The organism is Actinacidiphila polyblastidii, from assembly GCF_036353415.1.
Classification (GTDB): domain Bacteria; phylum Actinomycetota; class Actinomycetes; order Streptomycetales; family Streptomycetaceae; genus Actinacidiphila; species Actinacidiphila polyblastidii.
The window spans coordinates 1-44,940 of the sequence record NZ_JAZEWV010000052.1; the positions used below are offsets into that span (position 1 = coordinate 1).

The window sequence follows — 44,940 nt, forward strand, 5'->3', positions numbered from 1 at the left end:
CAGGGTGGGGATCTCCGCGCTGTCCACGACCGCGAGGTCCTCCACACGGTCGGGGTGGAACGTGAGGCCGTCGTAGCGGTTGACGGTGAAGTTGCCCAGCGGGTGGGCGCACGCCTCGCCGGCCGCCACCCCCATCACAGCGGGCACGGCGGCCAGCACCACCACCACCGCACGGCGCAGGCAACGGGTACGGGCACCCGCGGAGAAGATCATCGCTGTCCTCGAAGACGGGCCAGACGCATCCGCGCGTCAGGAGCCAGGAGCGGAGAGAAGCGGGGATTGTCGGTGAGCGCGCGCGTGAGGTCGGCACGCGCCGAGCGGTCGTCGCCGAGGGACTGCTCGATGACGGCGCGGTGGTAGTGCAGCAGGGCGTCGCGCCAGCCGAGCCGGTCGGCCTGCCGGGCCATCGGCAGTGCGTCGGCGTCGCGCCCGGCGCGGTGCAGCGCCCAGCCGAGCGCGTCGGCGACCAGCACGCTGCGCCGCCTGTTCCACTCCGCGGTCAGCAGCGTGACGGCGAGTCCCGGGTCGCCGTGGTCGGCCTGGTACTGGCCGAGGTTGAGGTCGTCCACCACCCCGTTGGCGGCGAAGAGCCGCTGCTCGGCCTGGAGGACGCCGTACTCGGTGCGTGCTTCGCCGTCCCGGCCGAGTGACTGCAGCAGCTCGCCGAACTCCAGGACGTACTGCGGCTGCGGGACCCGTGCGATGGCGGTGCGGTAGTCGCCGACGGCGCGGTCGGTCTGCCCGAGGGCTGCCTCCGCGCGTGCGGAACCGGCCAGCGACGCGGTGTACGTGGGGTCGGCCGTCAGCGCCTGCCGGTAGTGGTCGAGGGCCTGCTGGGGGTGGCCGGTGTTGAAGGCGAGTTCGCCCAGGTAGTGCTGGCAGAAGGCCACGTCGGCGGGCGACGAGGCGTCGTCGAGGGCCCGTCGCAGGGCTTGCGCCGCCTCCGTGGTGCGCCCGTGCAGCTCCAGGGTGTAGGAGGCGCGGGTGAAGGAATCGGTGGAGGGGTGCAGGTTCAGCATGTGCTGGACGGCGTCCTGTGCCGCCTGGTCGTCGCCGAGCTGGGTGAGCGCGTCGTTGAGCGCGCCGTAGGGGGCCCAGGCGTACGGGTCGTCGGCGACGGCCTTGTCCGCCCAGGTGCGGGCCTGGGCGAACCGGTGCCGGGCGTTGGCCAGTCCGGCCATGCCGGTGAGGGCCGCGGTGTTGTGCTGCGGCTGGAGGGTGAGTGAGCGGCGCAGCGCGGACTCGGACTTGGGGTACAGGGTGGGGTCGACGGTCAGGCGGGCCTGCTCGACGTACGCGGAGCCGAGTTGGGCCCAGCCCGAGGCGTCGTTCGGCTGCTGCCGCAGTCCCGCCTGGAGCGCGGTGATGGCCGAGCCGATGGTCTGGGGTCCGCCTCGGCTGCCGTCACCGCTGCCGGGGGCGGACCGTGCGGCGGGCGGGCCGGCGGAGTCCTCCATGGCCGTGAAGCCGGCGAGGCCGGCACACAGGGCGGCGGCGGTGGCGATCAGTGCAAGGCGGCGCATGAGGGTCGTGTCCTCGGCTCGAAGGCGGTTCGCGGGGTGGCGGGGTGGGGGGAGGGCGGGGTGCCCGGTGCGGGCCGGTGACCCGTGCCCGCACCGGGACCTTCGGTCATCCGGCCTGGTTCACCGCGTCGGTGAAGGGCAGGGCGATGTACGGGAAGCTGCCCGTGAAGGGGCGGCCGGGGCCGTTGACACCGTCACCGGCGGCAAGGGCCTGGATGAGGTGGCCGGGCGTGGCGCCTTCGAGGGCCTGGAGGGCGATGTCGACGACGTCGTCACCCATGCGCCGTCCGTTGGGGAAGCCCTGGAAGTCGCCGGCGAGGACGCCGAGCCGGTTCGGGTTCGCCGTCACCGGGGTCGACATGTTCAGCCGCAGTTCCTCCGCGGGGACGAAGCGCCGCTTGTCGATGTCCTTGTTGAGCAGCTGCGAGTTGAGGTCGACGGCCAGCGGACCGCCGGCCGCCTTGGCGATGCCCGTCAGGAAGATCTCCTGCAGGTCGGTCCGCGGGGCGGCCGGGGCGGGGATGCCGTAGATCGACTGGATGAGTTTGGGCACCTCGGGGTCGAGGACCTTCGCGACGATCTTGGGCTGGTTGTGGTCCTGCGAGGGCGGCAGGGCGTTGAAGGCGTTCTTCAGGCCCGCGGGCACGACGGCCTCGTTGACCAGGGGGTTGCCCAGGCGGGAGACCTGCACGTAGGGGCCGGTCGGGGTGGACTTGCCGGGGCTGAGCTGCATGGTGCGCCGCTCGGTGGAGCTCCACACGCCGATGACCGGGTTGCGACCGGAGTCGCCCCGGTAGGCCAGCGCGGACTTGGGGACCTGGATGGCCAGGGTGTTGACGTTGTAGCCGTTGAGCGTGTTGTGCCCTGTCTCGCTGAAGTTCCCGCCGTAGAGCAGGTCGAAGATCCTCAGGTCGAGGAAGAACGGGTCGGCGGCCTGGCTGGCGACGGTCCGGCCACCGCCGGGCAGCCGGCGGGTGGCCTGGCTTCGCAGCCGTCCGTAGTCGGGCATGGACGCCCTGCCGACGTTGGACGGCGCCGCGATGGCGTCCTTGACGAGCGTCACCGGGCGGTGCCCGGCGCGGATCTCCTGGAGCGTGTAGTGCTGGCGGAAGAGGAGCGTGGGGTCGGTGAGGTTGTTGACGACCCCGTTGTTGTACAGGAACGTCTTCTCGCCGCGGCGGTCCTCGTTGCGGAACGTCCACCGGTAGGTCAGGTCCGGGGTGCCGGTGCCCTGGCTGTCGATGTTGATGTCGTAGTGGGCGTCCGTGGCGAACGGGTAGAAGTTCGGCCCGCCGTTCGGCTCCTGGAACGGGTACCAGTTCGCGACCAGCGTCACGGTGTCGGACGCGTCGGGGCTGGCGAAGGCGTACAGGTCGGTGTTGTCGACCTGCGGGTCCGAGGCGATCAGCGGCGCCTCACGGTGGCTGGACGCCTGGCCGACGCCCGCGCCGGGACCTGCGAGCGCCGCACCCGCGACGGCGGTGCTCAGCAGGAGCAGCAGGGCGGCCGGCTTCCGCCGGGCGGTGCCGGGCGGTTTTCTGCGAAGGGTCATGGAGGGGCTTTCTCTGGGGCGAAGGACGCGGTCCGGCGGACCGCATCGCACGTTCCTGCCCGGTTCGTCCCCTCCGGGCCCGCGGACTGGTCGAGGTGGCCGACTCCACCCTGGTGGCCCATAACGCTCCCGCGGCCGTCCTCCGCACGCCCCCGCCGTGCGCGACGTCGGGGCGTCAGCACGTCAGGTCCGCGGCGTGCGCACGGAAGGGCCCGGCGTCGGCGGACGCCGGGCCCCTCCTCCTCTCCCCCGGCGTGCCGGGCGAACGGCCGGGGTCAGCGCAGCGCGTAGGCCCGTGTGAGGGTCTCGTGGACGCTGTCGCCCGCGGTGTCGCTCGCGGTCAGCCGCACGCTGGCGGCCACGTCGGGCACCTGCGCGTGGACCTGCTCACGGCGGCGGAACACGCTGCGCCGGTCGTCGGTCACCGCGTTCACGACGCAGCGCCGCGCACAGGCGTCGACCGAGTCCTGGCGCACCCGCGGCCACGCGAGGTAGCCGGGTCAGCGCGGTCTGCACCATGTCCTCGGCCGCCGCCCGGTCACCCGGCAGCAGCAGCACCGCGACACGGACCAGCTCACCGCGCCGGGCACTCACGAACGCGGTGAACTCCTGGTCCCGTTCACCACTCGGCTTGACGGACACACACCCTCCGGACCTCGACACGACCACGGCGATCACCCCTTCTACGGAACAGGTGGTGCGCGGCGTTGCATGACGCCTCTACGACACCCTGCTGTCCCGGTCCGGCTCCGGGAGCGCAGATTGTGACCGAATGCGGTGAACGGGGGGGTGTGCGGATTCCTCGCGTGGTTGATTGCCCCTCGACAGCAGGACCGATGGGGGGAATGACACATGAAGCGGAATCTCGAACAAGCGGCGCCGGACGCGAAGCGGGCGGCGATGACGCGCACCGGGACCGAGATCCTGGAGCCGGCCGGGCTGCCGCCGGCCGCACGGTCGAAGCTCAAGCGCACGCTGACCAGCCTGGATCTCGCGGAGCACCCCGACCTGCCCGCCGGGGCGGTGGTACGGCTGCATCCGCGGCTTGAGGTGGGGGCGGACGGGCTGATCGAGCAGCTGGTGATCAGCCGGCTCCAGCGCACGCCTTCGCCGTTCGGCAGCAGGATGGGCGACCACACCGTCGCCTGGCAGGCGGTCGTCGACGCGGTGCACTCGATGGTGCACGGCCGCACCGTGCCGGAGGCCGAAGTGGTGCTGCGGGAGCGGCAGAAGGTGGTCAGCTCCTGGATGGACGACCCCGGCTCGCACGGCATGAAGGTGTTCGACCAGCTGGAGGACCGCGCCGAGCGGACCCTGCTGCTGGAGGACGCGGGGTGGCGGGTGCGCACACTGCTGACGCCCGGCCCCAGGGCCACGGCGGAGGACCGGCAGGCCGCCCTGGAGAAGGCCATCGCCCACCACCTGGCCTACGTCAACTACCTCCCGTTCGCGACCGTCCCGGCCAGGTCCGCGCGCGGATCGCGCGGTTCCGGGGAGGGCAGTTACCGGGCGCACGTGCTGGCCCTCGAGCGGTCGGGCCCGCCGGATCTCGTGCCGCCCGCCTCCGCGGACACCGGCGGGCCGGAGGCGATGAGGGCGGCGCTGTGGCGGCTGTTCGCCTTCGACGCCGCCGTCCGCGCCGCCGACCTGGACTTCGCGCTGCGGCCCGGCGTGGTGACGGGAGTCGTCCGGACGAAGGCCGACCTCACGCCATTGGCCGAAGCTGCCGTCGCGGCCTGCGACGTGGTCCTGCGGACCCGGCGCTTCAAGAGGAAGGGCACCAACGCGGAGAAGGACCGGGCGGCCGCCGACGCCGCCGGGCTGCTGCCGCCGGTGCCCGTTCCCGCCCTCGACCCCGCCCAGGTGGTCAAGAGCCTCCAACCGCATCTGACCGGCCCGGACGACGAGGAGGGCGAGTACGCGGCCTTCCTCAAGCTCGCCCGCAAGATCCGGGAGGCCGCCGATCTGGCCCTGTCGACGCCCGATCCGATGAGCGTCAGGGACCACGACACGCTCAAGGACGCCAGACTCGCGGTGTCCGACGGGCTGGCGCAGGCCGCGCAGTTGGAGACCGACATGCGGGCGCGCAGCGGCGCGCTGCGCGACGCGGCCGAGATCCTCGCCCACCTCCTCCACGACCACCAGGTCACTGTCGCGCAGGCGTACCCGTACACGGTCAAGGCGGCGCGGTTCCTGCAGCCCAACGCGACGGCCGCCGCAGTCAGCCGGCTGTCGGCAGCCGTCGGGGACCTCGTTCCGTCGGCCGATCCCGAGCTGCGCGACAAGCTGCTCGACGCCGTTCGGGAGATCCACCCGCAGCTCCAGCCCGCCCCGGAGCCGGCCAGGACCAACGGCTGGGTCGCGGTCGCCGCGACGAGCGAACTGTCCGCCGTCTTCCCCTCCGGCGGCCCGCTGCGGATCACCGGTCGCGCGCCGGCTCCGGCCGGGGTCGCGGGCATGGGCTCGCACACCACGGCGTGGCTGGTCGAGCGGCTCGCCGCCGACGCGCTGGTCAGCGGCGCGCGGGACGGCGTGCCGGGGGTGCTCGCCGTGCTGCGCAAGCAGGTGGTGCGCGATCTGAACAGCCGCGTGATGGCCCTCGACTGGCTGCTGCCCACCGAACAGCTTCTCGCCGGCCAACTGCAGAACGTGTTCGACGGCGCGCTGGACGTCTTCAACGCCGCCGATGTGCCGGACGCCGCGACCGCCTACCTCACCTTCCGCAACCTGCTGCCGTACGCGACCGTCGACGCGGGCGACCGGGGCGGCCACGGCGAGTCGATGACGGCGACGAAGGAGAAACTCTTCGACCGCAAGTCGCTCACGACCGCGGCCGGACTCAAGTCGGACGAACTGATGGACTCCCAGCGCCGCAAGGCCGCCGCCCGCGACCTGACCAGGGTGGCCGGCAGGCTCCGGAAACGGGCCAACCCCGAGTGGGCGCTCCAGGCGGACGTCCGCGACGCGGTCGCCGCCTCGGTCGCCCGGCTCACCGAGGCCTCCCGCACCCTGTCCGCCGGTGTCCCCGACGGGATCGCCCTCGCGCTGCTCATCGAGGAGGTGCGGTCCGCGGAGCACGACGAGGCGTACACGCTCGCGAGCGCCTCACGCCTGCGGAACGAGGGCTGAGCCGGCGCCCCTGGGGGTTCCGGGCCGACGGGCTCTGACACGGCGGCGCTCCCACCGGACGGACCGGTGGGGCGCCGCCGGGCGTGGCCCGGCCTTCCCCGACCAGGAGCGGGGCGCCGTGACGCCGTGGCGGCGCTTCCCCGGCTACGTCAGGCGGGGGGAACTGGCGTCCTGCGCGCTCGGTCGAGAATGACCGTCGGCGACGCGAGGGGATCGAGCGGGAGGCGGTCGGGTGACGGTCGGTGCGGGCGGGGCGCGCGACCCGGGGGTGCGGGCGCGGACGGCGTCGGGACGCCGGCCCTCGTCGGACGCGAGAGCGAACTGCTGCGCGTCGCGGCCGCGTTGTCCTCGCCGCCCGCTCTCGTGCTGATCGAGGGCGAGGCCGGCATCGGCAAGAGCCGGCTGGTCCGCGAGTCGCTGGGGCGCTCCGCCGCGGAGGGTCCGCGGCACCTGGTGGCGATGTGCCCGCCGTTTCGTGAGGCGCTCACCCTCGGCCCGGTGGTCGACGCGGTGCGGCAGGCGGTGGCCGATCCGGCCGCGCTCGGCCTGTCCGGTGAGCTTCACCGTCGCCGCGCGCCGTCCCGGGCGGAGGTGACCGGCTGACCCCTGCGCGGGGCGGCGGCCCGGCCACGGCCGGGAGCCGTCGATCGCCGGTGGGACGCGGCCCGCGGCGGGGGAACCAGGCGCGGACGGCGGCCGAACCGGGTGGCGTGGGGAGCGCGGCCGAACGCCAGTGGCGGGTGTACGCGGGCGCCCGGCCACCGCCCGCGACGAGCACCGCCACCGGCAGCCGCCGGGCCGCCGCCAGCAGCCCGGCGACGGTGACGCTCTCGTCCGGGCCCGCGGTCTGGCGCGACGCGCAGCCCGCGTAGAAGGCGAGGGGGACGGCCGCGTCGCCGGAGAGCACGCAGGGCGGCCGCACGCCCTGCGCGTGCAGTCCGGCGGCCATCTCCTCCTCACGCACCTTGGCCTGACGGTTGGCGCCGGCCGCGGCGAGCAGCACACCGCCCTGGACCACCAGGTGGCCGCACAGGGCGGCGGCGACGAGCGCGGCCACGCCTGGCCGCAGCCGCCCGGCGCGGCCGCGGACCGCCCACAGCAGGCACTCGGCGACCGGGATCGCCAGCAACGCGTAGGCGGGCAGCAGGAACCGCGGAGCGGCGTAGCCGACGGTGAACAGGTACGGCACGGCGACGGCGACGGCGGTCAGGAGGGGGAGCCGGACGGCGTCCCGCCGGCCGCCGCGCGCGACGAGGGCGCCGCCCGCCGCCAGGAACGGCAGCGCGAACCACCACAGGGCGTCCCCCCGGTGCCGCCAGGGGACGTCGCAGGGCCGGCACAGCGTGCGCCCGTCCAGCGCGCGGACCTGGTCGTCGACGGCGACGTGCAGGCCGAGGCCGCCCTGGATCGCACTGGCCCGGTGCAGCCTGGCGGCCAGGCCGCCGTACCGCACGTACGCCTCGATCACCCACTCGGCGCAGCCCGCGAGCAGCGCCGCCGCGAGGACCGCCAGCAGCAGCGGGCTTCGCGACGGGCGGAGCGTCAGCGCGGCGGCGGCCAGCGCCGCCACCAGCCACACCGCGTCCGGGGGGCGCATGAGGCCGACCAGGACCACCGCGGCCGCCAGCCCGGCGAGGGCCGTGCGATCCGCGGGGTCGCGCGCCGCGCGCAGCAGGAAGCCGGTAGCGGCCAGGGTGCCGTAGGCGCTCCACAGGTTGGGCATCACCTGCGACCCGTACAGCAGGGTGATCCACAGTCCGGCGAACAGCCCGCCGGCGAGGGCGAGCACGGGGGCGGGGAGCAGCCGGCGCCATCCACGCAGCGCCAGGAAGAGCCCGGCGCCGGACAGGACGGCGAGGTGGACCCGCAGCGCGGTGGTGGAGGAGGTCAGCCCCGCGACGGGCGCGGCCAGCAGGGAGACGCCGCGGGCCCGGGGTGCGCTGAAGAAGGCAGCGGGGACGTGCGCGGCGACCTGGCTGGTGTAGACGGTCTCGTCCCAGCCCAGGCCGGACCCGGGCACCACGAGGACCAGTTGGGCGAGTACGAACACCGCGCAGACCGCGGCCACCGCGCCCACGGGCGCGGCGGCCCGAGCAGCCGTGCCGGCCGTGCCGGCCGGGGCCGCTCCTGCGGGCAGCGGGCGGGCCCGTACGCGGAGCCTGTCGGGCATCGGGGACCTCGCAGCGTCGTCGCGGCGGCATGTGACGGTAGGTGACGGCATGCCGCTGCCGACTCTCGTCGTGACGTCGGACCGCGGCCACTCGGCGCGCCGGTCCGTCCTGGGAGTCGCCCCGGCGGTGGAACGGCGGGGCGTTCGTCGCGGCGGCGTCAGGTGGTGTAGTCGGCGTTGATCTTGACGTATCCCTCGGTGAGGTCGCAGCCGTAGACGGTGAACGCGCCCTCGGCGATGCCCAGATCGACGCCGATGACCACCTCGTCACCTGACAGGTAGGCCGCGGCGCGCGCCAGCAGGGCGTCGCCGGGTTCCTCCGGGTGCATCGGCAGGTCGCCGAAGCTGATCCGTACGCGCGCCGGTTCGATGTCGGTCTCGTCCTCCAGCTTGCCGACGGCCATCGCGACCCGGCCCCAGTTGGGGTCGCCGCCGTGCACCGCGGCCTTCACCAAAGGGGAGTTGACCACGCTCTTGCCGACCCGCTTGGCCTGGGCGTCGTCGCGGGCGCCGGTGACCCGCACCTCGATGAGCTTGCCGGCGCCCTCGCCGTCGGCGGCGATCATGCGCACCAGGTGCAGCGCGCACGCGTACAGCGCCGCTTCGAACCCGGCGTGGTCCACCGGCCCGGCGAGGCCGTTGGCGAAGACCGCCGCGGTGTCGCTGGTGGAGGTGTCGGTGTCGATGCTCAGCGCGTTGAACGTCCGGTCCACCACCCGCCGGAAGATCGCGTCGAGCGCGTCGGCCGGGATGTCGGCGTCGGTGAAGAAGAAGGCCAGCAGCGTCGCCATGTTGGGTTCGATCATGCCGACGCCCTTGGCGATGCCGGTGAGCACGGCAGGTCCGCAGCGCACCGAGAAGCACTTGGGGTGGGTGTCGGTGGTCATGATGGCCTTGGCGGCGGCGTCGAAGTCCGCCTCGGGGAACGGCCATGACAGCTCGTCCATTCCGGCCCTGATGCTCTCGATCGGGTACGGGCGGCCGATCACCCCGGTGGAGCCGATCACCAGATCCTCGGGGTCCACGCCGGCGATCTCGGCGACCCGGCGGCGCACCTCCTCCGCGTGCGCGGCGCCGGCCCGGCCCGTCGCCACGTTGGCGTTGCGGGACAGCACGACCATGCCGCGGCTGCTCTGCCGGGCGGCGGCCGTACGGCTCAGCAGCACGCTGGGGCCGGCGAACCGGGACCTGGTGAACACCGCTGCCGAGCGGGCAGGGACCTCGGAGACGACGGCCGCGAAGTCGTCCTCCCCGTCCTTCAGACCCATGTTCCTGGCGACGCTGCGGTAACCGCGCGGGGTGACGGGCTGTCCGTCCATGGCCGCTTCTCCCTCGGTCGTCCGGGCCCGGCGACGGGCACCGAACCGGTTCTGCATGATGATGCATAGTAGCGTAAGTATGTACGGTGCGCCGGAGGGCCGTACGCGCCATGCAATCAGCCGTCGCCCCTGTAAAAAAGCCTGCTTCAGGCGCGCGTGAGATAAGGGGACGGGCAGCCACACCTTGACACCTCTGCATGAATATGCCGAACGGCGCCGGCCCTGCGGGAGTGACCCGCCGGCCGGCGCCGGGTGCGGAGGGGTGCTGGAGCTACTGGGAGACGGTCACCGAGTCGATGTTGGCGGGGCCGTTCGCGGTGGCGCCGGCGATACGGATGGTGTTGGCGCCGGCCTTCAGGGGCACCGACACGGACGCGGTGGCCCAGGTGTCCCAGTCGGCGGTGGTCGGGAAGTTGAGCGTGCCCTGCGAGGCGCCGTTGACGGAGATGGTCGCGGGCCGCGCCGCGGTGGTGCCGTCGGAGTACCGGATGCTCACGGTCTTGGTGCCTGCGGTGGCCGCGGCGACCGGGATGTCGACGTACGCGCCGGTCGCGTTGGCCGGGTTGGCGAACGCGGTGCCGGTGTAGCCGAGGTGGTTGGAGTCGAACGTGCCGCCGGCGGACAGGGTGCCGGTCTCCGCCTCGAAGAGCGTGCCGCCCGGCGGCGGGCTCGTAGGCGGCGTGGTGCCCGCCATGCTCGCGCCGAGGCTGTTCAGCGCCGTCTGGACCAGGGCCTGGGCGTGGTCGTTCAGGTTGGAGTTGGTGCCGTTCACCACCCAGGACGAACCGGAGAACATCACCACGGTCACGCCGTTGTCCACACCGCCTGTGGTGCCGCTGCTGGGGATGCCGAGCAGCTGCGCCGCCTTCACGGACGCCTCGCCGAGTTCGCGGGAGTCGTTGTCCGAGGTGGTCTGGCTGTTCGCGGTCTGCGTGTCGCCGAAGATCGAGCCGATGACCTTGCCGTTGTAGAACATCAGCGCGAACTGCCGGCCCGACATGCCGTGTTCCTTGTAGTAGAAGTGCGGGCAGGGGGTCGTGCGGTCCCAGCAGTCGTCGCCCAGCACGTAGAACGGTACGTGGTGCGCGCCGAGGGCCTGGCCGTTGCTGTCCTCCCAGGTGGTCTCGCCCTGGTGGTCGGGGTCGGGATCGGAGTCGCTGCCGTCGGTGTCGATGGCCATGCCGGAGCTGTAGGCGTAGACGCCCGAGGCGACCTGGTACACGTTCACGTTCTGAGCCCGCGTCATGGTGTTGATGTGGGGCTTGGAGTTGACCTTGTTCGCGGCCGTGGAGTTCTGCTGGACGCCGGCCAGCACCTGGGCGGCCGTGTACGTGGTGTCGGCCGGCGCGGCGGCGGAGCCTGCCGGGGCGGCGGTGTGCGTCGTGGCGGCGTCGGCGTTCCCGACGGCGAGGGGTACGGCGAGCGCGAGAGCCGCGGCGGCTGCGACGGCGAGGCGCGTACGGGTCGATGACATGGTGGGTGGGGCCTCCGGGTCATTCGTTAGGAAAACTTCCTAACGAATCAAAGCACTTGTGACCCCCGTCACGCAATCGTTCCGGCATGCGGCCCGCGATGCGGACGTCCGCCGCACCTCCGGGGCCCGCCGAAGTCGCCCCTTCCACCCGCGCGTCCACACTGCGGACGCCGGCGCCGCCAGAAGTGGCGGCTGCGACCGGACGATCACAGCCGCACCTCCATCATCAGCGGTTCCCTGCGGCACGGCGCGGCGGCAATGGACCAGACCAATGGCGCGACGAAGGAGTCTTTCTCTCCCGCCTCTACGCGCGTAATCTCTGACGCGCTGTCATGAACGCTTCACAGCGTGAGTGCGCCGTTCCCTTCGCCCAAGCGGCTTTCACCCCCACCACCGCCCGTTGGAGGCACCCATGAACCAGGCAGAGACCACCGCCCGGCGCACCATCCTGCTGCGGCGGTCGCTCGCCGCGGTCGGCGGCGCGCTGGCCGCCGTGGCACTGCTCGTCACGGCCCCGGGCGCGGCCACGGCGGCGACCCCGGCCGGCGCCGCCGCGCCCGCCCACCCCGAACGGGACTGGATGGGCTCGACGGTGGCCGCGCACGAGGGCCGTTCGGCGGGACGGGAGGCGATCACCCCGTCCGTCGCGCAGACGCCGGGCATGGACGTCAGCCACTGGCAGGGCGCGATCAACTGGGCCTCCGCTTACAACAACGGCGCCCGGTTCGTCTACATGAAGGCCACCGAGGGCACCACGTACCGGGACCCCAACTTCTCGGCGAACTACACCGGGTCGTACAACGCCGGCTTCATCCGCGGCTCGTACCACTTCGCCACCCCCAACACCTCCACGGGCGCCGCCCAGGCGGACTACTTCGTCGCGCACGGCGGCGGCTGGTCCAAGGACGGCAAGACGCTGCCGCCCATGCTCGACATCGAGTACGGCACCAGCTCCACCTGCTGGGGCCTGAGTCAGGCGGCGATGCGGACCTGGATCACCTCGTTCGTCAACGAGGTGCACGCCAAGACCACACGCTGGGCGACGATCTACACCACCACCGACTGGTGGACGACCTGCACCGGCAACAGCGCCGCCTACAGCGCCAACGACCCGTTGTTCATCGCGCGGTACGCCTCTTCCGTCGGCACGCTCCCGGCCGGCTGGGGCTTCTACACCTTCTGGCAGCACGCCGACTCGGGCGTCTTCCCCGGTGACCAGGACTACTTCAACGGCGCCTACACCGGTCTGCAGAACCTCGCCAACAACGTCTGACCGACCCGCGATCCACCGAACGACCCACCGAACGACCCACCGATCGGCCGGCGCGACACGGCCGAGGTGGTCACCTGTGCCGTGAACGAGCGCAGTTGAACGTCGCGTACGCGGTGGGCGGGCGGTCGCCCGTCCACCGCGGCCATTCCCGAAGCGGAGGAGCCGCCATGTCCTCGTCCGACCCCGGTACGTCCCTCGGCCCGGCGGTCCCGACCGCCGCCGATGCCCCCTCCGTCCGGGCCGCTGCCGAGGGCCCCGGGCGCCGGGGCGTGCTGGCCGGCGTCCTCGGCAGCGGCATCGGCGCGGTCACGGCGCTGGTCGCGCCGGGTGCGGCCGCCGCGACGCCGCGCACCGCGACGGCGGCGACGATCACCGGCGGCAAGATCAGGAACCTGACCGGACCGGCCGAGACCGGCCGGTTCGCCGCACCCTGGACCGACCTCGGCATCCCCGCGCGCTGCCCCAACGGCTCCATGCTGTTCGTCTGCGGCGACACCTTCAACGGCAGCGGGGTCGGCGGCCCCGACTGGCGGGCCCCGGTCGGGCTCCGCTCCAGCAGCGGCGACCCCGCCTCGCTCGTCATCGACGGCAGCGTCGGCGGCTCGCACGCCAACGGCCTGGTGCCGGAGGGACACGCCGGCGGGACGACCGCCATCCCGTCGGACGTGTTCACCGTCGGCGACACGATGTACATGCACCTCATGCGCGGCGTCATCTACCAGACCGACCACTCGGACTTCTGGCAGTCCAGGGACAACGGGGAGACCTGGCAGTACCTGTGCCAGTGGCCGGGCAACCAGTACGCCGGCCAGTTCCAGCAGAAGACCTACGCGGTGGCCGACGACGGCTACTGCTACGTGCTGTCGACCGCCTTCAACCGGAACGCGGTGTCGGGGCTGCTGCTCCACCGGGTGCCGCAGACCCAGCTGGGCAGCCCCGCCGCGTACCAGCCGTGGGGCTACGCCAACGGCGCCTGGGCGTGGGGCAATTACCCGACCACGATCACCGGCGCGCGCAAGTGGGGCGAGATCTGCTTCCGGGCGATGGGCGGAAGGTACGCCCTCACCTGGCTCAACATGGACGTGCTGTCGATGCGGGCGCAGGTCTTCGCCCTGCCGACCTCGAACCTGTTCACCACCCCGGAGCAGACCATGATCGTGCCGACCACCCCGGGGCACGAGTCGGGCAACGCGGTGGCCAGCCCGTACGGCGGCTTCATCGTGCCCGGCTCCACCTTCGCGAACTTCACCATCGCCGTGAGTCAGTGGTACGACAACCAGAACTACCGCGTCATGCAGTACCGCATCAACGGCCTCGCCTCCGGCTGACGGCGACCGTCAGAGGGGCCGTTGTGCACGATCGCCGAATCCCTGGTGCGCCGCGCCACGGTCGCGCGGCGGTGCTCGGCGCCGGGCGGCGCCTGGTGCCCCTCCCCCGCTACCGGGGTGAGGGCCCGAGCAGGTTCCAGGGTGAGGCGGGAGCCGACGGTGCCGCCGGGCTGTTGCGGTGTCGCGGCGGTGCGTCGGGGTGGTGGTCGAGCCAGGCGAGGCCGCCGGGGTCGAGGTGGCGGCGGGCGCGGGTGACGGCGACGTAGGCGAGGCGGGCCTCGGCGGGCTCCAGGGGCCGGGGCAGGGGGTCGCCGTGCTCGTCGGTCTCCTCGCCGGGTGTGGGTTCGAAGTCGGGGGCGATCCTGACGGTCGGCCACTCCTTGCCCTTGGCCTTGTGGGCGGTCGAGACCACGACCTGGGCGTGCTGCTCGTCGGCGAGTCGGCGGACGGCGCGGAGGATGACGTCGGCACTGTAGTTGTCGATGAGTTCGATCAGCGGCAGGAGGTCCCCTCCTGAGGGATCGGACTCGGCGTACTCCTGCAGTTCGCGCCAGGTGCTGAACAGGGTGAGTTCGGGATGGCCGGCGCGGCGGCCGGCCTTGAGCTCGCCGGCGGCTTCGGCGAGCTTCTCCAGTGCTGTGCCCCCGCCGGCCAGGGCGACGTGCTTGTTCTGGGCGAGCAGGTCGAGGATGGTGACCATGGCGCCGACGTTGGTGCGGCACAGCACGGCGTCCGGTGTGCCGCCCGGACCGAGGGTGGTGTGCTGGCCGGGGTCGCCGCGCAGGCGCAGAGGCGAGCCGGTGAGGGTCAGCCACCGGTTGGCCTCGGCTGCCAGGTCCGGCCCGAAGCGGAAGGACTGGGTCAGATGGAGCTGGCGGCCCTCGAAGTCGGTCATGACGTCGCGGGCGCCTCGCCAGCCGTAGATGGCCTGGGCGGAGTCGCCGACCATGATGAGCTGGGCGTGGTCGCGCTGGGCGTTGAACACCTTCTCCAGCGCGGGGTTGGTGTCCTGGGCCTCGTCCAGGAGCAGGAAGTCGCCGGCGACCCGCGGCTCGCCCAGCGCCCACATCTTGAAGTAGTGGTCGTGCTCGAACGGCATCACCTCGCCGGCCGGGTCCTGGATCTCCTCCCAGGCCCGCCGGGCGTGGGGCAGCACCATCTTCGCGAGCAGGTCGTGCTCCGCTTTGCCGCCCAGACCGCGCAGCCAGGGCACGTGCCGCAGGGTGAGGTGGGTGTCGGCGGACTGGCAGAAGGTGCGCACGGTGCGCACCATCGCGTAGGCGAGGCCGCGGTTGGTGACGGTGCGGTCTCCGATCTGCAGTTCCATGGTCGGTGCGATGCCGAGAGCGGCTCCGGCCTGCCAGGCGGGCTTGCGCGGCGCCTGGAGCCGCTTCTCGTACCGGCGCCCGACGGCAGCGTGCGCCAGCGAGTGCGCGGTGCGGCAGACCACGTTCGGTGGGAACTTGGCGGCCGCGGCGGCGGCGATGGGCCGGTTGAAGGCCAGATACTGGCCGCGCCGCCGGGCCGCGGCCGCGGCCAGAAGGATGAGCGTCGTCGTCTTGCCGGTGCCGGCCCCGGCCTGTAGCGCGAGGTGCTGCTCTGCGGTGAACTCCGCGCGTGCGGCCTCCTGTTCCTCGGTGACCCGCACTCCGGACAGAGCCCGGCGACTGCCTTTCAGATGGTCGAGGCTGCCGGCTCGGGCCGACTCCGCCTCCGCGAGCCAGCCGCGCGCCGTGTCGACGGCCGCGCGGACCATTTCCAGATCGGCCCCGGTGCGGCTGCGCACGCCCAGCCGCTTGTTCAGCTCGGCGTTGACCAGCGACTGGCTCAGCGCGGTGGCGCGGACGAGCTCCTCCACGAGGCGGCGCAGTTCCGCTGCCGGATTCCACGCCAGATCGCTGGCGACCGGCCTGCGCGGCGACGACGGAGGAGGGGGTGGGGGCGGAGGCGGCGGTTCGGCTGCGGGGGCGAACAGACCGAGCTGGCCGTCGTCGTCCGGGTCGGGCCGCGACGGGCGAGATCTGCTCACGCGCACCTCGGAGGGGTAAGGGATCGAGCCGGGCCTCCACGCTACCGGCTGGCGCGGACAGAGCCCTCGGCTCGGCTCCGGCTCATCAACCACCTGCGTTTGGCTGAATACGGGTCGTGAGAGTGCGGGCTGGTGCCGAAGTCGTTGCTCGGCGCGTAGACGTCCAGGCCGCCGACGCGGCACGAGCCCTTCGATTGATGTCCATGGCACAGATGGCCCCACACACCTCTGCCAGGGGGAACCGCACTGCAGCGCACCATAAGAAACGGCATTTTGGTCTAGGACGAATCCAGGACGAATCCAGGACGGACCAAGGACTCGTGACCGTAGTATCCCGATCAGGCGATCTGGAGGCAATGGCTCGAACCCGAGGCCGACGAGAGCCACCGCGAGTCTGGAAACCCCCCGCTCGACTCCAGCGCGAGGGAACAACCAGCAACCCCGGTAAGGGGCATGAACTACCAGGAGGACACCCATGCTGAAAATCGGAACGGCCCGACGCACCGTCGCCCTCACCGCCGGCGCCGTCGCTCTCGCCGCCGGCGCCACCGTCGCGACGGGCGGCACCGCATCCGCGGCCGGCTCCAACTGGCAGGAGCTGGTGGGAAACTGCTTCGGCTACACCCTCTGGAACGCCAACCAGGTGACCGGCTACGTCGTGCCGCACAACGGCGCCTATTGCTCCGTCGCCATCGAACAGAGCACGAACGGCGGCAATACCTGGTCCAGCTACTGGTCGAGTCCCTGGTCGAAATCTCCCGCCAATACCCCCACGTGGTGGCACGGCTATGCCTCGAACGGCAGCATCCTCACGGACCGTGTATGCGTCGGAGATTCCACGATAACGCTCGAATACTGCAGCCCGTACTACAACTGAGAAGTCGTCTCATCGGGCGGTCCGGTAGTCCGCGGCCGTGGGGATCGCGAAGCGCTTGGTGCCTGATGAGCTATAGGAGTTGTTCCAGAGGGTCGTGCCGCCTGCGCCTTCGCGGCCGCAGGGTGTGGCCGGCGTCGGTACGGCGATCGTGAGGTGCTGGCGGCCATCGTGTTCGTCGCCACCTCTGGCTGTACCTGGCGGCAGTTGCCGCCTTTATCTGGGCCATCGGGACCCACGGCCCACCGCCCCGAGTGTCACCTGCGGAAGGGAAGGACCGTGAACGGGTTCGGGAAGCTGTTGTCCGGCCGATTCGCCAAGGCGGCCGCGGTAGCGGCCGCGGCGCTGACGCTGGTGGTCGGTACCACGGGACAGGCGAACGCCGCGATCAGATGGCCTCACATCCAGGTGGTCGATCAGGCGCTCCAGCAGTGCATAGCGGCGGATTACGACCACCCGGCGGGGGCCGCCGGCGAACTGGTGCCGGGATGCATGGCCGGCGGGACTGACTGGATCGATCTGATCAGTGCAGCGCCGGACAACAGCGGCCACGCGGTGGTGCAGATCCAGAACGACTACTTCACGGGCCTGGCAGACTGCCTGACCACGGGCTCCCCGGGGTACGGCCCCAAGGGCGGCACGGTCACCGGCTGGGCCACCTGCAACGTCAACGATCCCGGCCAGTTGTGGACGATGATCACGGCCGCCCCGCCGCAGAACGTCGGGAACCCGGCGGGGCTGAAGCACTTCATCAACTTCTACAACGCCAGCCCCGGTTATAACGTGTGCTTGGACGGCGGCATCGGCCTCTACGGCTTCCCCGGACAGTGCTCCACCACCAACAACTGGCAGATCTGGAACGTCTACACCAACCTCGGCTCCTACTGAGAAGGCCGCCCGCCCGCACGGATGTCGGGTCCGTGTGGGCGGCTCAGTTCTGGCAAGCCCGGCTTTGAAGCTATCCGCTTACCATCCGCCGGTGCGATGGAGTCGAACAGGGTTCCTGTTCGGGTGATGGGGCGGTGGTCGGTGCATAGCAGCAGGGCCTCGTGGTGGCTCGGGGTTGCGAACCGAGCCGAGCAGCTCCAGGAGGCCCTGTTGCCACAGTCTTTCCCGCTCGCCGGTGTGGAGTCCAACGAGTCGTCCCCTGCGCGTGGCTGCCTCGCGCACAGGTGCGGCAACACGGCAGACGGCCGGGCCGAATACTGGCGGGATGCCCAGCTCAACGAACGATCACACCCTAGGAAACGGTGTCCTAGGCGCGCTGGGGCCAGGCGGGGCCCTGACCGGTCCAGACGACACCCTTGTTGCGGCAGAGGCAGAAGGGGTGGCCGACGGGGTCGGTGTAGACGCGGAAGCCGTAGCCCTCGGGGTCGGTGCAGTCGCGCTGGAGGGTCGCGCCGAGGGCGAGGAGGCGGTGCTGCTCGGCCTCGATGTCGTCGACTTCGAAGTCGAGGTGGAACTGCTTGGGGTGCTCGCTGTCGGGCCACTGCGGGGCGCGGTAGTCCTCCACCTGGATGAAGGCCAGTTCGATCTCGCCGAACCGGATACCGGCCCAGCTCTCGTCACTGCCCTCCTTGACCGGGAGCCCCACCACTTCGGAGTAGAAGCCCGCCAGCTTCATCGTGTCCGGGCAGTCGATGATGAAGTCGGTCAGTCGCAGCATCCCGCGATCTTGCCACAGGATCAGATGATCGGCAGCCGCCGTGGACGGTGCCGGGTGAGCCGCGGGCGCGGATCGGGCCGTTGCTGCCGGCGCGGTGGTCCGCGACCGTCCCCTCCCGGGACCGGTCGGGCCCGGTAGGCGTTCTCAGAGCAGCTCCGCCAGTACCGCGATCAGCTGCAGGCCGGCGTCGCGGCGCGGACCCATGCGCTGGGTCAGCGCGTTGACCAGGCGGATCACCTCGTCGAACTCGGTGCCGCGCTCGCGGAGCACCGCCTGGGCGAGGCGGTTGCGCTGGACCAGCGCCAGTGAGACCGCGGCCTGGGAGGCGAACATGGCCAGCAGGTCCATGTCGTCGAGCGTGGTGGGGCGCCCCTCGGCGCGGTCCAGTACCTCCAGCACGCCCAGGACGACCTCGTCGTGGAGGAGCGGGGCGGCCATCAGGGTGCGGGGCACGTACTGGGTGGACTCGGCGATGTCCCTCGCGAACAGGGTCTCCTGCGAGAGGTCGTCGACGACCATCGGCTCCCCGGAGACCGCCACCCAGCCGGCGATGCCCTGGCCCGCCGGGAAACGGGTGCCGACCAGGGAGTTCTCGCCTCGTCCCGAACTGGCTTCGAAGACGAGTTCACCGGTGGACTGGTCCAGCAGCAGGATGGAGCTGGCCTGGGCGCCGAAGATGGCGCGCGCGGTCGCCACGACCGACTGGAGCAGGTCGCGGTGGCCGCTGTCGGAGTCGGCGACGGTGGCGGACACCGCTGCGATGAGTGGATCGGGTTGGTTCATCGGATCCCGTTCCTGTCGTCTGGCCGGCCGGGTACGGCGGATTCCGGCGCGGAGTCGGGTGTCGCGGACACGTTCGCGGCGCCCAGGTGCAGCAGGCTCTTCACCTGGAAGGGCGTCAGTCCGCGGTGGCTGCTGTGGAGAAGGGCGCAGAGGCCGGCGACGTGCGGGGTGGCGAAGCTGTTTCCGGTGCATCTGCGGTTGGTGCCGCCCAGCCAGGGCGCCGGCACGTCGATGCCTCGGGCGAAGAACTCGACCGGCGGCGTGGGGTTGTACAGGAGGTGCAGCGGGTCGGCCTCGCCGTGGCTGCCCACCGAGATGACCGAGGAGAATCGCCAGGGGAAGCTCTCCACCCGGGAGTTGTGCGCGGCCGCGACCAGCAGGGTGCCGCCGAAGTACGCCTCGTCGGCCAGTTGCCGCAGCCCTTGGGCGAATGCCTGGCGGGTCGTCGACAGGCTGATGTTGATGACGTCGAACCGCTCCCGCACCGCCCAGCGCAGGCCCGCCAGCAGGGCGTCGCCGGTGCCGCTGAAGTCACCGCCGAGGACCCGGACGCTCACCAGTTCGCAGTCGGGGGCGAGCTGTCTGATGATGCCCGCGCAGGCGGTTCCGTGCCCGCAGGTGTCCCCCAGCACGTCCTTGACGATGCGTGGCTCCCCGCCCGGTCCGGTGTCCACCGCGAAGGCGCCGTCCAGCGGGCCGACCTCGGGGTGGTCGGGCTCCACCCCGCTGTCCAGCACGCACACCCGTACCCCCGCGCCGCGGGCGGTGCCGGTACGCCAGAGCCGGTCGACGCCTCCGGACCAGGCGGTACGGACGGTGAGGTCGGTCTCGCTCAGGTCACTGAGTTTCCAGGTGAGGCGGGGCGCGTCGGGAAAGGCCGTCATGACGCCTCGGCCTCCTCGCGGAACCGCCGCACCCAGCCGGCGCCCACCTGGTCGCCCTTGTCACGGTAGGCGCGTTCGGCGTCGGCGGCCCTCGTCAGCGCCTCCTCGCGGCGCCCGGCCGCCAGGGCCGCCCCGGCGCCGGCCAGGTGCGCGGTCGCCAGGCAGGACAGGGAGTCGGTCCGGGAGGCCAGGTGCAGCGCCTCGCGGGCCGCCTGCTCGGCGTCTTCGGGCCTGCCCCGGGCGGACAGCAGGCGCGCGCGCAACGCCATGAATCCGGACCTGGTGACCGGCGAGACGCCCGAGGCGTCGCCCGGCGGGGTGCGCTCGGTCCACGCCTCGGCGTCGTCGGCGCGGCCGCCCTGGAGCCACAGGTCGGCCGTCCAGGTGCCGGCCATGGTCCAGGTGTCGGCGTCGCCGGCCAGCCAGCTCAGCTCGCCCGCCTGGCGCAGCCGGTCCTCGGCCTGCGCGGTGCGGCCCGCGAGGGACTCGACCAGGCCGGCGAAGGTGTGGATCGCCGCCATCGGGGCGATCACGCCCAGTTCGGTGACGATCTGCTCCGCCTCGGCCAGCAGCGCGCGGGCGGCGTCGAAGTCGCGCCGCATCGCGTGGAGCACGGCGAGCGGACAGCCGACCGCGGCGCGTACCGTACGCCGTCCCGCGTCGTGCGCAGGCAGCAGGCGCCGGCACTCCTCGACGGCCTGGAGCACCGGCGCCGGCCCCAGCCACAGCGCGGTGGCCAGGCCGCCCAGCGCGGTGGCCTGCTCGAGCTCGACGCCGGCCCGCCGGCCGAGGGCCAGCGCCTTCTCGAAGGACCGGGCCGACTCCGCGTACCGGCCGTCGCGCTGGCTGACCTGGGCCAGGCAGAGCCGGGCTCTGGTGATGCCCAGCAGGTCGCCCGCCGCGGTGAACACCGCCAGCACCTCGGCGGCCGTCCTGGGCAGTTCCCGCGGCTTGCTCCCGGCGTCGAGCTGCGCCAGGTGCAGCCTGGCGTGCGCGCGGACCCGCGGGTCCGGCTCACCGGCGGCGGCCGGTTCCAGCAGTTCCCTGGCGGCTGCCCGGTCGCCGACGGTGATCAGGGCCTCGGCGAGGCGCACCCGGATCTGCGGGGCGTCCGCGACGGGGCTGCCCTCGGCGGCCAGCTCGTCCTGCAGGGCGGCGGTCCTGCGCAGCAGTTCGACCGCCCAGGAGCACTCCCCCCTGGCGAGCGCGGCGGCGCCCGCCTCGTGCAGCCGGTCGACGGCGCGCCCGGCGAGTGCCTGCCTCCTGGACGCGGCGCCGCCCAGGTCCCGCAGGCAGCGGTACGCCTCGGCGAGGTGGGTTCCGACGATGTCGGGCGCCGCGCCGCCGGACCGGAACCAGTCGGCGAGCGCCTCGTGCCATGCGGCCCGCAGCCGCTTGGGCAGGCTGCCGTACGCCACCTCGCGGACCAGCAGCTGGGTGAAGCGGTAGGTGCCGTCGTCGGGCGGTTCTGTGGGCTCGATGAGGCGCCTGCGCAGCAGCGCTGCCAGCGGGGCGGCGTACGGCGCCCCGCCGGAGGCGGGCGGCGGGCCGCCGAGGGCGGTCAGGTCCGGCACGGTGAACTGCCGTCCCACCACCGATCCGCGTCCGAGCAGGTCGCGTTCGGCCGGCGACAGCCGGTCCAGCCGTGCCGCGAGGAGCGCCTGGACGGTCGGCGGCAGGTCCTCGGTGCCGCCGCCGTCGGCGAGCAGGGCGGCCATCTGCTCGGCGAACAGCGGGTTGCCCTCGGAGACGGCGGTGACCCGTTCCACGGCCGGCGAGTCGCCGTGCAGCAGGACCTCGCCGATGGCTTCGACCAGTCGCCGGCAGTCGTCGGGGGCGAGCGGCGGCACCGCGAGCGTGGTCGCGGAGAGTTTGCCGCTGCCCCACTGGGGGCGGGTGTCGAGCAGGTCCAGCCGGGACACGCACACCATCATCAGCCGGGAGCCGCGGCCGGTGTCGATCAGGTGGTCCACCAGGTCGAGCAGGGTGGGTTGGGCCCACTGCAGGTCGTCCAGGACCAGCACGACGGGCCGTTGCCGCGCCACGGCGCTCAGCAGCAGGCCGACGGTGCCGAAGTCGGCGGGCGACACGGCGTCACGCTCTCCGCTCAGCAACCGGTCGGTCAGCGCGCGGACGGCCGGGCTGTGCGAACCCGCGGACGGCGGCGGAGCCGCGTCCTCGGTCCCCGGGCCGGCGCCGAGCAGCTGCCTGACGACCTCGGCGAGCACCGCGGCGGTACCGCCGTCCCCGTACGGCTGGCAGCGGGCGACGGCCACGGCCGCGCCGCGCTCAGCGGCGGCGCGGGTGAACTCGGCGGCCAGCCGCGACTTTCCGATGCCGGCCTCACCGAGCAGGGTGAACAGGTGCGGCGCCGCGGTGGCCGTCGTCTGCTCCCAGGCGAGCTCCAGTCGGCCCAGCTCGATCCGCCGCCCGACCAGTGGGGTCTGCGCACGCGGCACGGCCGACGGGTCGCTGACCAGGTCCAGCAGCCGCCACGCCTGCAACGGGCGGCTCTTGCCCTTGACGACGAGGGGGTCGGCCGGCTCGCTCACCGCCCGCCCCCGCAGCGCCCGGTGGGTGTCGGGACCGAGGAGGATCTCGCCGACGGGCGCGTGCTGTTCGAGCCGGGCGGCGATGTTGACGGTGTCGCCCGACACCAGGGACTGGCCGACGCCGGGCATGCCCGCGGACAGCACCTCGCCGGTGTTCACCCCGATGCGCAGCCGCAGCGGCGCGGTCAGGCCGGCGCCGCGTTCGGTTCCCGGCTCGATGCCCAACTCGTCGCCGAGTTCGGCGTTGAGGCCCATGAGGGCCTGCCGCATGTCCCAGGCGGCCCGGACGGCGCGCAGCGCGTCGTCCTCATGGACCCGCGGCACACCGAACACGGCCATCACGGCGTCACCGATGAACTTCTCCACGGTGCCGCCGTGCCGCTCCAGGCAGTCGCGCATCAGCGTGTAGAAGCGGACCATGACCTGGCGCAGCGGCTCCGGGTCCAGCCGTTCCCCGAGCGCGGTGGAACCCACCAGGTCGGCGAAGAGCGCCGTGATGACGCGCCGGCTGTCGGGCACGTCGACGGAGCTGATCAGCCGGGTGCCGCAGACGGCGCAGAACTGGGCGGCCGCCGGGTGGTCCCGGGTGGCGCACACCGGGCACTCCACGGTGTCTCCTGTCGGTTCGGCCGGCCGGTCGGCCGGGCCATCGGGGGGGGCGGAGCGGCCGGTGCCGGCCGGTCCGGTCGCGGTCCGTGCCCGCGGTCGGCGGGGCACGGACCGCGGGCGCGGGCCCGTCCGGTGACGACGCCCCGCGGCGGCGGCCGGTCAGAAGAACAGGCCGCCGACCATCGAGTGCGCCTCCACTTCCGGTGCGTGCTCGTCCATCTGCTGCTTGACCCGGATGAGGGTTTCGACCTCGTCGGGTGCCAGCGATGACAGGATCGCGCGCTGTCCGGGCGTCAGGCCGTCCGTCGGAATGCCGGCCTGTGCCAGGACCCGCAACGGGTCGTGGGACTCCATGGTGGGTCTCCCTCTCCGGGAAGGCCGGGGCGGCCCGGCGGCCGGACGCCCCGGTCCGGGGCCTGTTACCAGACGAGCGCGCCGACGGTGGTGTCCTCGACGTGCGCGGTGACCTCTTCGGGGTTCAGCCGCTCACGGATCGAGTTCAGCACGTCGACTTCCTGCGGGCTCAGCGCCGCCAGCACGGCCAGCTTCTCGGGGGCGACCCCGTCGATGGTGTGACCGCCTTCGCGCAGCGCTTCCAAAGCGTTGAACGCCATGTCCGTTCTCCTTTCGCTCGGTGGTGGTGGCTCGGCTGCTCGGTCCCGGCCCGCGCCGACGCGGTGGCCGGGCGCCGCACGTCCGTGGGGTTCCTCCGTGCGGCGCCCGGCCTCGTGGGCCGCGTCGGGCGCGGGGCCGGGCGCTGCCGGGATGGGTGGTACCGGGATGGTGGTGCCGGGCGGGGCCGGGTCTACCAGACCACGGCGCCGACGGTGGTGTCCTCGACGTGCGCGGTGACCTCTTCGGGGTTCAGCCGCTCACGGATCGAGTTCAGCACGTCGACTTCCTGCGGGCTCAGCGCCGCCAGCACGGCCAGCTTCTCGGGGGCGACCCCGTCGATGGTGTGACCGCCTTCGCGCAGCGCTTCCAGAGCGTCGAATGCCATGGGTTCCTCTCCACGACCGGTTCGGATGGGCTTGACTCCTGGCTGGTGCGGAAGCGGGCCCGGGGGCTCGTTCCGCGTCCCCGGCGCGCGGCGGATGCGGCGGCCGGAGTCTTTGGGTGGTGTGTCGCCGTTCCAGGCGCGCAGGGCCCACGCCTGAGGGGCCCGAGGCGGCTCGGCCTCCTGCGCGGAGGAGGTGTCCAGGTGGGCGACCACCTCGGCCTCCTCCAGCAGGGCCTGCTCGGCCTGGACCACGGCGTCGAACGGTCCTTGGGCGGTCGGGCCCGGATCGGACGGGCTCGGGGCGGCATCGGAGGGGCTCGGGGCGGGGTCGTGCTGCGGCCGGAGCAGGCCGGACAGGCCGAGCAGGGCGAGGGCGGCGCCGGCCGCGCCGAGGACCCACCCGGTTCCGACCGAGGAGGCCACCGCGGCGCCCAGGGTGGGGGCGGCGGTCTGGAGCACCGCGGGCACCACGGCGATCACCGCGCCCACCCGTCCGATGAGCGGCTGCGGTGTGGAACGCTGCACGAGGTAGCCGAAGATCACCAGTATCCCCGCCGAGCAGAACCCGATCACCAGCACGAACGCCATCCACACCGCGACGGGTTGGCGCGTGCCGGCCAGCGCCGCCGCCCCCATCACGGCGACGCACGCGCCGGTCGCCACCTGGGACCAACCCAGGACCGCGAACGGGTTCCACCGCTGCCCCCACTGGCCCACCAACGCGGTGCCCAGCAGGGCGCCGATCCCGACGCAGCCGACGGTGAGTCCGAACTGGGACTGTCCCAGGCCCAGTTGGGCGAGGATCAGCGGCGAGAGGGTGTCGAAGGCGATCACCAGGAACACGGTGGCGGACAGGCCGGTCACGGCCGTGCGCAGTGTCCGGTTGCCGGCCACGTACGCGAGTCCCTCGGACAGCTCCCGGCGGAAGCGGCCCGGAAGGGGGCTCGGCCCGTCCTCGCGGGCGGGCCGCACCAGACGCAGCCGGGACAGCAGCACGGCCGACCCGACGAAGGTGGCCGCGTCCACCACGAACGCCGTCGACGGTGAGGCGACCGCGAGCAGTACGGCGCCGACGGCCGGTCCGGCGATCTTGGTCGACTGGCTGACCGACGTGCTCAGCGCCGACGCCCCCAGCAGGTCGCGGGCCGGGACGACCAGCCGGACCGCGGACTGCTGCGAGGGCCCGAACAGCGTGCTCACCGACGTCTTCAGCAGCACCAGCACGATCAGGACGGGCAGCGAGGGGGCCGCCAGGTATCCCAGGACGACGACGGCGCGCACCAGGTCGCACGCGACCATGGTGGCGCGCTGCGGCAGCCGGTCGGCCCACACCCCGCTGACCGGTCCGAGCACGATCCATGGCACCGTCAGCGCCAGGGTGACCAGTGCCAGGCCACCGGGTCCCGTGTGCCACTGGTAGGCGACCAGGGCGAGCAGCGCGATGTAGTCGACCCAGTCGCCGAAACCCGACAGCAGCTGACCGGCGAACAGGAGCCGGTAACGGCGGTGGCGCAGCGGTGCGAAGAGTCCCGCCGACCCGGATTCCGGGCTGCTGGAACGTGGCGTGCGCATCCCCGACCCCCGACGCCGCTCAGGCCGCTGGGCCGGTGGAGGAGGCCGGGGGCGCACCGGCGAGGAGTTCGGCGAAGGCCGCGATCACCGACTCCAGCGTGTGCAGCGCGCTCACCCCGACCGCCGCCGCCTGCTCTGCGGTCAGCGGCAACTCGTCCAGGGTGCGCAGCAGTTCGTCGCGGTGGCGCACGTCGAGGGTGGCGTGCCGGCGCAAGGTGCGGAAGCCGTCGGCCGGATACCCGGTGGCCTCGCGGAGGTTGTCCGCGAGGGCAGGCGACGGCGGATAGCCCTCCAGGACGGCGATGTGCCCGATCAGGCACACCGGGTGGTGGTGCCTGATCCAGTAGTACTGGGCGCCCACCAGGTTGGCGACGCTGCCGCGCGGCATCGCGCGCGACGGCTCACCGGGGTCGCGGCCGATCGCGACGAGGTCCTGCAGGAGCCAGCGGTCGTGCCCCCGCTCCTCACCGATGTGCTTGCCGAAGTACTCCACCAGGGCCGCGGCCACCGGGTCCTGCGGAGCGAGCGCCCGGGAGCGCTCCAGCGCCAGTTCCATCAGCGGCACGGTGGAGCGGATGGCGCCGTGCAGCATGGACAGGTAGGCGGGGTAGCGTTCGCGGACGTCGGACGAGGTCCAGAACCGCGACGTCATACCGAAGAACCGGGGCATGAACAGGTCGAGTTTGGCCCGCAGCGCGGCGCTGTTCGACAGTGGCGCCGGTCGCGCGGGGCTCGCCGTGCGGGGTTGCTGGTGCGTCGTCACGCGGTCCCTCCCGTGAGGATGCCGAGGGACCGCAGTACGGTGCCGGACTCTCCGGACGCACCGACCCGCCGGGTCATCGCCCAGCACAGTCCGCAGATGGTGGAGAACTCCCGGTCGGCCAGGTCGCCGAAGACGGGGAGCCGGGTGAGGACGGAGCTGTCGACCGAGCCGATCGCCCGGTAGAGCGGGTCCTGCCGGAAGTCCGCGAGGGCCTCGCCGACCGCCTCCGCGTCGGCGCAGTCGCGGCGCAGCGCCGCCGGCCCGCCGCCCATCAGCACCGACTCGTTGCAGCACACGGCGACCCTGCCGTCGTACCGCACCACCGGTGCGTTCACCAGGGTGCAGTGGCCCAGCGCGCGGCCGGGGCTGCGGGTTTCGCGGTGGTAGATCTCGGCGCCGCGCCCGTGGTCGAGCCCGGGGGTGGGCACCACCTCGGCGTGCTCACGCCAGCCGGAGCCGAACGCCTGGTGGAGCAGGTCGGCGGCGCGCTCCGGCATGCCGCGGTCCGCTACGACCTGCACCACGATGGGCAGTCCGTGCGCGGCGACGGCGCGGGCGGCGTCCACGAACGGCCCCGGCCCGGTGCCGGCCTCGTGGTAGGCGTCGGTGCTCAGGTAGACGGCGGCGCAGTGGTCGAGCACCTGGTGGATCCAGGGCGGCGGGTCGCCGGCCTTCCCCCAGAAGCCGCTGGTGTAGACGACGGCCTGCTTGCCTGCCTCGTGCAGCCGCCGGGTGGCGTAGGTGAGCGCGCGTCGTTCGATGAACGGTTCACCGCCGGAGATGCCGACGATCTGGTAGCCGGGGTCGGCGCACAGCCGGTCCACGATCTGCTCGAAGAGGGCGAAGTCGGTGATACGGGGACTGTCGGGCCGCGAGTCCACCGAGCAGTGGGCGCAGCCCACCGGGCAGCGGTCGGTGATGAAGAGCAGGGCGGTCGCGCCGGGGGTGTCCCGGAGGCGGCCGATGCGGTCGTGGCTCAGTCGGACCATGCCACCTCCCTGGTCGCGGAGTATCCGAGGCTGACCAGGTCGGCGTAGCGGGTGATGCCGAACCTGCGGGCGAAGGAGAGCGGGCCGGCCTGCCGGGCCATCCGCAGCGCGGTGTCCTCGACCGCCCTGGTCGCCGGCAGCAGCTCGAACTCCTTGATGCGGGCGGGCGTCGCGGCGTCGCCGGACAGCTTCCAGCAGGTCTGGCAGTAGCCGTCGCAGGCGAGTTCGTCGCCGAACCGCTCGGCCAGGTAGTAGGGTCCGTAGGTCCTGACCGCACGGACCATCGGGGACGCCAGGCACCGCTCCTTGATGGTGGCCCAGTCGTCGGTCCTGATGTGGCCGAGGTAGAGGTGGGGAGGCAGCGGCACCTTGCCGTCCATCACGTCCTGGTTGCCGCAGGACGTGACCTGGCCGTCGAAGCCGATCACCGGCCAGGCCGACAGCCAGCAGGGGGCCGGCAGGGTGGTCTGCGGGTGCGGGTGAGCGGCGGCCGCGGGGCGGGTCAGCCACTGCTCGGCGCGGCCTGTCGGCGCGAGCGGGGCCACCAGCATCGGGACGCGGTCGTCGAACTCCCTGCGCACCGCCGTCGTGATGTCGGCGAGGTAGGGGTCGTCGGCGCCGAGTCCGGTGAGCTGGATGCTCACGTCCTTGCCGTCGTCGATGAGTTCGTGCAGGACCCGGAAGACCTGCGCCCGGCTGACCTCCTCCTCGTGGAAGACGTCGAGACTGGCGCTGAAGTGGTCGAGCGCGTCGATGGCCGCCCGGATGGGCGCGGCGATCCTCGGCTTGCGGGCGAAGAACATCCCGGACAGCGCGTAGCTGCGGGCCCCGACGGCGCGGGCGGTGTTCGCGATGTCCTTGACCAGTTCGGGGCGGAGCATCACCTCACCACCGGACATCAGGACCAGGTCGGGGTGCTCGTCCGCGGTGAAGGTCCCGGCGAAGCGGCGGAACATGTGCTCCGGGTGCTGCTCGCTGGTCATCAGGGACTCCGTGGAGCAGTGCCGGCAGGTCAGCGGGCAGCGCCGGGTGAGCCCGAAGAACACCGCTGAGGCCGGTATCGGTCTGTACGCCAGGACGTCCATGAGGTGCACGTCGCAGTCCTCTCCCTGAACCGTGTGCGCTGCGCGGAGCGCCGAAGGGGCCTCGCGTGGAACGTTGGTACAGAGTTCCCACTCCCGCGATCCGGTGCGGCGGAAGGGGTCCGGGGCGGTGCGGAGTCCCATGCTCCATGTGCGGCCAGCGCTCCGGTATCCCAGATTTATGGGTAAGCGGATATCGATCTTTTATGCTGCTGAGCATGCCTGCTTACGAAGAGAGACGGCGCGTTCTTCTGGCTGAAATCGACTCGCTCTCCCACCTGGTGATGCCTTTGCATAAGATCGTCGAACGACTCACCCCGATGCTGCGGAACGCAATAGGTTTTACGGCCAGTTGCTGGCACAGCGTCGATCTGGCCACCGGTCTGATCACCTCGACCATGGCTTCCGGGCTTGATCCGCACGGCCTCGCACTCATCCTGCGGCTGGAATTGTGGGCCGACGACGGTACGCGTTTCGACGCCATCAGGCGCAGCGGACGGGCCGCCACCAGCCTCGTGAGCAGCACCGGAGGCCGGCCGGAGCGCAGCGTGCGCTACCGCGAGGCACTCTCGCCGTACGGCTTCGCGGACGAACTGCGGATCAATTTCGATCTGCAGGGCACAACCTGGGGATCGGCCTCGTTCATACGCGAGGCCGGTGCGCCCGCGTACACCGGAGAGGACTTACGCCTTGCCGAGCGGATCGCTCGGCCTCTTGCCGTACTCCTGCGCACCCAATTGCTGTGGGCGGCCCTGCTGGCGATGAAGCAGGCCGCCCGGAGTGAACCCGCCGTCGCGATACTGGCCGGCGACAACCGGGTCGTCTTCGCCAATCAGCGTGCACAGGCCATGATCGCGGACACCACGGACGACGTGCGCCTTCCTTCCGGTCTGCCGAGCGCATTCGAGATGATGGCCGAAAAGGCCCGCAGAGCCTTTGTCGACGGTCCTTCCGGTGAACTGCCGCCGGTGAGCCTCTGCATGCCGTCCGGCCAGTGGCTCACCCTGCACACCTCCACGATGGGAGGCGGACCGGGCGGGTACGTCGCCCTGGTGGTCGTGCCGGCGACCGCCACCGAGATCATGTCGACGGCGCTGCTCGCGTTCGCTCTCTCCCCCCGCGAGCGGGCCGTGGTCGTCCAGGTCGTCCGGGGCCTCAGCACCCGCGACATCGCCAGCTCACTGGCCATCACACCGGCGACCGTCCAGGACTACCTGAAGTCGGTCTTCGACAAGACCGGCGTGCGCAGCCGGCGCGAACTCGTCGCGCTGCTGACGCCCCACCAGTCGGCTGCCGCCTGACACGCCGTCTCCCTGGGCCCTGGCCGGCGCGGGCACTCGCCCGACGCCGCCGCGCGGGCACGGAGGCGGGCCGAGGGGCCGCGTCGCGACCTGGTCATCGCCGCCTCTCCGGGGAGAACGCCGTGGCGGGTTCACGGTCGCTTCCACGCTGCAGAACGTCGTACTGCTGCCGGCCACGGTCCTGGGCACGGCCACCGCGCTCACCATCAACCAGCAACGCGGGGCGGGCGAATGGCGGCTGATACGGGAATCGATGCGCGGCGGCATCGAGGTCACGGTCCTGACCTACGTGGTGCTCGCGGTGCTGGTGTGGTCGGTGCACGACCCGCTGGCACGGCTGATCGGCGGCGACGCCGGGGTGTCCGCGGCTGCGGGCGGCTATCTGGGCGCCGTGGCGTTCACCTACGCCGTCCAGGGTCCCGTGCTCGCCTCGCTGACCGTCATGGAGGAGACCGGCGGCGGCTACCGGGCCATCCTGCTCAACGCGACCTACTTCGGCCTGATCGTCGCGGTCAGCGCGGCCGCGGCACACGCCGCCGGCAGTGCGGACGGCTTCTACGCGGCGGTGGCGTACTGCAATCTGATCGGCGTGACGGTGCCGTTCATCGCCGTACGGCACATACGGAGACTGTCAGCCGGGGGCGGCGCCGGCAGCGCTCGGGCAGCCGCCGCGACGGTCCGAGACACCGCGGGAGCCGGACGACACGCGCGGGTCCGGAGACGGGAAGCGGGCGCCGATCCCTTCGGCCCCATTCGGCTCACGGGTAAGGCCGGACACGGCTGGCAACTCCTGTGCCGCGGAACGGAATTCCGCGACGTCGGAATGCGAGCGCGGTCACCGGAAAACCTGCGACGGAGTTGCCTCCGTCGTTAGACTTTCGGCAAAGAACCGGTCATCGATTCTCTGCTACGGACGTACGGGTTTCCCGGGGGGGATGCCATATGGCGGGTCTGCGTGACTCACGATTAGCCGTCGCGGCGTGCACGGTGGCGTGCGTCGCGGTCGGGCTCACCCTTGAGTGGGGGGCGCGCGTCCATCCGTCACCGGTGATCGCGGACGAGCTGCGTCTCGTCGCGGCGCCGCCTTCCGCGCCACCGTCCGCACCGCCGTCAGGGCCGTCCTCCGCTCCCGCTCCGACGGACACCGAGGACCCCGCGGCCGGCGGCGGCGAACCCTCGACCAGCGGGCCGGCAAGCGGGTCGCCGGCCTCCTCCGGGGCTACCGGCGGCGTTGCGTCGGACCGTGCGTCCGGTGACTCGGCCGCCGGGCCGGCAGGCGGCCGATCGAGCCCGGGGCGCGCTGCGGGCGCCGGCGACTCCCCTGGGGGACGTCATCCGCGTTCGTCGTGCGGTTCGCCGCGGGCTGCCCGGGGATTCCACGTCTCCTTCGTCCACCCCTGCGAGAATTCCACCGTGCCGCTCTATCCGTGGCCGATCATCCGCGTCCCCGCCTATCCCACCGCCCGCGAGGGCGCTCTCGCCTTCCTCCAGACCGTGCTGACCGACCGGCAGGGCCCTATCAAGGAGCGCCCGGTGTTCGGACTCGTCCCCGGCGGCATCTCCGCGGCGACGAATCTCGGTGCCCACGCGGGTCTGTGGACGCACGACGTCCGGGTCGGCACGCCGTGCCGGCACGACCGCGGCCGGACCATGCTCGGCGTCTACCTGCTCACACCGGCCGGAGCGCGGGAGGCGGAGGCGACGTGGGTGGGCGGGAAAGCCATCGCCCACCTGCCCGCGGGCACCGCGCTGCTGGACGAGGTCACGGTCAACAGGCGCGACGACGCGCCCTGCACCTCAGGGCCGCCGTCGCAGGACACACCGACACCATCGACCGGCCCGCCCAGCACCCCGCCGACGACCCCTCCCACCGGGGCGGGACCGACCACACCCCCGCCGAGCGAACCGCCCACCACGCCCCCGGCCTCGACACCCCCGGCCACCACCCGGACGCCGGCATCCGAGCCACCCGCCGCGTCCTCCGCCACGCCGGCCGCGTCCGGCGAGCCGCCCGGCTCGCCGCGGATCGGCGCTGCGGCGGCCGATGCCCGCTGACCCCGGCTCGACGCCCACCGCGGGCACACCCCGCACCCCGCATCCGCCACCCGCACCCTCTCACCTTCCACCGACCCGGTGCCGAAAGGACGATGCCGCATGTCCGAGAACCAGGAACCCACCGCCTCCGACGCCGCCGCGGGCGGTGGGGACACCACGCCGACCACGCCGACCGGTCCGTCCGTGCCCGAGCCGCCTGCCGCACCCAGCGTTCCGGACACGGCCTTCCCGCCGGGCCCGGCCACCGCCCCGGGCTCCCGTTCCCGTTCCGGTTCCGGTGCGCCCGACCCCGGCCTGCGACGGACCCTCAGCGCCTGGTCGGGGCCGATCGCCATCGCCGTCATCGGCATCGTCGCCCCCGTCCTCGCGATCGTCCTCCACACGAGTTCCTCGGACTCCGGCCCGTCGGCGGGCTCGTCGCGGTCCGTCACCTCGGCCGCCTCCGGCGGTCCCGGTGGGACGGTGTCCGCGGCAGCGGCCGTCCCACCCACACCCACGGTGGCCTCGACGTCCCCCACCACCCCTCCCCCGGCGACGCCGACGGCGCCGACGACCCCGCCGGGCCCGAGGACCTGCACCCCGCCGAAGAAGGTGCACGGCATCAGTGCCGCCTTCGTCACGCCGTGCACCGGCGGCAAGGTGACCGCACCGTACTTCGACGTCACACTCGCCGTACCGGCCTACCCCGCCGAGGACGGGTCGCAGGGCGACGTGTGGGTCTTCGTCAAGATCCTCGGCAACGGCAGGGGCGGCGCGCAGCTCCACCCGCCGCTGTACGCCACCTACCCGGTCCGCCTGACCACCGCCAAGGACGTCGGCGACGGCGTGTGGACCAAGGACCTGATGGCCTACCAGACCTGTCGCGACCACGGCCCGCTGCAGATCCTCACCTACTGGCTGCCCGCCCACGACGCGGCGGCCGTCGCGAGGTGGCAGCAGGGTCGCTCCGTCACCCCGCCCTCGGACGCCGTGCCGCTGGACTCCGTCACCGTCAACGCGAAGGCCGCCTGCTGAACCTCCGTGCGCGCCGCCGCTCGTCGCTCGCCTCACGGTGGGACCGGACGGCGGCCGCCGCGGCGAGTTCCTCGGCACGCGCCGCGTCCGCCTCACCGGCTCGGGCGGGCGGGACGTAGAGCACGCGGTCGACCAGCGCCGCCAGCTCGCCCAAGGCGGGCGGCGGGCTCCCCTCGGCGACGTCCCGGGCCGTCGTGGCCGGTCCTGCGCACTCGACCGAGGCCCGCAACGCCTCCTGCCACGAGGTGAGGACCCGCGCGCGGGGACTTTGTCCCGCCGTGGACGCCGCTTCCGGCCGCCGCTGCCGGTGGCGCCGCGCCCGGCCCCGCCGCACGGCGGCAGCCGTCGCGCCCGCCGCGAGCACCGCCGACGCGGCTGCGGCGCAGAGGCCGGGCAGCAGCCAGGAGCGGGCGTGGCCGTCCGCCGCCGGCCGGACCGGGTCCGCCGCGGTGCTGCCGCCTTCGGCGGCCGTGCCGGTCCGGCCCGCCGTACCGCCGTCCGCCGCACGCGCGGGCTGCGGCCAGTAGTCGAGCCAGGTCCCGCCGGCGGAGGCGATCTGCGGCCAGGCCGCCGCGTCGCCACCCACGATGTCCAGGCGGCCCTTCGGGCCGACCGCGCGCCGGGGGGCGAAGCCGACCGCCACGCGGCTGGACGCCCCGAGCATCCGGGCGGCCAGCGCGAACGCGGTGGCGATCTGGTCGCCGCTGCCGCGCCCGGTGCGCAGGACGGCGGCCACCGCGGCGCAGCTGTCGTCAGGCGCCGCCCTGCCGTACGGCGTGACCACCGTGGTCGCGGCGAGGAAGCGCTCAAGGGCGGCGAGTTGCTCCCCCAGCGACGCCGAGCGGTCCACCCGCCCGGCCAGGGACCGCAGTTCGGGCTCCGTGCAGGCAATGGCGGCGGGCGCCGGGGCGGGCGGACCGGCGGCGCTCCCGTGCACGGAGAACGTCACGGTGTAGGAGGCGCCGGCCCGCGCGAGCCGCAGTGCCTCGGTGGCGCCGTCCGCGCGTGTCCCCGCGGGCGACGCGGCGTGCACGGAGAAGGGGTGCGGCACGAGGCGTTCGGCTTCTTCGAGGCGGACCTCGACCCGGCTGCCGCCGGAGCCCGAAGGGGGCAGCGGGATCAGCCGCGGCGACGTCCGCCAGCCCGTCGCGGGCGCGTAGGCGTCGTACGCCAGCACGGGCCACAGCAGGGCCGAGGCACCGGGCGGCGACGCGAACGACGCGTGCAGGACGGGCGTGCGGCCGAGAGCGGACCATCGCGGGAGACGGGACAGCGGATCGACCTCGGGCCGAACGTCCTGACGCGCCGTCACCACGTCGTGGTGGCGTCCGAGCGGCGGCAGCGGCACGATCGCCGCGCAGGCGGCGACGCTCGCCGCGGCGAGTGCCGCTGCCGCCACCCGCCACCGGCCGGCCGCCGGGCGCCCGCGGGCCGTGCCGAGCACGGTCGCGGCCAGCACGGTGACCGCCGCCGCGAGCACGATCCCCTGCGCGTTGTGTCCGGCCGTCACAGCCGGCCTCCGCGCAGGCCGCCGGCTGCCGCACCCCGGTGCCTGGGGATGAGCGGCGCGGCGAGATCCTCGACGGAGGCGACCCGCACGACGCGGAAACCCGGCGCCTGCGCGGGCTGCGGCGCGTCCGCGGAGGCCGCGCGGGTGGCATGGAGGCAGATCACCGTCGCGCGTCGGGCACTGAGCGCGGTGAGCGCGGGCCGCCACACGGCAGGGTCGCGCGGCGTCGCGAGGACGGCCAGGGCGCCGCCGCCGAGGCCGGCGACGGTCCGGGCGAGGGTGGCCGGTGACGCATCGGGGCGCGTGCGGACCCGGGCGTAGAGGTCGAGGACGTGGTCGGCGGCGCCCGGTGCGGGGTCGACGCGCAGGACATCGCCGCCGCGCGCCGCGCCGGCGCCCGCTCCGCAGAGCAGCACCGGCCGGCCGAGGCGCAGCACGCCCACCGCCACCGCCGCCGCGCAGTCGACCGCGGTCTCGAACTCCGCGCCGCACGCCGCCGTGTCGAGCAGCACCACGGCCGGCGCGGAGCCCCCGCCCCGCACCTCGCGGACCTGGTACGCGCCCGTGAGCAGGCTGGCCCGGTGATCGACGAACCGCAGGTCGTCGCCGGGGAGGAACGGGCGCGGGGCGCGGATCTCGAACGCGTCGTCGGTGTCCAGGCGAGCCGCGCCCGACGCGTGCGCGTCGTGGGCCTCGGCGATCCAGGGCAGGTCGCCGGCCGTCCGGGGACGGACGGTGAACGGGCCCGACGGCGACGAGGGCGCGGCGCGGCGCACCGCCAGGCCGAGCGTGTCGCGGTACTCGGCGACGGCGGGCCCCAGCCGCCACACCCCGCGCGGCAATGCCGGCACGGCGGCGCGGGGGCCGAGGCCGGGGGTGAGGCCGACGGTCTCCTGCCCGCCGTCCGGCAGCACGCCGTGCAGCGCCGCGTGCACGGTCAGCGGCCCGACGCGGCGGGTGCGCGTGCCGTCGCCGGCCCACCGCACGGTCAGCGGCTCGCCCCTGGTGTACGACGCGGCGGGCGGCGGTTCGGGCACGATGCGCGGACGCCTGCCGACGCGCTGGCTCGTCCAGGCGCCGGCACACGCCGCCAACGCGGCGACGCCGAAGGCGAAGACGGGGCTCTGGCCGCCCGCGCCCCCGAGAACCGTCGCGGCCGTCCCGACACCGGCGGTCCACCGGCCGGCCCCGGTGAGCCGCACCCGCGCTGCCGTGTCCGGCGGCACCGTCCGCACCATCGGCCATCCGCGGGGCCGCTGTTTCAGGGGGCGCACGCGGCGTTCTCCGGTGCGGGCACGCGCGTCAGCAGGTCGCCTATCACCGCCGCCGCGTCGCCGCCGGACCGCCCGGACGGTACGACCCGGTGCGCCAGCACGGCCACCGCGACCCGCTGGACGTCCTTGGCGTCGGCGTGGCCGCGCCCGTCCAGGAAGGCGCGGGCACGGGCTGCCGCGACCAGCGCGCGGGTGGCCCGTACGCTCACGCCGCCCACCAGGGCGTCCTCGGTCCTGGTGGCCTCGGCGACCGCCACCGCGTATCCGACGAGAGCGTCCGTGACGGCGACCGCGGCGGTGGCCTCCCGCGCCGCGAGGACGTCCTCGGCGCGCAGGTGGGGCGGCCCCGCGCCTTCCGGCTCGGTGAGCCGGCCCGCGGCGATCGCCGTCTCGGCGGCGCGTGAGGGGTACCCCACGGCGACCCGGGCGGTGAAGCGGTCGAGTTCGGCCTCGGGCAGCAGGTAGGTGCCGTGCAGGTCGACGGGGTTCTGGGTGGCGACGACGAAGAACGGGTCGGGCAGCCGGTGGGTGCGCCCGGCGACGGTCACCCGGCGCTCCTCCATGGCCTCCAGCAGCGCGGACTGGGTGCGCGGCGAGGCACGGTTGATCTCGTCGGCCACCACGACGTGGGCGAAGAGCGGGCCCGGCCTGAAGGGCGCGGCGCCGCCGGTCAGCAGCGGCTGCTCGTAGCCGGTGATCTCGGCGGGCAGCAGGTCGGGGGTGAACTGGACGCGGCGCCACGCGTCGGTCCCCGGCGCGGGTGCCAGGGCGGCGGCGACCGCCCGCGCCAGGGTCGTCTTCCCGCTGCCGGGCGGTCCTTCGACGAGCAGATGGCCGCCGGCCAGCAGGCAGATCACCGCGGTCTCGACGATCTCGCGCTGTCCGGTGAACGACCTCTCGACCCGGTCGACGAGACCGGTGCGCAGCCGGCCGGCCCAGTCGACTCCCCCGGACGTGATCGTGGTGGTCATCGGTCCCCCTGGGACGGCCCCCCGGCCGCGTCGCACCCCCGGCGGAGCGCCCGGCGGCGCCCTGCCCGTGACCACGACCATACCGTCGGCGACCGACAGGACGGGCGCAAAGCGACATTCCCACCCGCCGCACCCGCACCAACTGCCGCCCGGCCGGCGGCCGGCGGCCGAAGCCGCCGGCCGCGGCGATCCGCGGCCTGCCGCTCGGACCGCGCGGCCCGCGGGCCGGGGCCCGGGGAGCCCGGTCGCCGGTGCCTCGCCGCGCGGCCTCACAGGAAGCGGCGGACGGGCTGGACCGCTGCCTCCTTGAGGCGCTGCACCAGGGGGCGGCGGCGCCATCGGGCGGGGTCGATCTCCACGCTGCGCCGCAGGTCCTCCTCGAAGTCGGCGTCGAGTTCGGCGGTCAGCCGCTCGTCGAGCACCGCGAGCATGACCTCCTCGTCGTGGTCCATGGAGCGGCGGTTGAAGTTGCTGGATCCGACGAGGGAGGTCACACCGTCGACGGTGAGGATCTTGGTGTGCAGCATCGTGGGCTGGTACTGCCGGATGCGGACCCCGGCCGCGAGCAGCGCCGCGTAGTGGTGCTGCCCGGCGATCTGGCAGACACGCTGGTCGGTGTACGGCCCGGGCAGCAGGATCTCCACCTCGACGCCGCGCCGCGCGGCGTCGCACAGGAGCCCGATGAAGAACGCGTCGGGCGCGAAGTACGCGGTGGACAGCCGCAGCCGCTCCTCGGCGGAGGTGATGACGACGCGGAGCAGGGTCTGCATGTCCTGCCATCCGATACTGGCGGACCCGCGGACCACCTGGACCGTCGAGGTTCCGGGCTGCGGCTGTTCGGCGAACCGGTCGCGCTCGTCGTACAGGTCGTGGTGCGACTCCGCCCAGTTCTGCGCGAAGGCCGCGGCGATGCCGTCGACGGCGGGACCGCGGACCTCGATGTGGGTGTCGCGCCACTCCTGCGGCCCGGCGGCGTCGCCGCACCATTCCTCGGCTATGCCGACGCCGCCGGTGAACGCGACCTGCTCGTCGACGATGAGGGCCTTGCGGTGGCAGCGGTGGTTCTGCTTGAACGGGGAGAGCCGCAGCGGCTTGCGGAACCAGACCACGTGGACCCCGGCGTCGTCCATCGTCTCCAGCAGGTCCCGCTCGATCTCCCTGGCCCCGAAGCCGTCGAGCAGCAGTCGCACCCGCACCCCCGCGCGGGCCCGTTCCGCCAGCGCCGTGGCGAAGTCACGGGCGACCTGGCCCTTCCAGTAGACGAAGGTCATCATGTCGATGGTGTGCCGGGCGCCGCGGACGGCGTCGAGCATCACGGGGAAGATCCTGTCGCCGTTGCGCAGGGGGCGCAGCGCGTTGCCCTCGGTGGCGGCCACACCGATCAGCCGCTCCAGTCGCCGCCGCATGCGCTGCTTGCGCGCCTCGTTCACCTCCTTCGCCTGGTTCGTCTCGTCATCGACAGGGGCGTCGAGCGGGGAGGGGGATGGGCTGGTCTCGGACAGGGTCACTGCACTCTCCAGGGCGGGGCGGGGCGGTCAGGCCGTCGGTCACGGTCGGTCGCGGTCGCCGTACCGGTCTTCACACACTGCTGCTTCCCTCGACGGGCGCGTCGAGGCATGCCGTTTCTCTCCAGGTCGCGCCGCCCGACACGTCCGGACGACCGCAGGCCGTCCGGCGCCGCCGCCCGGAAAATGACGCGGCGGTAAACGGGGCCTTCCGGAGAAGAGCCGCAAGAGCTGTCGGCGGGCGAACGCAAAGGTCGGCCGGCCGGCGAGAATATGGAAGACATCGTTCCGTTCCGCGCCGGCGCTTCGCCGTATCCCTATCGCCGACTGCGACGAGTCGCCGTTCTCGGCTCTCCGCGATCTCCGCCCTCTCCGGGATCCACCCGATTCGCGCGCCGGGCCGCGAATACGCCCGCGGCGCGGCACCCCCCTGCCCGTATACGAAGGGATTCCGGCATACCCTCCCCACGGGACTCAAAGCCGCAGGTCACAGCCGTCCGGCGGCGCTCGGCCCGACCCGCCCGCAGGCCGCCGACGCTTTGGTGCATATATCAGCCCTGCGGACTTATTGACCACATCACCGGCCTTTTCCCATGGAATCACTCATGCGGCGGCGGGCGCTCCGGATCTTGCCATGGGGAGACAGAAAAGGGCGGGCAGAGCAAGACAGAAGAAGTCCGCGCCCAACTCGTCCTGCAAAGGTGGGCCGCGCGAGACGAACGCAGGCACCGGTGGTTCGTGTTTTTCAGGGAGGGGAACCCAGTGACCGCGAAGTCACGACTGCACGCGGATTCCACCCGGCATCGCCCCGCCGCGTGTCCGCCCGGACGCGCCCCGCACGGGCGGCCGCCCGTCGCGGCACCGGCGCCTTCGGCGCGGCCGGTTCCGGGCCGCCGGGCGGCCGGCCTCGCGGGAGGGATACCCGCGTGGACGCGCTGAGCGCGGCCGTACTGGCCGGCGAGCCGGCCGAGCGGCTGGCCGCGACACCGCTGCCCGACACCTATCTCGCCGCGCACCTCAGAGCCGAGGACGTGGGCATCTTCGCGGGCGCCGCGGACAAGGACGTGCGCAGGTCGCTGCGTCTGGGCCCGGTGCCGATGCCGCGGATCGCCCCCGACGAGGTGATCGTGGCGGTGATGGCCAGCTCCATCAACTACAACACCGTCTGGTCGGCGATGTTCGAGCCGATCCCCACCTTCGAGTTCCTGCGCCGCTACGGACGGCAGGACGCCCACGCGGCCCGCCACGACCTGCCGCACCACGTGGTGGGCTCCGACGGCGCGGGCGTGATCGTACGGGTCGGCAGCGGTGTACGGCGCTGGCGGATCGGCGACCGGGTCGTGATCAGCCCCGCCCACATCGACGACCAGGAGCCCGGCACGCACGGCGACGGCATGATGGGCGCCGAGCAGCGGGCCTGGGGCTTCGAGACGAACTTCGGCGCGCTGGCCCACTACTGCGTGGCGCGCGCCAGCCAACTGCTCCCCAAACCCGCCCACATGACGTGGGAGGAAGCGGCCTGCGTGCCGCTGTGCGGTGGAACCGCCTACCGCATGCTCGTCGGCGAGCACGGGGCGCGGATCAAGCAGGGCGACGTCGTCCTGATCTGGGGGGCCACCGGCGGACTCGGCTCGTACGCGGTCCAGTTGGTGAAGAACGGCGGCGGTATCCCGGTCGGCGTCGTCAGCTCCCCGGAGCGCGCCGCGATGCTGCGCCGGCTGGGCTGCGACGTGGTCATCGACCGCAGCGAGCTGGGAATGGGCGACGCCGTGCAGGGCGGTTCGGCGCCCGGCGGCACGCAGGCCGAGGACGCGGACCGCGACATCCAGGCGGGCAAGCGGCTGGGCCGGGCCATCCGCGCGGCGGTGGGCGAGGACCCGCACGTCGTCTTCGACTACGTCGGACGCGCCACCTTCGGGATCTCGGTGTTCGTGGTCCGCCGCGGCGGCACGGTCGTCACCTGCGGGTCGAGCACCGGGTTCCGGCACGTGTACGACAACCGCTACCTGTGGATGAACCTCAAGCGGATCATCGGCAGCCACATCGCGAACCTGCAGGAGATGCGGGAGTTCATCCGGCTGGTGCAGCTCGGCCGGATCGGGTCGGCCGTCTCCCGGGTGTACCCGCTGGCGGAGGTGGGGGAAGCCGCCCGCCTGGTGCAGTCCAACGCGCACCTCGGCAAGGTCGGGGTGCTCGCGCTGGCTCCCGAGCGCGGCCTGGGCGTCACCGATCCGGCGCTGCGTGCCTCGCTCGGCCCGGAACGGCTGGCCCCGCTCAGCGGGGCGGGCGTCGCGTACGCGGGCTGACGGCCCCTTGCGGCGGCCCGACCTGACGGAGCGGGGCCTTCCCGCGGCCTGACGGCCCGGCGCCCGGCGCCACCGGACGGCGCCGCGCCCGCCGCTCGTGCCGGTGGCGGGAACGGGGTGCGGGCGAGAGGACGACGGAGCCGGCGGGGCCGCCGGGCGCCGCGATCCGACCGAATCGACGAGGGGAGCAGTTGTGGTGAGTGCCGTGGACGACGACCCGGTCGCCCTCGTGGGCATGGCGTGCCGGCTGCCCGGCGCCTCGGGCCCCGCCGCCTTCTGGCGGCTGCTGCGGTCCGGCGGCGACGCGGTCACGGCCGTGCCCGAGGGCCGCTGGGAGGACCACCCCGCGGCGGGGCTCCCCGGCGGCGCGGACGACGCCGGGACGCGCGCGATCCGGCACGGCGGCTTCCTGGACCGGGTGGACACCTTCGACGCGGCCTTCTTCGGCGTCTCGCCGCGCGAGGCGGCCACCATGGACCCGCAGCAGCGCCTGATGCTGGAGCTGAGCTGGGAGGCGCTGGAGGACGCCTTCCTCGTGCCCGCCGCGCTGCGGGACAGCGACACCGCGGTCCTCTTCGGCGCCGCCTCCGGCGACTACGCGCTGCTGGCCGACCGGCGCGGCCCCGCCGCGGTCACCGAGCACACCGCCACCGGCACCCAGCGCGCCATGATCGCCAACCGCGTGTCGTACGTGCTCGGGCTGCGGGGGCCGAGCCTGGTGGTGGACAGCGGGCAGTCCTCCTCACTGGTGGCCGTCCACCAGGCGTGCGAGGCCCTGCGCAGGGGCGACGCCGGGACCGCGCTCGCCGGCGGCGTCAGCCTCGCGATAGCCGCGGAGAGCGCGCTCGGCATGGCCCGCACGGGCGCTCTGTCCCCGGACGGGCGGTCGTTCACCTTCGACGCACGCGCCTCGGGTTTCGTACGCGGCGAGGGCGGCGTGGTGGTGGTGCTCAAGCGGCACGCCGACGCGGTCCGCGACGGTGACCGCGTGTACTGCGTGGTCCTGGGCGGCGCGGTCGGCCAGGACGGCGGCGGCGACGGCCTCACCGCGCCCGCCCGCGCCGGCCAGGAGCGGGTCCTGCGGCGCGCCTGCCGACGCGCCGGAGTGGACCCCGCCGACGTCCAGTACGTGGAGCTGCACGGCACCGGTACGCGCAGAGGCGACCCGGTGGAGGCGGCCGCGCTCGGCGCCGTGGTGGGTGCGGCGCGCCCTGCGGGACGGCCGCTGCCGGTGGGCTCGGCCAAGACCGTGGTGGGCCATCTTGAGGCGGCCGCGGGCGCCGTCGGGGTGGTGAAGACCGCTCTGGCGCTGGCCCGGCGGGAGCTGCCCGCGGGCCCGCACTTCGCCACGCCGCACCCGGACATCCCCCTGGACGCGCTCAACCTGCGGGTTCTGACGCGCAGCGAGCCGTGGCCCGACGCGCGGGCCCGGCTGGTGGCGGGGGTGAGCGCCTTCGGCATGGGCGGCACCAACTGCCATCTGGTGCTGGCGGAAGCGCCGCGGGAGTCCGCGGACGCCGCCGCTGACGACGTGGCGGACAGAGACCGGGCCGGAGCGGGCGGCGCGGGGCCGGACGCCGCGGAAAGCGGTGACCCGGCCGAACCGCCTGTGGTGGCCTGGCCGCTGTCGGGGTACGACGCCCCCGCGCTGTCCGCGCAGGCCGCCGCGTTGCTCGCCCACCGCGAGGCCGTCCCCGGCCCGTCCGCGGCGGACGTCGGGTTCTCCCTGGCGGTGACCCGCAGCGCCTTCGCCCACCGGGCGGTCGTCCTGGGCCGACGGCCCGCGGACTTCAGGGGCGCGCTGGCCGCCCTGGCCCAGGGCACGTCCGCTCGCGGCGTCGTCACCGGACGGGCCGCGCCCGGCGGCCTGGCCTTCCTCTGCGCCGGACAGGGCAGCCAACGACCCGGCGCGGGACGCGAGTTGTACGCGTCCAGGCCGGTGTTCGCGGCCGCGCTCGACGAGGTGTGCGCACGGTTCGAGGGGCAGCTGGAACTCCCTCTGCGCGACGTGCTCTTCGCGGCCCCCGGCACGCCCGCCGCGGCTCTGCTGGACCGGACCGACCACACCCAGCCGGCCCTGTTCGCCCTCGAAGTGGCCCTGCACCGGCTGCTGGAGGACCTGGGCCTGCGGCCGGACGTGCTCGCAGGACACTCGCTCGGCGAGGTGACCGCCGCGCACCTCGCCGGGGTCTTCGACCTGGACGACGCCTGCACGCTGGTCGCCGCCCGCGGCCGGCTCATGCAGCGGCTCGGCCGGCCGGGTGCGATGGCGGCGGTGGAGGCCACCGAGCAGGAGGTCCGGTCGCGTCTCGCGGGCCGGGAGGAGCAGGTGGCGATCGCGTCGGTCAACGGCCCGGCGGCGGTGGTGGTCTCGGGGGACCCCGACGCGGTGGCCGCGGAGGCGGCGCACTGGCACGCGGCCGGCCGCCGCACCCGGCGGCTGGGCGTCGACCGTGCCTTCCACTCCGCGCACATGGACGCCCTCCGCGAGGGTCTGCACGCGGTGCTGGAGCGGCTGCGCCCGCGTCCTGCGGCCGTCCCGCTCGTCTCCTGCGTCACCGGTGAGAGCGCGGACCCCGCGACGTGGACCTCCGCCGCGTACTGGGTGCGGCAGATGCGCGATCCCGTGCTCTTCCACCGCGCGGTCGGCGGGCTGCGGAAGGCCGGCGCGGTCATGCTGCTGGAGCTGGGCCCCGACGGGACGCTCACCGCCCTCGCCCGGGACGCGGCGAACGGGCCCGGGTCCGTACGGGACAGCAGGGAGCAGGCCGTACCCGGGGGCGGCGAGGACCGGCGTGCACCGGCCGAGACGATCGCGCTGCTGCGGTCCGACAAGCCGGAGGAGGAGTCGCTGGCCCTCGCGCTCGCCCGGCTGCACGTCCGGGGCCGCTCCCCCGACTGGGCGGCCTGTTTCGCGCCGCTGCGGGCCCGGCGGGTGGAGCTGCCCACGTATGCGTTCCAGCGCGCACGGCACTGGCTCGACGACACGTCGGCCCGTCCGCGCGGCGAGCGCGGCGAACTCGGCGGGAGCGCGGATGCCGGAACGGGCGCGGACCTGGCGGGCCGGGCGGCTCCGGCGGAGCCGGCAGGCGTGGCTCACGTGGCTCACGCGGCTCACGTGGCCGACCCGGGCGACCCGGGCGACCCGGGCGCGGACCTCCTGGACGTCGTCCGCGACAAGGCCGCGGAGATCCTGGGGCATCCGGGGGGCGACGCGATCGACCCCGAGCTGAACTTCAAGGACCTCGGCCTGGGCTCGCTGGCGGCCGTGGAGCTGCGCGACCTGCTGGACGCGGCGACCGGGCTGCGGCTGCCGGTCGGCATCCTCTTCAGCCACCCCACCCCGTACACGCTGGCGCGCGAGATCGGCCGCCTGCTGACGGCCGGGCGGCCCGCAGCTGCCGGGACCGACGCGCGTACGGGCGCCGGCCCGTCCGTGGTCAGCAGCGCGGACGCGGACGCGGCCCAGCGCACGGTCGGCGGCACGCGGGTGGAGCGCGGCGGACCGCTGCCCGCGGCATACGGCGCGGCGCCCTCCGCCACCACCGAGGACCCCCGCCATATGGACGCCGACCGCCTGCTGGCCTTCATCGACCGCGAGTTCCCGTCGTGACCGGGCCCGCGCCGCGCGGCGCACGCGCCGCCGCGGAGATCCGAGCGACCGACCCTGCCCCCGCCTCGACCACGCGCCCACCGCACGGATGGTGACCATGGCGAACGACCGACAGCTCCTCGACCGCCTCAGGCACGTCACCGCGGGCTGGTACGAGACACGCGAACGGCTGCGCGCCGTCGAGGCCGCGGCGGCCGAGCCCATCGCGGTCGTCGGGATGGCCTGCCGCTTCCCCGGCGGGGTGCGCTCGGCCGCCGACCTGTGGCAAGTGGTCGTCGAAGGACGGGAGACGGCCGGCGGGTTTCCCGAGAACCGCGGCTGGGACCTGGGACGGCTGCTGAGCACCGACCCCGCGGCGGCGGGCCGGTCGGTGCCGCGGACCGGCGGGTTCCTGGACGACGCGGACGCCTTCGACGCCGGGTTCTTCGGGATCTCGGCGCGCGAGGCGGTGGCGATGGACCCGCAGCAGCGGGTGCTGCTGGAGACCGCCTGGGAAACGCTGGAACACGCCGGCATCGCGCCCGACACGCTGCGCGGCAGCGACACGGGCGTCTTCGCCGGCGTCAGCATCCAGGACTACGCGGAGCTGCAGCGGCGGGCCGGCGACGAGGTCGAGGGCTACGCCATGACCGGCAGCGTGACCAGCATGCTCTCCGGGCGGCTGTCGTACGTGCTGGGGCTGCACGGTCCGGCCGTGACCGTGGACACCGCCTGCTCCTCGTCGCTGGTCGCCGTGCACCTGGCGGCCGGTGCGCTGCGCAGCGGCGAGTGCTCGCTGGCGCTGGCCGGCGGGGTGACCGTGATGTCCACCCCGGAGATG

The 44,940-nt window shown here is 73.7% G+C and carries 34 protein-coding genes and 2 pseudogenes; 14 read left to right on the forward strand and 22 right to left on the reverse strand.

All coding sequences use genetic code 11. The annotated features are described in order from the left end of the window. The 4 genes and pseudogenes from V2S66_RS32705 to V2S66_RS32720 all read right to left on the reverse strand — a co-directional run. Positions 1-213: pseudogene (locus tag V2S66_RS32705) on the reverse strand (nickel/cobalt transporter); the annotation flags it as partial. Beyond that, positions 210-1,523: a tetratricopeptide repeat protein gene (locus V2S66_RS32710; protein ID WP_330800442.1), complete on the reverse strand. Its 1,314-nt coding sequence runs from the start codon at positions 1,521-1,523 to the stop codon at positions 210-212. The gene V2S66_RS32710 and the pseudogene V2S66_RS32705, both read right to left, overlap by 4 nt. Before the next feature lie 106 nt (positions 1,524-1,629). Then, positions 1,630-3,075: a DUF4331 domain-containing protein gene (locus V2S66_RS32715; RefSeq protein ID WP_330800444.1), complete on the reverse strand. Its 1,446-nt coding sequence runs from the start codon at positions 3,073-3,075 to the stop codon at positions 1,630-1,632. A gap of 275 nt (positions 3,076-3,350) precedes the next feature. Next, entirely contained in the window at positions 3,351-3,551 is a 201-nt protein-coding gene (locus V2S66_RS32720) for a hypothetical protein (protein ID WP_330800446.1), read from the reverse strand. 376 nt (positions 3,552-3,927) lie between these two features. Between V2S66_RS32720 and V2S66_RS32725 the strand changes: the two genes are divergently transcribed. Both V2S66_RS32725 and V2S66_RS34690 read left to right on the forward strand, forming a co-directional pair. Beyond that, positions 3,928-6,204, forward strand: coding sequence for a hypothetical protein (locus V2S66_RS32725; protein ID WP_330800448.1), 2,277 nt, complete (start codon positions 3,928-3,930; stop codon positions 6,202-6,204). 189 nt (positions 6,205-6,393) lie between these two features. Next, complete coding sequence (locus V2S66_RS34690; protein ID WP_413966536.1) at positions 6,394-6,807, forward strand: AAA family ATPase; 414 nt, start codon at positions 6,394-6,396, stop codon at positions 6,805-6,807. Here the strand turns inward: V2S66_RS34690 and V2S66_RS32730 are convergent. From V2S66_RS32730 to V2S66_RS32740, 3 genes are all read right to left on the reverse strand, one after another. Beyond that, a complete protein-coding gene (locus tag V2S66_RS32730) occupies positions 6,689-8,374 on the reverse strand; it encodes a hypothetical protein (protein WP_330800450.1) in 1,686 nt (561 codons plus the stop codon). The two genes, V2S66_RS34690 and V2S66_RS32730, sit on opposite strands and share 119 nt — an antisense overlap. A gap of 158 nt (positions 8,375-8,532) precedes the next feature. Continuing rightward, a complete protein-coding gene (gene argJ, locus V2S66_RS32735) occupies positions 8,533-9,693 on the reverse strand; it encodes a bifunctional glutamate N-acetyltransferase/amino-acid acetyltransferase ArgJ (protein ID WP_330800452.1) in 1,161 nt (386 codons plus the stop codon). Positions 9,694-9,964: 271 nt separating this feature from the next. Beyond that, positions 9,965-11,167 (reverse strand): glycoside hydrolase family 75 protein, encoded by a 1,203-nt coding sequence (locus V2S66_RS32740; protein WP_330800454.1) that lies wholly within the window; start codon positions 11,165-11,167, stop codon positions 9,965-9,967. A 412-nt stretch (positions 11,168-11,579) separates the two neighbouring features. Between V2S66_RS32740 and V2S66_RS32745 the strand changes: the two genes are divergently transcribed. Together V2S66_RS32745 and V2S66_RS32750 are read left to right on the forward strand one after the other, a co-directional pair. Then, entirely contained in the window at positions 11,580-12,440 is an 861-nt protein-coding gene (locus V2S66_RS32745; RefSeq protein WP_330800455.1) for a GH25 family lysozyme, read from the forward strand. 167 nt (positions 12,441-12,607) lie between these two features. After that, positions 12,608-13,768 (forward strand): DUF4185 domain-containing protein, encoded by a 1,161-nt coding sequence (locus V2S66_RS32750; protein WP_330800456.1) that lies wholly within the window; start codon positions 12,608-12,610, stop codon positions 13,766-13,768. 109 nt (positions 13,769-13,877) lie between these two features. Here V2S66_RS32750 and V2S66_RS32755 read toward each other — a convergent pair whose 3' ends face one another. Continuing rightward, positions 13,878-15,797: a UvrD-helicase domain-containing protein gene (locus V2S66_RS32755; RefSeq protein ID WP_330800457.1), complete on the reverse strand. Its 1,920-nt coding sequence runs from the start codon at positions 15,795-15,797 to the stop codon at positions 13,878-13,880. 475 nt (positions 15,798-16,272) lie between these two features. Between V2S66_RS32755 and V2S66_RS32760 the strand changes: the two genes are divergently transcribed. The 3 genes and pseudogenes from V2S66_RS32760 to V2S66_RS32770 all read left to right on the forward strand — a co-directional run bounded on the left by V2S66_RS32760 (position 16,273) and on the right by V2S66_RS32770 (position 17,559). After that, positions 16,273-16,674 carry a hypothetical protein gene (locus tag V2S66_RS32760; RefSeq protein WP_330800458.1) on the forward strand — a complete coding sequence of 134 codons (402 nt, stop codon included), beginning with the start codon at positions 16,273-16,275 and terminating at the stop codon, positions 16,672-16,674. 79 nt (positions 16,675-16,753) lie between these two features. Beyond that, a pseudogene (locus V2S66_RS32765) lies at positions 16,754-16,920 on the forward strand (transposase); the annotation flags it as partial. A 30-nt stretch (positions 16,921-16,950) separates the two neighbouring features. Next, positions 16,951-17,559: a hypothetical protein gene (locus V2S66_RS32770; RefSeq protein ID WP_330800499.1), complete on the forward strand. Its 609-nt coding sequence runs from the start codon at positions 16,951-16,953 to the stop codon at positions 17,557-17,559. Positions 17,560-17,926: 367 nt separating this feature from the next. Here V2S66_RS32770 and V2S66_RS32775 read toward each other — a convergent pair whose 3' ends face one another. The 10 genes from V2S66_RS32775 to V2S66_RS32820 form a co-directional block, all read right to left on the reverse strand. Next, positions 17,927-18,337: a VOC family protein gene (locus V2S66_RS32775; RefSeq protein ID WP_330800459.1), complete on the reverse strand. Its 411-nt coding sequence runs from the start codon at positions 18,335-18,337 to the stop codon at positions 17,927-17,929. Between the two features lie 144 nt (positions 18,338-18,481). Next, positions 18,482-19,120, reverse strand: a complete 639-nt coding sequence (locus V2S66_RS32780) for a GAF domain-containing protein (protein ID WP_330800461.1) — start codon at positions 19,118-19,120, stop codon at positions 18,482-18,484. Then, entirely contained in the window at positions 19,117-20,004 is an 888-nt protein-coding gene (locus V2S66_RS32785; protein WP_330800462.1) for a S8 family peptidase, read from the reverse strand. The genes V2S66_RS32780 and V2S66_RS32785 overlap by 4 nt, the downstream gene beginning before the upstream one ends. Continuing rightward, the gene (locus V2S66_RS32790) at positions 20,001-23,153 is read right to left on the reverse strand and encodes an adenylate/guanylate cyclase domain-containing protein (protein ID WP_330800464.1); all 3,153 of its coding nucleotides are present in this window, start codon (positions 23,151-23,153) and stop codon (positions 20,001-20,003) included. The genes V2S66_RS32785 and V2S66_RS32790 overlap by 4 nt, the downstream gene beginning before the upstream one ends. Positions 23,154-23,324: 171 nt before the next feature. Continuing rightward, positions 23,325-23,519: an aroma-sacti cluster domain-containing protein gene (locus V2S66_RS32795; RefSeq protein ID WP_330800466.1), complete on the reverse strand. Its 195-nt coding sequence runs from the start codon at positions 23,517-23,519 to the stop codon at positions 23,325-23,327. Between the two features lie 65 nt (positions 23,520-23,584). Continuing rightward, positions 23,585-23,779 carry an aroma-sacti cluster domain-containing protein gene (locus V2S66_RS32800; RefSeq protein ID WP_330800468.1) on the reverse strand — a complete coding sequence of 65 codons (195 nt, stop codon included), beginning with the start codon at positions 23,777-23,779 and terminating at the stop codon, positions 23,585-23,587. Positions 23,780-23,970: 191 nt separating this feature from the next. Then, complete coding sequence (locus tag V2S66_RS32805) at positions 23,971-25,737, reverse strand: MFS transporter (RefSeq protein WP_330800470.1); 1,767 nt, start codon at positions 25,735-25,737, stop codon at positions 23,971-23,973. A 19-nt stretch (positions 25,738-25,756) separates the two neighbouring features. Continuing rightward, on the reverse strand, positions 25,757-26,500 hold the full coding sequence (locus V2S66_RS32810) for an iron-containing redox enzyme family protein (RefSeq protein WP_330800472.1): 744 nt from the start codon (positions 26,498-26,500) through the stop codon (positions 25,757-25,759). Continuing rightward, entirely contained in the window at positions 26,497-27,489 is a 993-nt protein-coding gene (locus V2S66_RS32815; RefSeq protein WP_330800474.1) for a radical SAM protein, read from the reverse strand. The genes V2S66_RS32810 and V2S66_RS32815 overlap by 4 nt, the downstream gene beginning before the upstream one ends. Further along, positions 27,477-28,472 carry a radical SAM protein gene (locus tag V2S66_RS32820; RefSeq protein WP_330800475.1) on the reverse strand — a complete coding sequence of 332 codons (996 nt, stop codon included), beginning with the start codon at positions 28,470-28,472 and terminating at the stop codon, positions 27,477-27,479. Before V2S66_RS32820 ends, V2S66_RS32815 begins: the two co-directional genes overlap by 13 nt. A 317-nt stretch (positions 28,473-28,789) precedes the next feature. On the opposite strand from V2S66_RS32820, the gene V2S66_RS32825 reads away from it, so the two are divergent. The 4 genes from V2S66_RS32825 to V2S66_RS32840 all read left to right on the forward strand — a co-directional run bounded on the left by V2S66_RS32825 (position 28,790) and on the right by V2S66_RS32840 (position 32,941). Then, positions 28,790-29,872, forward strand: coding sequence for a helix-turn-helix transcriptional regulator (locus tag V2S66_RS32825; protein WP_330800477.1), 1,083 nt, complete (start codon positions 28,790-28,792; stop codon positions 29,870-29,872). A gap of 19 nt (positions 29,873-29,891) precedes the next feature. Continuing rightward, on the forward strand, positions 29,892-30,746 hold the full coding sequence (locus V2S66_RS32830; protein WP_330800496.1) for an MATE family efflux transporter: 855 nt from the start codon (positions 29,892-29,894) through the stop codon (positions 30,744-30,746). 539 nt (positions 30,747-31,285) lie between these two features. After that, complete coding sequence (locus V2S66_RS32835) at positions 31,286-31,927, forward strand: hypothetical protein (protein WP_330800479.1); 642 nt, start codon at positions 31,286-31,288, stop codon at positions 31,925-31,927. 99 nt (positions 31,928-32,026) lie between these two features. Then, on the forward strand, positions 32,027-32,941 hold the full coding sequence (locus V2S66_RS32840) for a hypothetical protein (RefSeq protein WP_330800481.1): 915 nt from the start codon (positions 32,027-32,029) through the stop codon (positions 32,939-32,941). Here V2S66_RS32840 and V2S66_RS32845 read toward each other — a convergent pair. The 4 genes from V2S66_RS32845 to V2S66_RS32860 form a co-directional block, all read right to left on the reverse strand. After that, positions 32,919-34,451, reverse strand: coding sequence for a transglutaminase-like domain-containing protein (locus tag V2S66_RS32845; RefSeq protein WP_330800483.1), 1,533 nt, complete (start codon positions 34,449-34,451; stop codon positions 32,919-32,921). The genes V2S66_RS32840 and V2S66_RS32845 overlap by 23 nt on opposite strands. Then, positions 34,448-35,677: a DUF58 domain-containing protein gene (locus tag V2S66_RS32850; protein WP_330800485.1), complete on the reverse strand. Its 1,230-nt coding sequence runs from the start codon at positions 35,675-35,677 to the stop codon at positions 34,448-34,450. Before V2S66_RS32850 ends, V2S66_RS32845 begins: the two co-directional genes overlap by 4 nt. Before the next feature lie 35 nt (positions 35,678-35,712). After that, the gene (locus V2S66_RS32855; protein ID WP_330800487.1) at positions 35,713-36,696 is read right to left on the reverse strand and encodes an AAA family ATPase; all 984 of its coding nucleotides are present in this window, start codon (positions 36,694-36,696) and stop codon (positions 35,713-35,715) included. Positions 36,697-36,965: 269 nt separating this feature from the next. Continuing rightward, positions 36,966-38,102 carry a phospholipase D-like domain-containing protein gene (locus V2S66_RS32860; protein WP_330800498.1) on the reverse strand — a complete coding sequence of 379 codons (1,137 nt, stop codon included), beginning with the start codon at positions 38,100-38,102 and terminating at the stop codon, positions 36,966-36,968. A gap of 1,025 nt (positions 38,103-39,127) precedes the next feature. Between V2S66_RS32860 and ccrA the strand changes: the two genes are divergently transcribed. The 3 genes from ccrA to V2S66_RS32875 form a co-directional block, all read left to right on the forward strand. After that, complete coding sequence (gene ccrA, locus V2S66_RS32865; RefSeq protein WP_330800488.1) at positions 39,128-40,507, forward strand: crotonyl-CoA carboxylase/reductase; 1,380 nt, start codon at positions 39,128-39,130, stop codon at positions 40,505-40,507. A 235-nt stretch (positions 40,508-40,742) separates the two neighbouring features. Beyond that, positions 40,743-44,120 (forward strand): type I polyketide synthase, encoded by a 3,378-nt coding sequence (locus V2S66_RS32870; RefSeq protein ID WP_413966538.1) that lies wholly within the window; start codon positions 40,743-40,745, stop codon positions 44,118-44,120. 91 nt (positions 44,121-44,211) lie between these two features. Then, on the forward strand, positions 44,212-44,940 hold a 729-nt coding region (locus V2S66_RS32875; protein WP_461949948.1), incomplete at its 3' end, for a beta-ketoacyl [acyl carrier protein] synthase domain-containing protein.

Bases quoted from the DNA above. Each gene is read 5' to 3' on its own strand.
- V2S66_RS32710 (WP_330800442.1), bottom strand. From the start codon at position 1,523: ATGCGCCGCCTTGCACTGATCGCCACCGCCGCCGCCCTGTGTGCCGGC.
- V2S66_RS32715 (WP_330800444.1), bottom strand. From the start codon at position 3,075: ATGACCCTTCGCAGAAAACCGCCCGGCACCGCCCGGCGGAAGCCGGCC.
- V2S66_RS32725 (WP_330800448.1), top strand. From the start codon at position 3,928: ATGAAGCGGAATCTCGAACAAGCGGCGCCGGACGCGAAGCGGGCGGCG.
- V2S66_RS34690 (WP_413966536.1), top strand. From the start codon at position 6,394: ATGACCGTCGGCGACGCGAGGGGATCGAGCGGGAGGCGGTCGGGTGAC.
- V2S66_RS32730 (WP_330800450.1), bottom strand. From the start codon at position 8,374: ATGCCCGACAGGCTCCGCGTACGGGCCCGCCCGCTGCCCGCAGGAGCG.
- argJ (WP_330800452.1), bottom strand. From the start codon at position 9,693: ATGGACGGACAGCCCGTCACCCCGCGCGGTTACCGCAGCGTCGCCAGG.
- V2S66_RS32740 (WP_330800454.1), bottom strand. From the start codon at position 11,167: ATGTCATCGACCCGTACGCGCCTCGCCGTCGCAGCCGCCGCGGCTCTC.
- V2S66_RS32745 (WP_330800455.1), top strand. From the start codon at position 11,580: ATGAACCAGGCAGAGACCACCGCCCGGCGCACCATCCTGCTGCGGCGG.
- V2S66_RS32750 (WP_330800456.1), top strand. From the start codon at position 12,608: ATGTCCTCGTCCGACCCCGGTACGTCCCTCGGCCCGGCGGTCCCGACC.
- V2S66_RS32760 (WP_330800458.1), top strand. From the start codon at position 16,273: ATGCTGAAAATCGGAACGGCCCGACGCACCGTCGCCCTCACCGCCGGC.
- V2S66_RS32775 (WP_330800459.1), bottom strand. From the start codon at position 18,337: ATGCTGCGACTGACCGACTTCATCATCGACTGCCCGGACACGATGAAG.
- V2S66_RS32780 (WP_330800461.1), bottom strand. From the start codon at position 19,120: ATGAACCAACCCGATCCACTCATCGCAGCGGTGTCCGCCACCGTCGCC.
- V2S66_RS32785 (WP_330800462.1), bottom strand. From the start codon at position 20,004: ATGACGGCCTTTCCCGACGCGCCCCGCCTCACCTGGAAACTCAGTGAC.
- V2S66_RS32795 (WP_330800466.1), bottom strand. From the start codon at position 23,519: ATGGAGTCCCACGACCCGTTGCGGGTCCTGGCACAGGCCGGCATTCCG.
- V2S66_RS32800 (WP_330800468.1), bottom strand. From the start codon at position 23,779: ATGGCGTTCAACGCTTTGGAAGCGCTGCGCGAAGGCGGTCACACCATC.
- V2S66_RS32805 (WP_330800470.1), bottom strand. From the start codon at position 25,737: ATGCGCACGCCACGTTCCAGCAGCCCGGAATCCGGGTCGGCGGGACTC.
- V2S66_RS32815 (WP_330800474.1), bottom strand. From the start codon at position 27,489: ATGGTCCGACTGAGCCACGACCGCATCGGCCGCCTCCGGGACACCCCC.
- V2S66_RS32820 (WP_330800475.1), bottom strand. From the start codon at position 28,472: ATGACCAGCGAGCAGCACCCGGAGCACATGTTCCGCCGCTTCGCCGGG.
- V2S66_RS32825 (WP_330800477.1), top strand. From the start codon at position 28,790: ATGCCTGCTTACGAAGAGAGACGGCGCGTTCTTCTGGCTGAAATCGAC.
- V2S66_RS32840 (WP_330800481.1), top strand. From the start codon at position 32,027: ATGTCCGAGAACCAGGAACCCACCGCCTCCGACGCCGCCGCGGGCGGT.
- V2S66_RS32855 (WP_330800487.1), bottom strand. From the start codon at position 36,696: ATGACCACCACGATCACGTCCGGGGGAGTCGACTGGGCCGGCCGGCTG.
- V2S66_RS32860 (WP_330800498.1), bottom strand. From the start codon at position 38,102: ATGCGGCGGCGACTGGAGCGGCTGATCGGTGTGGCCGCCACCGAGGGC.
- V2S66_RS32870 (WP_413966538.1), top strand. From the start codon at position 40,743: ATGGCGTGCCGGCTGCCCGGCGCCTCGGGCCCCGCCGCCTTCTGGCGG.